This is a genomic window from Streptomyces sp. NBC_00386 (assembly GCF_036063235.1).
GTDB lineage: Bacteria > Actinomycetota > Actinomycetes > Streptomycetales > Streptomycetaceae > Streptomyces.
In genome coordinates this window covers 8572938-8630608 of sequence record NZ_CP107950.1, presented here as the reverse complement: position 1 = coordinate 8630608, position 57671 = coordinate 8572938, and the positions used below count along the sequence as shown (strand labels likewise).

At 69.6% G+C, this 57671-nt stretch carries 37 protein-coding genes and 5 pseudogenes (2 of these 42 cut by a window edge); 18 read left to right on the top strand and 24 right to left on the bottom strand.

The features are described from left to right. Positions 1 to 385, top strand: the 3' portion of a protein-coding gene (locus OG780_RS37780; protein WP_328455868.1) for a fumarylacetoacetate hydrolase family protein. The gene continues 449 nt to the left of window position 1, outside the view; the window shows 385 of its 834 coding nt (coding positions 450-834); its start codon lies off the left edge, out of view; the stop codon is at positions 383 to 385. Positions 386 to 775: 390 nt separating this feature from the next. On the opposite strand, the gene OG780_RS37775 is transcribed toward OG780_RS37780, so the two are convergent. After that, complete coding sequence (locus OG780_RS37775; protein ID WP_328455866.1) at positions 776 to 1465, bottom strand: FadR/GntR family transcriptional regulator; 690 nt, start codon at positions 1463 to 1465, stop codon at positions 776 to 778. Between the two features lie 190 nt (positions 1466 to 1655). On the opposite strand from OG780_RS37775, the gene leuA reads away from it, so the two are divergent. From leuA to OG780_RS37750, 5 genes and pseudogenes are all read left to right on the top strand, one after another. Next, positions 1656 to 3455 (top strand): 2-isopropylmalate synthase, encoded by a 1800-nt coding sequence (gene leuA / locus OG780_RS37770; RefSeq protein WP_328455865.1) that lies wholly within the window; start codon positions 1656 to 1658, stop codon positions 3453 to 3455. Positions 3456 to 3484: 29 nt separating this feature from the next. Then, positions 3485 to 3665, top strand: a pseudogene (locus OG780_RS37765) (ATP-binding cassette domain-containing protein); the annotation flags it as partial. Between the two features lie 670 nt (positions 3666 to 4335). Then, positions 4336 to 4752, top strand: coding sequence for an SAV_915 family protein (locus tag OG780_RS37760; RefSeq protein WP_328455863.1), 417 nt, complete (start codon positions 4336 to 4338; stop codon positions 4750 to 4752). Between the two features lie 9 nt (positions 4753 to 4761). Then, positions 4762 to 6192: a diaminopimelate decarboxylase gene (lysA, locus tag OG780_RS37755; protein WP_328455861.1), complete on the top strand. Its 1431-nt coding sequence runs from the start codon at positions 4762 to 4764 to the stop codon at positions 6190 to 6192. Between the two features lie 159 nt (positions 6193 to 6351). Beyond that, a pseudogene (locus tag OG780_RS37750) lies at positions 6352 to 7633 on the top strand (HAD-IC family P-type ATPase); the annotation flags it as partial. A 102-nt stretch (positions 7634 to 7735) separates the two neighbouring features. On the opposite strand, the gene OG780_RS37745 reads toward OG780_RS37750, so the two are convergent. The 7 genes and pseudogenes from OG780_RS37745 to kdpF all read right to left on the bottom strand — a co-directional run bounded on the left by OG780_RS37745 (position 7736) and on the right by kdpF (position 15694). Continuing rightward, complete coding sequence (locus OG780_RS37745) at positions 7736 to 9550, bottom strand: APC family permease (protein ID WP_328455859.1); 1815 nt, start codon at positions 9548 to 9550, stop codon at positions 7736 to 7738. A gap of 279 nt (positions 9551 to 9829) precedes the next feature. After that, positions 9830 to 10206: pseudogene (locus OG780_RS37740) on the bottom strand (histidine kinase); the annotation flags it as partial. Positions 10207 to 10305: 99 nt separating this feature from the next. After that, positions 10306 to 10989 (bottom strand): response regulator, encoded by a 684-nt coding sequence (locus tag OG780_RS37735; RefSeq protein ID WP_328455857.1) that lies wholly within the window; start codon positions 10987 to 10989, stop codon positions 10306 to 10308. Between the two features lie 124 nt (positions 10990 to 11113). After that, complete coding sequence (locus OG780_RS37730) at positions 11114 to 11782, bottom strand: potassium-transporting ATPase subunit C (protein WP_328455855.1); 669 nt, start codon at positions 11780 to 11782, stop codon at positions 11114 to 11116. Positions 11783 to 11805: 23 nt separating this feature from the next. Then, positions 11806 to 13935: a potassium-transporting ATPase subunit KdpB gene (gene kdpB / locus OG780_RS37725; RefSeq protein WP_328455853.1), complete on the bottom strand. Its 2130-nt coding sequence runs from the start codon at positions 13933 to 13935 to the stop codon at positions 11806 to 11808. Continuing rightward, a complete protein-coding gene (kdpA, locus tag OG780_RS37720) occupies positions 13932 to 15596 on the bottom strand; it encodes a potassium-transporting ATPase subunit KdpA (RefSeq protein ID WP_328455851.1) in 1665 nt (554 codons plus the stop codon). The genes kdpB and kdpA overlap by 4 nt, the downstream gene beginning before the upstream one ends. 8 nt (positions 15597 to 15604) lie before the next feature. Continuing rightward, positions 15605 to 15694, bottom strand: a complete 90-nt coding sequence (gene kdpF / locus OG780_RS37715) for a K(+)-transporting ATPase subunit F (protein ID WP_055544543.1) — start codon at positions 15692 to 15694, stop codon at positions 15605 to 15607. Between the two features lie 392 nt (positions 15695 to 16086). On the opposite strand from kdpF, the gene OG780_RS37710 reads away from it, so the two are divergent. After that, positions 16087 to 16644 carry a hypothetical protein gene (locus tag OG780_RS37710; protein WP_328455849.1) on the top strand — a complete coding sequence of 186 codons (558 nt, stop codon included), beginning with the start codon at positions 16087 to 16089 and terminating at the stop codon, positions 16642 to 16644. A 73-nt stretch (positions 16645 to 16717) separates the two neighbouring features. On the opposite strand, the gene OG780_RS37705 is transcribed toward OG780_RS37710, so the two are convergent. Both OG780_RS37705 and OG780_RS37700 read right to left on the bottom strand, forming a co-directional pair. Then, complete coding sequence (locus tag OG780_RS37705) at positions 16718 to 17260, bottom strand: hypothetical protein (RefSeq protein ID WP_328455847.1); 543 nt, start codon at positions 17258 to 17260, stop codon at positions 16718 to 16720. Next, positions 17257 to 19758: a sensor histidine kinase gene (locus OG780_RS37700; protein ID WP_328458670.1), complete on the bottom strand. Its 2502-nt coding sequence runs from the start codon at positions 19756 to 19758 to the stop codon at positions 17257 to 17259. The genes OG780_RS37705 and OG780_RS37700 overlap by 4 nt, the downstream gene beginning before the upstream one ends. A gap of 319 nt (positions 19759 to 20077) precedes the next feature. Between OG780_RS37700 and OG780_RS37695 the strand changes: the two genes are divergently transcribed. Further along, positions 20078 to 21670, top strand: coding sequence for a Na+/H+ antiporter (locus OG780_RS37695; RefSeq protein WP_328455845.1), 1593 nt, complete (start codon positions 20078 to 20080; stop codon positions 21668 to 21670). 77 nt (positions 21671 to 21747) lie between these two features. On the opposite strand, the gene OG780_RS37690 is transcribed toward OG780_RS37695, so the two are convergent. After that, positions 21748 to 21897, bottom strand: a complete 150-nt coding sequence (locus tag OG780_RS37690) for a hypothetical protein (RefSeq protein WP_328455843.1) — start codon at positions 21895 to 21897, stop codon at positions 21748 to 21750. On the opposite strand from OG780_RS37690, the gene OG780_RS37685 reads away from it, so the two are divergent. Beyond that, positions 21834 to 22244: a recombinase family protein gene (locus tag OG780_RS37685; RefSeq protein WP_328458668.1), complete on the top strand. Its 411-nt coding sequence runs from the start codon at positions 21834 to 21836 to the stop codon at positions 22242 to 22244. The two genes, OG780_RS37690 and OG780_RS37685, sit on opposite strands and share 64 nt — an antisense overlap. 87 nt (positions 22245 to 22331) lie before the next feature. On the opposite strand, the gene OG780_RS37680 is transcribed toward OG780_RS37685, so the two are convergent. The 3 genes from OG780_RS37680 to OG780_RS37670 form a co-directional block, all read right to left on the bottom strand. Continuing rightward, positions 22332 to 23201 (bottom strand): PhzF family phenazine biosynthesis protein, encoded by an 870-nt coding sequence (locus OG780_RS37680; protein ID WP_328455841.1) that lies wholly within the window; start codon positions 23199 to 23201, stop codon positions 22332 to 22334. A 109-nt stretch (positions 23202 to 23310) separates the two neighbouring features. Continuing rightward, positions 23311 to 23622 carry an EthD family reductase gene (locus OG780_RS37675; RefSeq protein WP_328455839.1) on the bottom strand — a complete coding sequence of 104 codons (312 nt, stop codon included), beginning with the start codon at positions 23620 to 23622 and terminating at the stop codon, positions 23311 to 23313. 78 nt (positions 23623 to 23700) lie between these two features. Beyond that, on the bottom strand, positions 23701 to 23847 hold the full coding sequence (locus OG780_RS37670) for a hypothetical protein (protein WP_328455837.1): 147 nt from the start codon (positions 23845 to 23847) through the stop codon (positions 23701 to 23703). Positions 23848 to 24053: 206 nt separating this feature from the next. On the opposite strand from OG780_RS37670, the gene OG780_RS37665 reads away from it, so the two are divergent. After that, entirely contained in the window at positions 24054 to 24956 is a 903-nt protein-coding gene (locus OG780_RS37665) for a LysR family transcriptional regulator (protein ID WP_328455835.1), read from the top strand. Positions 24957 to 24967: 11 nt separating this feature from the next. Here OG780_RS37665 and OG780_RS37660 read toward each other — a convergent pair whose 3' ends face one another. From OG780_RS37660 to OG780_RS37625, 8 genes and pseudogenes are all read right to left on the bottom strand, one after another. Next, positions 24968 to 25312: a hypothetical protein gene (locus OG780_RS37660; RefSeq protein ID WP_328455833.1), complete on the bottom strand. Its 345-nt coding sequence runs from the start codon at positions 25310 to 25312 to the stop codon at positions 24968 to 24970. A gap of 172 nt (positions 25313 to 25484) precedes the next feature. After that, positions 25485 to 26360, bottom strand: coding sequence for a Tn3 family transposase (locus OG780_RS37655; RefSeq protein ID WP_328455831.1), 876 nt, complete (start codon positions 26358 to 26360; stop codon positions 25485 to 25487). Between the two features lie 130 nt (positions 26361 to 26490). After that, positions 26491 to 27627, bottom strand: a complete 1137-nt coding sequence (locus OG780_RS37650; RefSeq protein ID WP_328455829.1) for an FAD-dependent oxidoreductase — start codon at positions 27625 to 27627, stop codon at positions 26491 to 26493. A 451-nt stretch (positions 27628 to 28078) separates the two neighbouring features. Then, positions 28079 to 28285, bottom strand: a pseudogene (locus tag OG780_RS37645) (MMPL family transporter); the annotation flags it as partial. 101 nt (positions 28286 to 28386) lie between these two features. After that, positions 28387 to 28698, bottom strand: a pseudogene (locus OG780_RS37640) (transposase); the annotation flags it as partial. 338 nt (positions 28699 to 29036) lie between these two features. Further along, positions 29037 to 30665: a carboxylesterase/lipase family protein gene (locus tag OG780_RS37635; protein ID WP_328455827.1), complete on the bottom strand. Its 1629-nt coding sequence runs from the start codon at positions 30663 to 30665 to the stop codon at positions 29037 to 29039. Beyond that, positions 30665 to 32062, bottom strand: a complete 1398-nt coding sequence (locus OG780_RS37630; protein WP_328455825.1) for an MFS transporter — start codon at positions 32060 to 32062, stop codon at positions 30665 to 30667. Before OG780_RS37630 ends, OG780_RS37635 begins: the two co-directional genes overlap by 1 nt. Positions 32063 to 32252: 190 nt before the next feature. Beyond that, a complete protein-coding gene (locus OG780_RS37625) occupies positions 32253 to 34016 on the bottom strand; it encodes a helix-turn-helix domain-containing protein (RefSeq protein ID WP_328455823.1) in 1764 nt (587 codons plus the stop codon). Between the two features lie 255 nt (positions 34017 to 34271). On the opposite strand from OG780_RS37625, the gene OG780_RS37620 reads away from it, so the two are divergent. From OG780_RS37620 to OG780_RS37610, 3 genes are all read left to right on the top strand, one after another. Beyond that, positions 34272 to 35885: a long-chain fatty acid--CoA ligase gene (locus OG780_RS37620; RefSeq protein ID WP_328455821.1), complete on the top strand. Its 1614-nt coding sequence runs from the start codon at positions 34272 to 34274 to the stop codon at positions 35883 to 35885. Positions 35886 to 36049: 164 nt separating this feature from the next. Continuing rightward, a complete protein-coding gene (locus tag OG780_RS37615) occupies positions 36050 to 36307 on the top strand; it encodes a transposase (protein ID WP_328455819.1) in 258 nt (85 codons plus the stop codon). 53 nt (positions 36308 to 36360) lie between these two features. After that, the gene (locus OG780_RS37610; RefSeq protein ID WP_328455817.1) at positions 36361 to 37254 is read left to right on the top strand and encodes an IS3 family transposase; all 894 of its coding nucleotides are present in this window, start codon (positions 36361 to 36363) and stop codon (positions 37252 to 37254) included. Between the two features lie 131 nt (positions 37255 to 37385). Here OG780_RS37610 and OG780_RS37605 read toward each other — a convergent pair whose 3' ends face one another. Next, positions 37386 to 38018, bottom strand: a complete 633-nt coding sequence (locus OG780_RS37605) for a dTMP kinase (RefSeq protein WP_328455815.1) — start codon at positions 38016 to 38018, stop codon at positions 37386 to 37388. Next, entirely contained in the window at positions 38015 to 38179 is a 165-nt protein-coding gene (locus OG780_RS37600) for a hypothetical protein (RefSeq protein ID WP_328455813.1), read from the bottom strand. Before OG780_RS37600 ends, OG780_RS37605 begins: the two co-directional genes overlap by 4 nt. Before the next feature lie 92 nt (positions 38180 to 38271). On the opposite strand from OG780_RS37600, the gene OG780_RS37595 reads away from it, so the two are divergent. The 5 genes from OG780_RS37595 to OG780_RS37575 all read left to right on the top strand — a co-directional run. Then, positions 38272 to 38886, top strand: coding sequence for a winged helix-turn-helix domain-containing protein (locus OG780_RS37595; RefSeq protein WP_328455811.1), 615 nt, complete (start codon positions 38272 to 38274; stop codon positions 38884 to 38886). 4 nt (positions 38887 to 38890) lie between these two features. Continuing rightward, on the top strand, positions 38891 to 40306 hold the full coding sequence (locus OG780_RS37590) for an MFS transporter (protein WP_328455810.1): 1416 nt from the start codon (positions 38891 to 38893) through the stop codon (positions 40304 to 40306). A 198-nt stretch (positions 40307 to 40504) separates the two neighbouring features. Next, positions 40505 to 47254 (top strand): non-ribosomal peptide synthetase, encoded by a 6750-nt coding sequence (locus OG780_RS37585; protein WP_328455809.1) that lies wholly within the window; start codon positions 40505 to 40507, stop codon positions 47252 to 47254. A gap of 51 nt (positions 47255 to 47305) precedes the next feature. Further along, entirely contained in the window at positions 47306 to 55195 is a 7890-nt protein-coding gene (locus OG780_RS37580) for a non-ribosomal peptide synthetase (protein ID WP_328455807.1), read from the top strand. Next, positions 55192 to 57671 carry the 5' portion of an amino acid adenylation domain-containing protein gene (locus OG780_RS37575; RefSeq protein ID WP_328455805.1) on the top strand. The gene runs 1513 nt beyond the window's last position, so 2480 of the gene's 3993 nt are visible here — the first part of the coding sequence; it begins with the start codon at positions 55192 to 55194; its stop codon lies beyond the right edge, outside the window. Before OG780_RS37580 ends, OG780_RS37575 begins: the two co-directional genes overlap by 4 nt.

Below are 57671 nucleotides of genomic sequence, written 5' to 3'. Positions count from 1 at the left end.
GGGACAGGACCTCTCCGAACGCGTCCTCCAACTCACCGGCAAACCGCCGCAGTTCTCGCTGGGCAAGTCGTATCCGGGCTTCGGCCCGACCGGTCCGGCGCTGGTGACCCCCGACGAGCTGCCGGACCGGGACGACATCGCGATCGAGTGCCTGCTGAACGGCGAGAGCGTCCAGGCGGCACGCACCAGCGAGATGATCTTCTCCGTTCCGCAGTTGGTGGAGTTCATCAGCGCGGTGTGCCCGCTCCACCCCGGCGACCTGATCTTCACCGGGACCCCGGCCGGGGTGGGCAACCGTCGCGTTCCGCAGCGGTTCCTCGGCCCCGACGACGTCCTGGTCAGCCGGATCGACGGCCTGGGCGAGATGCGCCAGACCTTCCGGTGAACGCGGCCCGCGCCGGCCACCACCCAGGAGGCCGGCGCGGGTCCGCTTCGTCGGGGGCCGGACCAGGCTGTGACCGATGAGGACCAGCGGTCCGTCCCCGCGGACCGGGGCGAGCGCTCGGCCCCCTGGTCCGCGAGGACGTGCACATCGGTGAAGAGAGGCTCGCGCCCCCGTTTTTCCACGCCCCGGGCACTGCACGCATGCCGTCCGGGCGGTGCCGGCCGGCCGCGCCGCAAGGTCCTGGCAGGAGTCGGCGGAGCCCCCCGAGTGCGGGAAGAAGAGGACCGTCCAGGGCGTGGCGGGTAACACGACGGAGGGGAAAGCCCGTACCCACGGTTCGGCATCGAGCATGGCTACGCTCTCCGGGAAAACGACGGACGACGACGCGGATCACAGGGAGTGGAGCAGGGCGAGGGTCTGCTGGAGCTCGTCACGCAGTGCTCGTCCCGCCGCCTCGGCATCCCCCTGCACGACGGCGTTCACCAGGACGGCGTGCCCCGCGTCGCCGTGGTTCGGATCGTCGGAGCGCAGGCTGAGCAACTCGACCAGATCGAGCAGCCGTCGCTGCAGCACCGGTACGAACTCGGTGAACAGGCCGGTGAGCACAGGATTGTGGGCCGCGGCGACCATGGCCTGGTGCAGGGCGATGTCGGCCTCGACGAACTCGGCGTTGCCGGCGTTCGCGGCGTCACGGCGCCTGGCCAGGGCCTCGTGGAGGGCGGTGATGTCGTCCTCGGTCCGGCGCTGCGCGGCCAACTGCGCGGCCTCGACCTCGATGAGCATCCGCACCTCGTAGACGTCCGTGATGGCCGCCTGGCGGAGTCGGGTGGACCAGTCCTCCCTGGGCTCGGTCGCGATGACGAAGACCCCGGATCCCTGGCGTGCCTGCACCAGTCCCGCGCCGGCCAGTGCGCGCAGGGCCTCGCGAACGGTGGAGCGCCCCACGCCGAGGGACTTGGCGAGGGCGGTCTCGCCGGGGAGCTTCGTCCCCAGGGACCACTCGCCGCCGGTGATCTGCTCGCGCAGGTGTTCCGTGGCTTGTTCGACCAAGGGGGACGGCCGCAAGGCGCCTAGTGGCATGTGAGGTTCACCTTCCTACACCTCTCAGGTTGTCTGAGGAGCTGAGTTGTCGTTACTGTACCTCGCATGCTGCTGCACGAGCTCCTTCTCCTCGGCTGCCGCTGCGGGGCCTGACACGACCGGCACCCCGCAGCGGGGTACGGGGCTGCGCCGGTCACACGATGGCCGACTGGAAGAAGTTCAGCACACCATGGCAGCTCCCTCTCAGAGCACGGCGTTTCCCACCCTGCGCACTCCCGCCGGTGACGTCCCGGCGGACGCGCCGCGCTGGAACCCCCAGCGGCCGAGCGCGATGCCGCACCACCGCTACCAGCCCGCGCACCAGCGGGTCGCCCTGCCCCTGACAGACCGCACCTGGCCCTCGCGCCGGATCGAGCGGGCCCCGCTGTGGGTGCCGGTCGACCTGCGCGACGGCAACCAGGCGCTGGCCGAGCCGATGGACACCGAGCGCAAGCGCCGGATGTTCGACCTCCTGGTCACCATGGGCTTCAAGGAGATCGAGGTCGGATACCCGTCCGCCAGCCAGACCGACTTCGACTTCGTACGGCACCTGGCCGACAGCGGCACCGTCCCCGACGACGTGACCGTCTCCGTGTTCACCGCGGCCCGCGAAGACCTGATCGACCGGACCATCGCCTCCGTCGAAGGCCTCCCCCGCACCCTCGTACACCTCTACACCGCGACCGCGCCCACCTGGCGGAACGTCGTCCTGGCCCGCTCCCGTGCCGAGGTCCACCGGCTGATCCTGGACGCCGCCGGCCACCTGATGCGCAAGGCCGAACAGCGGCCGGGCGCCGGCATCCGGTTCGAGTTCTCCCCGGAGGTCTTCAACCTCACGGAGCCTGACTTCGTCCTGGAGGTCTGCAACAGCGTGACCGAGTTGTGGGAGGCGAGCCCCGACCGGCCGGTGGTCCACAACCTGCCCGCGACCGTGGAGATCGCCACGCCCAACGTGTACGCGGACCAGATCGAGTACATGGACCGCCACCTGGCACGCCGCGACTCGGTGATCCTCTCCGTCCACCCGCACAACGACCGCGGCACCGGCGTCGCCTGCGCCGAACTCGCCGTCCTGGCGGGGGCGCAGCGCGTCGAGGGCTGCCTGTTCGGCAACGGCGAGCGCACCGGGAACGTCGATCTGGTGACCCTGGCCCTCAACCTGTACGCGCAGGGCGTGAACCCGATGGTCGACTTCTCCGACATCGACGCGGTGCGCGAGGTGGTGGAGCACTGCAACCGGCTGCCGGTCCACCCCCGCCACCCCTACGGTGGCGACCTCGTGCACACCGCCTTCTCCGGCACCCACCAGGACGCCATCGCCAAGGGCCTGGCCCATCACGCCGAGCAGGCCGCCGAACAGGGCGTCGCCGCCGAGGAGATGCCGTGGGCGGTGCCGTATCTGCCCATCGACCCGGGTGACATCGGCCGTACCTACGAGGAGGTCATCCGCATCAACTCCCAGTCCGGCAAGGGAGGCATCGCCCACCTCCTGCACACCCACCACGGCCTGGACCTGCCCCGGGCCATGCGACCGGACTTCTCCCGCACGGTGCAGCACGTCACCGACACCACCGGCCAGGAGCTGAGCCACAAGGAGCTGTGGGAACTCTTCCGCACCACCTACATCGCCCCGGCCCTGGACGGCCCCATCGCCCTGGCCTCCTGGAACGCCACGGAACCCGCCCCCGGCGAGCACCGGTTCACCTGTACCCTGCGCACCGGCGGGCAGGAGCACTCCTGCCACGGCACCGGCAACGGACCGCTGTCCGCCCTCGCCGACGCCTTGCGCACCGTAGGCATCACCGTCGACATCCTCGGCTACACCGAGCACTCCACCGGCACCGGGCCGGGCAGCCCCGCCGCGGCCTACGCCGAGTGCCGTGTGAACGGCGTGACCTGCTGGGGCGCGGGCTGGGACACCTCCGTCCTGACCGCGTCGGTCCACGCGGTCATGGCCGCCGTCAACCGCTGCGAACAGGCCTCCTCGTGACCACGGCACCGGTACTCCACGCGCAGGACGTGGAGCTCCTCCGCGACGGCAGCGCGATCCTGAGCTACGTGTCGCTGACCGTACGGACCGGCGAGCACCGGGCGCTGCTCGGCCCCGACGGCGCGGGCAGGACCACCCTGCTCGCTCTCCTCGGGGCTCTCGCCCGTCCCACCCGCGGCACCGTCGAGGTGCTGGGCCACCGGCTGGCCGACCTTGCCGACGCGGCCGGTGACCTCAGGGAGCTGAGCGAGTTGCTGGACGAGGGATCCATGCACGCCGGGTTGCTGCTCACTCGACGTGCGGCCGCGACCGGCGACCTGCGTGAGCTGCAACGGATCTCCGACGCCGGGTACGACGAGGCCGACAACGAGCTGGACCGGCTGCTGCAGGCACCGAACGGCGGGTATCGGGGCTGAGACATCCGATCGGCCGCCGCAAGCGGCCTTTCAAGCACCAACCAGCTGTCCTGTGGCCGCAGGCCAGGCGCCTCAGTCCACCAGGGCAGCGGTTGGGTACGGCGTGTACTCGCGTGCACTCGCGTGTACACGCCGGCCTACGTCTGCCGGTCGGGCATCCCCTTCGGCCTGCCCTGCCTGACGTCCGGATCGCTCACCTCGCACGCCCCTCACCTACAACGCTCCGTCCTGCTCGTCATCGGTCGGGTGACAGGGCACGTGCCCCGCAGGTATCCCCGAAGACTCCGCCACTGCTCTGACCAGTGCATCCCCGCCTCCGTCAGCATCGCGTCATGGGTGCGGGGCTTGCCGTCAAGCATCCGTCAGTGAGGGGCCCCGACCCCGGTGGGGCGGGCATAGCTTCGTCGCAGCGCCCGGCCGATCCGACCGGGCGGCGCACGTCGCCTTCCGCGAGGAGCAACACCATGTCTCCAGTCGAGTACTCCGAGGACCCCGAGCCCTCTGAACCCTTCCCGGCCGGACTTCTCTTCGTCCCTGTCCGGTCGGGGCCAGCGGGCTGTACGGCCCGGTTCTTCCGCACTCCGCTGGGCGGCCGTACGGCCGTCGGCTTCACCTCGGTCGCGAGGCTGACCGCCACGCTCGGCCCGGACCAGACCTCCATCCGGCTCTCCGAACCAGCACTGCGCGCCCTCGCCGCGCCTCTGGGCGTCACCGCCCTCACCGTCGACCCGCAGTTCTCCGCCCCCACGACCGACCGCACCGCGGCCACGGTCCGCGAGCGCGAGAACTCCTGGCACCGCTGGCATCCCCAGCACACCGTTGTTTTGCGGGTGACCGGAACCGCGGCCGGCGTCCCGAGTCTGAACCCGCTGATCGGCTGAGGAGACGTCATGTCCATCCAGGAACTCCCTGTTCAGGAACCGTCCGTTCAGGAAGCGCCCTCCGGGAAACCGTCCGTTCAGCGACGGCGGGCACGCGGAGCCGGCCGCTCCGGCGAAGGACCCCACGCCGACGCGCGAGACGCCGACGGCTTCTCGGTCTGGCCCCGTTCAGCCCGCCCCGAACCCGACAGGGACGTCTCCGTGGGCGGTGTCTCCCTGGCCGAGGCCGCCGACCGCTTCGGCACCCCGGTCTACGTCCTCGACGAGCAGGAGGTCCGGGAGCGCTGTCGCGCCTACCGCACAGCGTTCCCCGACGCCGACATCGTCTACGCGGCCAAGGCTTTCCTGTGCCGGGCCATGGTCCACTGGGTCCAGGAAGAGGGCCTCGGTCTGGACGTCTGCTCCGCCGGAGAACTCGCACTCGCCGTCACCACCGGCTTTCCGCCGGAGAAGATCGTGCTGCACGGCAACGCCAAGAGCCCCGAGGACCTCGGTACAGCCCTCCGGCTCGGTGTCGGACGCGTCGTCGTGGACAGCACCTCGGAGATCGCCCGGCTGGCCGCGATCACTCCCGCCGGAAGCCGCCAGCCGGTCATGGTGCGGGTGGTGCCCGGCATCGTGGCCGGCGGACATGCCAAGGTGCGCACCGGCACGGACGACCAGAAGTTCGGCCTGTCGGTCACGGACGGCTCCGCGCAGCACGCCGTCACCCGGATCCTCGACCAGCCGCACCTCGAACTCGTCGGCCTGCACTGCCACATCGGCTCCCAGGTCACCACCGTGAAGCCGTACGTCGCCGCCGTGCGCCGCATGGTCGGACTGATGGCCCGCGTCCACGGCCAGCACGGCATCGCCCTCCCCCAGCTGAACATCGGCGGCGGCCACGCCATCGCCTACCGCCCCGGCGAGGAGCACCTCGACATCTCTGTCCTGGCCGGGAGGGTCCGTGCCGAGCTCGAGGACGGCTGCGCCCGCGCCGGACTGCCCGTGCCCCGGCTCACCCTCGAACCCGGCCGGGCGATCGTCGGCCCCGCCGGGGTCGCCGTCTACCGGGTGCTGGCCGTCAAGCGCACCGGCGCCCACACCTTCGTCGCCGTCGACGGCGGCATGAGCGACAACCCCAGGCCCGCGCTGTACGGAGTGCGCTACGCGCCCCGGCTCATCGGCCGCCCCTCCTGCGCACCGCCCCGCCTCGTCACCGTCGTGGGCCGGCACTGCGAGGCGGGCGACATCCTCGCGGACGAGGTGGCCCTCCCCGGCGATGTGCGCCCCGGCGACCTCCTCGCCGTCCCCGCGGCCGGCGCCTACCACCTCTCCATGGCTTCCGGGTACAACCTCGTCGGCCGCCCCCCGGTGGTCGCGGTCTCCGACGGCATCGCGCGCGTGCTCGTACGGCGTGAGTCGCTGGACGACATGAGTCACCGCGACGTCGGGCTGTAATCCCTGGTCCCACCCCGGTCCTCCGCCGTGCCGAGGCTTCCGCCCGGCGGAGGACGCACGCCGGAGAAGTTCTGGTGTCCGCCCCCGCCCGGCCCCCGGGCCGACCTCCCCTCCCCTCCCCCAAGAACCGACCGGCCGCCGCGCCGGGTTGGCGCCGGAATGCTCGATCCGACGCAACCATGGCATGCGCTCCCGCAGGCGTTCACCAAGCTGAATCCGGTGGCCCTGTTCCGTAATCCGGTCATGTTCGTGACCGAGGTCGGCGCCGCGCTGACCACGGGCATCGCCGTCGTCCACCCCAGCCTCCTCGGCTGGCTGATCACCGTCTGGCTGTGGCTGACGGTGATCTTCGCCAACCTCGCGGAAGCCGTGGCCGAGAGCCGTGGCAAGGCACAGGCCGACTCACTGCGCAGGACCCGGCAGCAGACCACCGCCTGGCGCCTCGCCGGCTGGGAGCCCGGGGCGACTCAGGACGCCTGCCTCGAAGTGGCCGTCGCCGCCTCCGGGTTGAGGCGGGGGCGACATCGTGTCCGTGTCCGCCGGAGAGCTGATCCCCGGCGACGGCGATGTCGTCGACGGCGCCGCGAGCGTCGACGAGTCCGCGATCACCGGTGAGTCCGCGCCGGTCATCCGTGAGTCGGGCGGCGACCGCAGCGCGGTCACCGGCGGCACCCGGGTGCTCTCCGACCACCTCGTCGTACGCATCACCCAGGAGCCCGGGGAGAGCTTCCTGGACCGGATGATCGCCCTGGTCGAGGGCGCCAACCGGCAGAAGACCCCCAACGAGCTTGCCCTCAACCTGCTCCTGGTCATGCTGACCTTCGTGTTCCTGGTCGCGGTCGTGCCCCTGCAACCGATGGCGATCTTCTCCAAGGACGCGATGGCCGCCGCGCACGACACCGCGGCGCTCGACGCGAACGGCGTCACCGCCATCGTGCTGGTCTCACTGCTGGTCTGCCTGATCCCGACCACGATCGGCGCGCTGTTGTCGGCGATCGGCATCGCGGGCATGGACCGGTTGGTGCAGCGGAACGTACTGGCCACGTCCGGCAGGGCGGTCGAGGCGGCCGGTGACGTCAACACCCTGCTGCTCGACAAGACGGGCACGATCACCTTCGGCAACCGGCGGGCGAGCGCGTTCCTCCCGGTCGAAGCGGTCCCCGTGGAGCGGCTGGCGCGGGCCGCGCTCCTTTCCTTGGCCGACGAGACGCCCGAGGGCCGCTCCATCGTCGAATTCACCTACGAGAAGTACGAGTTGACCGAGCGGGTCGCGAACGGCGCCGTGTGGGTGCCGTTCAGCGCCGCCACCCGGATGTCCGGGGTCGACCTTCCCGACGGGGAGCGACTGCGCAAGGGCGCTGCGGCGTCGGCCGCGGCGTGGGTGCGTGAGCAGGGCGGCGAGGTTCCGCTCGCGCTGGAAGGTGCTGTGCAGCAGGTCTCCGCGTCGTCCTGGCACTGCTCGACTTCCTGTCGGCGCTGTCCCTGGGCACCATCGCCGACGGCCTGCTGTAACGGCCCGGGCACCGGCTGAGCCTGTGGGACTTCACAGACTCAGCCGGTACGGCACGACGCAGACGACGACGTCCGTACGGGCCCGCAGCGCGGCGGCCAGCAGGAGGCCGCGCTGATTCTGAAGGATCTGGTAGCGGCGGTGGCGCGGCTCGACCTCGGGGACGAGGACGGCGATCTGCCGTCCTTCCTTCTCCGCCCGCCGGACGTAGTCGACGATCGGTTCCACGAGGGAGCGTTGCGGGCTGTCGATGACGTCCAGACGCACGCCGGGATTCCAGCGGGCCCAACTCTCCTCCAGGGCACGGGCCTTGGCCGGATCTCCGTGTACGGCGACCGCGACGACGTCGTGACCGAGCGCGCGGGCGGCCGTCAGCGCGTGCTGGGTGAGCTTGCTGACCTCGCCGACCGGCACGATGACGAGGGAGTCGGTGATCCGCACCGGCGGCGGGATCTCCCCCAGCCCGAGTTCCCGGCCGACCTCCGTGTAGTAACGCTGGACTCGGGCGAACAACAGCATGAGCAGCGGAATGGCGACAACCACCACCCAGGCACCCTCCAGGAACTTGGTGGCCAGCAGGACGATGCCCGCCACGGCCGTCAGCACCGCGCCGATCCCGTTCAGTACCGCGCGCCGCAGCCAGCCGGGCGGCCGGTCCTGCCTCCAGTGCCGTACGAGCCCGATCTGACTGATCGTGAAGCCGATGAACACACCGATCGCGAACAGCGGGATCATCCGGTGCGTGTCCGCGTTCACGGCGATCAGCAGCAGAGCCGCGAGCAGGGCAAGGGCCACCACTCCCCAGCGATAGACGGGGCGTTCCTTGCGCAGCCCGAACAGATGTGGCAGCCGGTGGTCCTTGGCCAGCAGGCTCATCAGGACGGGCAGACCGCCGAAGCTCGTGTTCGCGGCGAGGGCGAGAGCGACGGTGACGATGAGGTTGGTCGCGTAGTACGCCCAGCCCGTCCCGTACGAGCCCGCCGTGAGCTGCGCGAGTACGGTCACGCCGCCGCGCGGGGCCACATGGTCACGGCGGATCAGCACCGCGAGCCCGATCAGCATCAGCCCGAGCAGCGCGCCCAGCATCAGCTCGGTGCGCTGCGCCCGCTTGACGCGCGGCGCGCGGAAGGCGGGTACCCCGTTGGCGATGGCCTCCACTCCGGTCAGCGCGGAGCAGCCCGAGGAGAACGCCTTCAGGAGCAGCAGCACGCCCAATGCCTCGGTGGCGTGGACGGGTTGGTCGGTCCCGACGACGGCCAGCGGGTGTGGGCGCAAAAGCCCGAGCACGACGATGCCGAGGATGCTCACGATGAACAGCACCGTGGGCAGCATCAGAACCCGGGCGCTCTCCGCCACCCCCCGCAGGTTCACGACCGTGAGCAGAGCGAGCCCGGCCAGGCAGAGTTCGAGCAGATACGAGCCGAGCGAGGGGAAGGCGGACGCGAGACTGGCCGCTCCGGCCGCCAGGCTGACGGTCACGGTGAGCACGTAGTCCACGACGAGACTGGCCGCCGCGAGGTAACTCGTCCTGGGGCCGAGATCCTTCTTGGCCACCGCGTAGGCGCCACCGCCGTCCGGGTGAACGGCGATCACCTGCCCGTAGGACACGACGAGCACCGCCAGCAGCGCGGCGATGACCAAGGTCACCGGCAGTGTCGCGGACAGCGCCCCGGTCCCGGCGGCGATCAGGACGAGCACGATCGCCTCGGGCCCGTACGCCACCGAGCTCAGCGCGTCCAGGGACAGGGCGGCGAGCCCTTCAAGACTGGTGAGGTGGTGCCGTTCGCCCTCCCCGGGCAGCAACGGAACTTTCGGCCGCAGTTCGCGGCGGGCCAGACCGTACGCCATCGGGGACCTCGCGGTGCAGAGTGTGGGGGGATCAGGGCTGTTCGAGGCCAGTGTGACCACGGCTTCACAACGAGGAGCGTCAAGGACGCGCCAAGGCTTCGCACCTCGTCAGGGAATGCTTCATGGCTCTGCCTGGGAAGCCTCCTTCCCGGATCCGGGGTCGGCATCGTGCGGGCCGCCGGCCGGGTCGGAGTCGGCTGGAGGGTGGCGGTCGCCGGAAAATCGGGGCGGCCGGGCAGCGGATCGGACGCGGCCGGGGGACGTCGTCACCGATGACTTGGACAGAGCCGCGTCGACCTTGTCGGGCTTGTAGACGTTGCCGTGCGCCATGCGGCGCCGCAGCGCGGGCGGCGACATGTCGACCAGCTCGATCTGGTCGGCCCGGCGTACGACTTGCCACCCGGGGCCGCCGGGCCGGCACCGCGTCGACGTCCATCTCCGTGAAGGCGGTGCCGCGGTACTCCAGATTCCTTGCGCGGAACCTGCTCCAGACCGTGCAGCATCACCTCGGTGTGCGGCCAGTGGTGGCGCTCCACGAACGCGACCACGCAGTCGGTGCCCCGCTCGACCCGGCGGTGCGCCTCGGAGAGCATCGCGTACGTCTTGCCGACCCCCGGTGCCGCACCGAGATAGATCCGAAGTTCGCCGCGTGCCATCTTCTCGTCTCTTCGTCTCTACGGGCGGGGCCGTGGGGTGCCAAGGGTGGTCTCGAAGGGGATCCGGTCGGGATCACGTCGGGAGTTTCAGCCAGGGGCTCAGCGTTCGAAGCGGTAACCCATGCCGGGTTCGGTGATGAGGTGACGAGGGTGGGCGGGGTCCGTCTCCAGCTTGCGGCGGAGTTGGGCCATGTAGACCCGCAGGTAGTTGCTCTTGTCGCTCTGGCCGGCCCCCCACACCTCCTGCAGCAGCTGCCTCTGTGTGATGAGCCGGCCGGGGTTGCAGACCAGGATCTCCATCAGATGCCACTCTGTCGGTGTGAGGCGTACGTCGCGCCCGGCGCGGGTCGCCTTCTTGGCGAGCAGGTCGAGGGTGAAAGTGTCCGTCGTGACGAATGTCGTCTCGGGGGCCAGGGGAATGTCCCCGGTGCGGCGGACGGCGGCGCGCAGCCGGGCCAGCAGTTCGTTCATGCTGAACGGTTTGGTGATGTAGTCGTCGGCGCCCGCGTCGAGCGCGGCGACCTTCTCGTCGGAGGCCCGGCGCGCGGACAGCACCAGGATCGGTACGCGAGTCCAGCCGCGGAGGGCTTTGATGACGTCCGTGCCGTCCATGTCGGGCAGTCCGAGGTCGAGCAGGACCACGTCGGGCTGCCGGGCGGCGGCGATGCGCAGGGCAGTGGTGCCGTCGGGGGCCGCGTCCACTCCGTACTTGCGGGCCCGCAGGTTGATCACGAGGGCCCGGACGAGCTGAGGGTCGTCCTCCACCACCAGTACCCGGGTCATCGGTGTGTGCCTTCTCTGTGGGACGGAGGGCCGAATCCTGTGGAACCGGCTTCGTGAACGCGGGAGTCGACGAGCCGGGGTGTCTTCCCCGGTCGCCGACTCCCGCGCGGTGCGCATAAGGCCATCAGCTCTTCGCCACGAGTTCCTTGAGCGCGATGTTGAGGTCGAGGACGTTGACGCGGGGTTCGCCGATGAAGCCGAGGGTCCGGCCGTCGGTGTGCTCGTCGACCAGCTTCCGCACCTGGGCGACGGGCAGGTGGTTCTTCTCGGCGACCCGGTGGACCTGGATGTCCGCGTATTCCGGGGAGATGTCCGGGTCCAGACCGGAGCCGGAGGAGGTGACCGCCTCGGCGGGCACGTCCGCGGGTTTGACCGTGTAGCCGGGGACCGAGTTGTCCTTGATGACGGCGGCCTTGGCGTCCTTGACCCACTTGATCAGGTCGGCGTTGTCACCGGACCGGTTGGTGGCACCGGACAGGATCAGCTTGTACTGGGTGTTGACGCTGTTGGTCCCCAGACCGTTCTGCGGACGGCCCTGGAACCACTTCAGGTCCGGCTCCGGGGTCTCCTGGCCCTTCTTCAGCGGCAGGTTGTACGCCTGCCCGATGAGCGAGGAGCCGACCACCTTGCCGTCCGCCTTGATCTCCGAGCCGTTCGCTTTGCCGGGGAAGATCCCTTGGGCGATACCGGTGACGGCGAGCGGATACAGCACACCGCACACGACGGTCAGGACGAGCAGGGCCCGCAGGCCGGCCCAGAGCAACCGGGCCGTGTTGCTTACCGAGTTGTTCATGAGGATCAGCACGCTTTCGAGAGTTACAGCCCGGGGATGAGGGAGATGAGCAGGTCGATGATCTTGATGCCGATGAACGGGGCGACCAGGCCACCGAGTCCGTAGATCCCGAGGTTGCGCCGCAGCAGCTTGTCGGCGCTGACCGGGCGGTACTGCACGCCCCGCAGGGCGAGCGGCACCAGCGCGATGATGATCAGCGCGTTGAAGATGACGGCCGAGAGGATCGCGGAGTCGGGCGAGGACAGGTGCATGACGTTGAGCTTGTCCAGGCCCGGGTAGACGGCGGCGAACAGCGCCGGGATGATCGCGAAGTACTTGGCGACGTCGTTGGCGATGGAGAACGTCGTCAACGCGCCCCGGGTGATCAGCAGTTGCTTGCCGATCTCGACGATCTCGATGAGCTTGGTGGGGTTGGAGTCCAGGTCCACCATGTTCCCGGCCTCCTTGGCGGCCGAGGTTCCGGTGTTCATGGCCACGCCGACGTCGGCCTGGGCCAGCGCGGGGGCGTCGTTGGTGCCGTCGCCGGTCATCGCGACGAGCTTGCCGCCGGCCTGTTCCCGCTTGATCAGCGCCATCTTGTCCTCGGGAGTGGCCTCCGCGAGGAAGTCGTCGACGCCCGCCTCCTCGGCGATCGCCTTGGCGGTCAGCGGGTTGTCGCCCGTGATCATGACGGTCTTGATGCCCATGCGGCGCAGTTCCTCGAACCGCTCGCGCATGCCGTCCTTGACGACGTCCTTGAGGTGGATGACCCCGAGGACCCGGGCTCCCTGCTCGTCCTCGACGGCGACCAGCAGCGGGGTGCCGCCCGCCTCGGAGATCCGGTTGGCCAGGGTGTCGGCGTCCGTCGAGACAGTGCCGCCCTGTTCCTTGACCCAGGTGATGACCGAACCGGCGGCGCCCTTGCGGATCCTGCGGCCGTCGACGTCCACACCCGACATGCGGGTCTGGGCGGTGAAGGCGATCCACTCGGCACCCGCGAGTTCGCCCTGGTGGCGCTCGCGCAGCCCGTACTTCTCCTTCGCCAGAACGACGATGGAGCGGCCCTCGGGTGTCTCGTCGGCCAGCGACGAAAGCTGGGCGGCGTCGGCGACCTCGGCCTCGGTCGTCCCCGCCACCGGCACGAACTCCGACGCCTGTCGGTTGCCCAACGTAATGGTGCCGGTCTTGTCCAGCAGCAGCGTCGACACATCGCCCGCCGCCTCGACCGCCCTTCCGGACATGGCAAGTACGTTGCGCTGCACGAGCCGGTCCATTCCCGCGATGCCGATCGCGGAGAGCAGAGCACCGATGGTGGTCGGGATCAGACAGACCAGCAGGGCCACCAGCACGACCATCGTGAGGTGGGTGCCGGCGTAGTCCGCGAACGGCGGCAGGGTGGCCACCGCGAGCAGGAAGACGATCGTCAGCGAGGCGAGCAGGATGTTCAGCGCGATCTCGTTGGGCGTCTTCTGCCGGGCCGCGCCCTCGACCAGGGCGATCATCCGGTCGATGAAGGTCTCACCGGGCTTCGTCGTGATCTTGACGACGATCCGGTCGGAGAGGACCTTCGTGCCGCCGGTGACCGCGGACCGGTCGCCGCCGGACTCCCGGATGACCGGGGCGGACTCGCCGGTGATGGCCGACTCGTCGACGGACGCGACACCCTCGACCACATCACCGTCACCGGGAATGATGTCGCCCGCCTCGCAGACGACCAGGTCACCGATCTTCAGCTCGGTGCCGGGCACCTGTTCCTCGGAGCCGTCCTTCAGCAGTCGGCGCGCAACCGTGTCGGTCTTGGCCTTGCGCAGGGTGTCCGCCTGCGCCTTGCCGCGCCCTTCGGCCACCGCCTCCGCCAGGTTGGCGAAGACGACGGTGAGCCACAGCCAGGCACTGATCGCCCAGCCGAACCAGTCGCCCGGGTCCTTGAAGGAGAACACCGTCGTCAGCACGGAGCCGACCAGGACGACGAACATCACGGGCGACTTGACCATCACCCGCGGGTCCAGCTTGCGGAACGCGTCCGGCAGCGACCTGATCAGCTGCCTGGGGTCGAACAGACCCGCGCCGACCTTTCCTTCGTCCTTGCGGCCGATCGGCACATCGCTGTGCGGCGCCCGAGTGGGAGTAGTCGTGGACACAGCGTCCTCTTGGTTGTCTATGCGAGTGATCATGACGCCAGCCCCTCGGCCAGCGGGCCCAGCGCGAGGGCCGGGAAGTAGGTCAGACCGGTGATGATCAGGACCGCGCCCACCAGCAGACCGGTGAACAGCGGCTTCTCGGTCCGCAGGGTGCCCGCGGTCGCCGGGACCGGCTTCTGCTCGGCGAGCGAACCCGCCAGCGCCAGGACGAACACCATCGGCAGGAATCGGCCGAGCAGCATGACCAGACCGATCGTGCTGTTGAACCACTGCGTGTCCGCGTTCAGGCCCGCGAACGCCGAACCGTTGTTGTTGGCGCCCGAGGTGTAGGCGTAGAGGATCTCGGAGAATCCGTGCGCGCCGCTGTTGGTCATCGAGTTGCCCGGGGTCGGCAGGGCCATCGCCGCCGCGGTGAAGATCAGCACCAGCGCCGGGGTGATCAGGATGTAGCAGGCCGCGAACTTGATCTCGCGGGTGCCGATCTTCTTGCCCAGGTACTCCGGTGTACGCCCGACCATCAGACCCGCGATGAACACCGCGATGATCGCCATGATCAGCATGCCGTAGAGACCGGAGCCGGTACCGCCGGGCGCGATCTCGCCGAGCTGCATGCCCAGCATGGTGATGCCGCCGCCGAGCCCGGTGAACGAGGAATGGAAGGAGTCCACCGCACCCGTCGACGTCAGCGTCGTGGACACCGCGAAGATCGACGAGGCACCCACACCGAAACGGGTCTCCTTGCCCTCCAACGCCCCGCCCGCGATGTCGAACGCGGGACCGTGGTGGTGGAACTCGGTCACCATCATCAGCGCGGTGAAACCGATCCAGATGGTGACCATCGTGGCGAGGATCGCGTACCCCTGCCGGATACTGCCGACCATCTGGCCGAAGGTCCGGGTCAGCGCGAACGGGATGACCAGCAGCAGGAAGATCTCGAAAAGGTTCGAGAACGGGGTCGGGTTCTCGAAGGGGTGGGCGGAGTTGGCGTTGAAGTAGCCGCCGCCGTTGGTGCCGACCTCCTTGATGGCCTCCTGCGAGGCCACCGCGCCGCCGTTCCACTGCTGCGAACCGCCGAAGAACTGTCCGACCTCGTGGATGCCGGCGAAGTTCTGGATCGCACCACAGGCCACCAGGACGACCGCGGCGACCACCGACAGCGGCAGCAGGATACGGACCGTGCCACGCACCAGGTCGGACCAGAAGTTGCCCAGCTCACCGGTCCGCGATCGGGCGAAGCCGCGGACGAGAGCCACGGCCACCGCCATGCCGACGGCCGCAGAGACGAAGTTCTGCACGGCCAGACCGGCGGTCTGCACGACGTGGCCCATGGCCTGCTCGCCGTAGTACGACTGCCAGTTGGTGTTCGTCACGAACGACGCGGCGGTGTTGAACGCCTGGTCCGGGTCGATCGCCGTGAAGCCGAGCGAGCCGGGCAGATGGCCCTGGACGCGCTGGAGGAGGTAGAGGAAGAGGACGCTGACGGCGGAGAAGGCGAGGACACCGCGCAGGTACGCGGGCCAGCGCATCTGCGCATTCGGGTTGGCGCCGATGCCCTTGTAGATCCACTTCTCGACGCGCAGGTGCTTGTCGGAGGAGTAGACCCTGGCCATGTAGTCGCCGAGGGGACGGTAGGCGAGGGCCAGTGCCGCTATCAGAGCCAGCAGCTGGAGCACGCCGGCGAGAACGGGACTCATATCGAGGCTCAGAACCTCTCCGGGAAGACAAGGGCGAGGACGAGATAGCCCAGCAGGGCGACGGCCACGATCAGGCCGACGATGTTCTCGGCGGTCACAGCTTCGTCACCCCCTTGGCGACGAGCGCCACCAGCGCGAACACCGCGATCGTGGTGACGACGAAGGCCACGTCGGCCATCGTGAACTCCTAGAAGAGGTTCGGATCGAACGGACGATTAGAGGTAACCGTCTCTCTGGCCGAATTCGAGCGTCGTTGACGGCTCCCATACGGAGGCTCGGACGCCTTTGACGGAACTCTTACGACCGGGTCATCCATCTGCCGGAAACGCTCGCCCATCCGCCCGAGACGTCGAGGGTCGGCGCCATCGAAGGGCCGGAATCCCTTTCCGGCAGCCCATTCCACGCCCTGGCGTCAAGAGCGAGCAGGGTGCCCATCAGAGTCGCGTCAAGGCAGGCGGTTCTCGCTTCCCGGGTCTCTACCTTCGGCAGCATGGAACGCCACTACGACACGCGACACGACGCGGTCCACACTCCTCCAGAGCCGCCCGCGGAAGTGGCGTACGACCGCCGCTGGGCAGCGGATCTTCACAGTTCGATCCGCTGCGCAGCCGTACTTGTCGTCCTTCTCCTGCTGATCGACTGGGGCGCGGGCACTTTCAGCCCCCCGCGCGGCGCTCTGTGGGCCGGGCTCGGCGTGCTCCTGTTCCTGGTGCTGTACCCGCCCAGGGTCAGCGCGGGCGAGGGCTGGCTGGCCTCACGCGGACTGCTGCGGAAGCGACGGGTACGCACCGACCGGCTGGTGTCGGTGCGCTGTCTGGACGGCGTCTCGCAGCGGCTGGTCCTGCGGGACGCGTCCGGTACGCGGGTCGAGATCAACCCCCAGGTACTGGTGAACAACCCCGAACTCTGGCACCGCCTGGAGGAGGACGCCCAGAAGTCGGCGGCGTCCGGAACACTCATGTGCGGGGCGACCGCGTTGCGCCGGGTCTCGAAGCGGATCGATCACGAGACCGCCCTGACCGTCTTCAAGGTCTCCGGCCTGGACTGAGCCCACGCTCCGTCGCACTCGCCTGCCCACCGAACGCGGCTGCACCACGGGCATGAGGATGCCCAGCAAGTTGTCAGCCGTCCATCACCGGCCCAGCCGTGTCGAGAGCCGCACCCGTCTGGTCGGCGAGGGTGACCGCGACCAGGCGTGCCTGGAGCGGCGGTACGGGGTCCGGGCCGGGGGTGAGCATGAAGCGGCCCAGGTAGCGGCCGTTGCCGTGGGTACGCAGCTCGATCTCGCCGTCCGGCCAGCCGCTCGCGTCGAGATCCCAGTGCCGCCGCCCGACCGCCACGTTGCCGTCCTGTTCCAGGCGCGGCGGCTGCCCCAGCAGGGTGCCGTACTCGAAGCGGCAGCCGCGCAGGCCGAGGAGTTCGATCAGCTCCCGGCGGACGTGGTCGACCACGGTGTCCGAGGACTTCGCGGACTGGGCGAGCTCGGCCGTCTCGTGGATCCGGGCCAGGTATACCGCGTCCGTCACGGTGATCACTTCGAGGCGGCGGGCGCGGGCCGCGAGCTGGGACACGATCAGGCCGACGATCAGCAGCAGGACGGCCGTCCCGATGTCCGAGGACGCGGTGGCGCTCACGAGTCCTGGTGTGCCGCTTTCGGTGTTCATACGATGCCTCCTACGCTCTGCGGATCACCGGGGTGCTCCGCCCGCTCGGCGAACGGCAGGGACAGCACCATGGTCAGGCCGCCGCCGGGAGTGTCCTCCGGGGCGAGAGTGCCGTCCATCGCCTCGGTCAGCCCCCGGGACAGGGCCAGGCCCAGTCCGAGGCTGGTGGTGTTGTCGGTGTCGCCTTGCCGCTGGAAGGGTTCGAAGAGCCGGTCGCGGTCGGTGGTCGGCAGGCCGGGTCCGCGGTCGACGACACGCACTTCGACACGGCCCGCGTGTGCGCTGGCGGTCAGCAGCACCTTGCGGTCCACCGGGCTGTGCCGGGCGGCGTTGGCGACGAGGTTGGCGATCACCCGTTCCAGCAGGGGCGGATCGGCCAGCACGGCCGGGACGTCGTCCAGGTCCGCCACCTCGACCTCGGGGGTGTCCGTCAGCGCGGCCGGCAGGACCTCGTCCAGCGTGGTGGCGCGCAGATTGAGGGTGAGTACGCCTGCTTGGAGGCGGCTGAGGTCGAGGAGGTTCTCCACCAGCCGGTTCAGTCTGGCCATGGACTCGTCCGCGGTGGCGAGGAGTTCGTCCCGGTCCTCGTCGGAGAAGTCGACGTCCCGGCTGCGCAGCGAGGAGACCGCGGCCCAGCCCGCCGCGAGTGGCGTGCGCAGGTCGTGACCGACCGCCCGCAGCAGCGCCGTGCGCATCCGGTCGGCGGCCTTGACCGGTTCGACCTCGGCGGCGGCCTCGGCGAGCCTGGCCCGTTCGACGGCCGATCCCACGTGCGCGGCGAACGCGGCGAGGACGCGCCGCTCCGACGACGGAAGGGGGCGACCGCGCAGGACCAGGAAGGCGCCGGGTCCCGCGGGCACGACCGTGGCGCCGTCGTCTCCGGGCGGCTCGTCCACCAGCTCCACGGAGTCCATGCCGAAGGTCTCGCGCGTCCGTTCCACCAGCGCCGGGATCGTCGCTCCGCCCCGCACGATGCTGCCGGCGAGCGAGGACATCGTCTCCGCCTCCGCCGTGGCCCGCGCCGAGCGCCGTGACAGGCGCAGCGAGCGGTCCACGACGGTGGCCACGACGGCGGCGACCACCGCGAAGACCGCCAGGGCCAGCAACGCGTTCGGGTCGTTCAGCGTGAACCGGCCGATGGGCGGGATGAACCAGTAGTTGAGCAGCAGGGACGCCGTGACCGAGGCGATCACCGCCGACACGACCCCGCCTATGCAGGACACGCCCACCACGGTGAGCAGGAAGAGCAGGGCCTCGCTGGTGAGGTTGAGCCGGTCCCGGGCCGTGTCCGGATTCAGCAGGAGGGTGAGTGCCACGGGCAGCAGCAGTCCGGCGACCGGGCCCGCGATCCTGCGTACGGTGGACAGGGTGCGGCGGCGGGAGGGCAGCAGGGTGCCGCGCCCGGCGCGTTCGTGGGTGACCGTGTGGACGTCGATGTCGCCGGAGAGTGCGACCACGGTCTCGCCGGTGCCGCGTCCGGTGACGAAGCGTTCGATGCGGCCGCGGCGGCTGGTGCCGAGGACGAGCTGGGTGGCGTTCTCGGCGCGGGCGAAGTCCACCAGGGCCGTGGCGACGTCGTCGCCGACGACCGAGTGGTAGCTGCCGCCGAGGTCCTCGATCAGCCGCCGTTGCCGGGCCAGCGAGGCGTGCGAGGCACCCGCGGCGAGACCGTCGCTGCGGGTCACGTGCACGGCGAGCAGGTCACCGCCCGCGGACCTGTCCGCGATCCGTGCGGCCCGCCGGATGAGGGTGTCTCCCTCGGGCCCGCCGGTGAGGGCCACGACCACCCGTTCCCTCGTCTCCCACACCCCGCCGATGTTGTGCTCGGAGCGGTACGACTGGAGCGCCTCGTCCACCCGGTCGGCGACCCACAGCAGGGCGAGCTGGCGCAGGGCGGTCAGGTTGCCGGGGCGGAAGTAGTTGGCGAGAGCGGCGTCGATCTTCTCGGGGGCGTAGATGTTCCCGTGCGCCATCCGGCGGCGCAGTCCCTCCGGCGGGATGTCGACGAACTCGATCTGCTGGGCCCGTCGTACGACCTCGTCGGGCACGGTCTCGCGCTGCGGCACCCGCGTGATCTTCTCGACGACGTCGTTGAGGGACTCCAGGTGCTGGATGTTCAGCGCCGTGATGACGTCGATCCCGGCGGCGAGCAGTTCCTCGATGTCCTGCCACCGCTTGGGATTGCGGCCGCCTCCCGGAACGTTGCTGTGGGCGATCTCGTCCACCAGCGCGACCTGCGGGCGGCGCGCGAGGACCGCGGCGAGGTCCATCTCCTCGAAGTCCCCGCCGCGATAGGAGCAGGACGTACGCCGGACGACCTCCAGGTCGTCGAGCATCATCTCCGTGCCGGGGCGCCCATGGCACTCCACGAACCCGGCCACCACGTCCGAGCCGCGTGCCGCCCGGCGTCGCCCCTCGTCGAGCATGCGGTAGGTCTTGCCGACCCCGGGTGCGGCGCCGAGATAGACCTTCAACCGTCCGGGCCGTACCTCGCCCACACCAGGGGGTACGCCCCCCGCGACGGGCCGTACCTCGCCCCCGCCGGTCCGTACGTCGCTCATACCGGTCCGTACGTCACTCATCGCGGCCGACGTGCTCCACTCACTGGCGATCGATTCCCCGGAGGGAAGGGTTGCTTCCCCTACCGAACCTCTTGTGCGCGTCGCACGGCCCGCTCCCTGACGCATCCTTGGCGCCGGTCACGTGGACGTTGACACTGCTTTGACGGGTGCCGGCCCGATAGGGTGAAAGCGGTGTGCCGGGAAGTCTGGTCGGCGGGGAGCCACAAGGTCTCCTCCTCATGACCAGAGGGATGCCATGCGCGCGGTAGGGACAGTTCTGGCTCTCGTGGTCCTCGCCACCGTGGTGGCCACCTTCGCTCGCCATTGGCGTATCCCCGCGCCTTCCCTGCTCGTGATCGCGGGCCTCGCCGTCGCCCTGCTGCCGGGCACCCCGGAGATCCGGATCAGCCCCGAGATCATCGGCCTCGTCGTCCTGCCACCCCTTCTGTACGCGAGCGCCGAGGAACTGCCCTGGCGCGACCTGCGCGCCGTGTGGAAACCGGTCGGAGTCCTGTCGACGGGCCTGGTCCTGGCCTCGGCGGCCGCGGTCGGGGCGGTCGCCTCCCTGGTCACGCCGCTGTCGTGGCAGATGGCGTTCGTGCTGGGAGCCGTGCTGGCGAGCACCGACCCGGTGGCGGTGACCGCGCTCGGCAGACGGCTGGCGCTGCCGCCCAAGGTGCAGGTGCTGGTGCAGGCCGAGAGCCTCTTCAACGACGCGACCTCCCTCGTCCTCTTCCGGGTCGCGGTGAGCGTCGCCGTGGCATCGGCGGCGGCCGGCTGGGGTGCGGCAGCGAGTGAGTTCGCGCTGCTGGCGGGGGGCGGCATGGTCATCGGTGCCGCGGTCGCGGGCGTGGTGACGCTGATCCGGCGGCGCACGGAGGACCCGGTCCTGGAGACGGTGATCGCCCTGGTCACTCCCTACGCGGCGTACGTCCTGGCCGAGGCCGCGCACGCCTCGGGTGTCACCTCGGTGGTGGTCGCCGGAGTCGTCCTGGGCGGACGGGGCGACGGCCTCACCAACGCCCGCATCCGCCTCCAGCTCCACGCCGTCTACGGCACGGTGGTCTTCCTGCTGGAGAGCGTCGTCTTCAGCCTGATCGGGCTCGCCCTGCCGGCGCAGGTGCGGGCGCTGTCCGACGCCGACGGCGCCTGGCCCCTGTACGCGCTCGCCGTCGCCGCCACGCTCATCGCCATGCGCCTGTTGTGGCTGGCGCCGCTGTCCGCCGTGGTGCAGCGCAAGGGCGGGATCCAGCGGATGAACTGGCGGGTTCCGGTCGTCCTGACCTGGGCCGGCACCCGCGGCGTGGTCCCCCTGGCCGCCGCCCTGTCCATCCCCGTGACCATGGAGGACGGTTCCACACTCTCGGAACGCCCCCTCGTCCTCGTCCTGACCACCTCGGTCGTGGTCGTCACGCTCGTCGTCCAGGGCTTCACACTGGCTCCGGTCGTCCGCCGCTCGGGCATCGCCCTCGAACCCGACCACACCGAACGCGAAGAGGCACAGGCCCGCTGCAGCCTGGCGAACGCGGGCCTGAGCCGGCTGGACGAGATATCCGAACTGGAAGCCGTCCCCGACGTCGTCCTCGACCGGCTGCGCCGCGGCCTGACGGCACGCCTCGACGCCGCGAGCGATCGCCTCGGGCAGGCCGACGGCCACGGCGCTCAGACGGAATCCGCCGACCTCACCTACCGCCAGCTACGCCGCGACCTGATCACGGTGGAGGAGGCCGAACTCCAGCGCCTCTACGACCGACACCACATCAGCGACACGACCCGCCGCCGCCTGCAACGCTCGCTGGACCTGGAGGAGGCCCGGCTCGCGGACGCCCACGGACTGCACCGGGATTGAGGCCGAGCGCGGGCAGTCGACCGCGGGGTGGACGTCAGGGCCGTATCCATACACCAGCGTCGAACGCTCCGAGCGTCTCAGCGGAACTCGGCGAGCCGTGACCGCAGCCCGAGGGCGGTGAGCGCGGCCACCGAGGCCAGGGCTCCCGGCAGCAGATCCCCCACTGAGGAGCGGCCTGCCTGGACCGAGGCGGTGTACACACGGCCGGAAGGACGGTCGGCATGCACTCCTCGCCATCGTCGAAGACGACCTGTACGCCAACGGCCGCCACTTCCGCGCCCTCGACGGCATCGTGCTCGACACCAGCGACGACATGTGCGGCGAACTGATCTTCACCGTGTTCGCCGTCATCGCCAAGTTCCAACGTCGGCAGATCGTCAAAGGCACCCGCGAAGGCCTCGACGCCGCCCGCGCCCGAGGCCGCGTCGGCGGCCGTCCTCGCGCCCTGACCTCCGAACAGATCACCGACGCCCGCATCCTGCTCGGCGCCGGACAAACCCGAACCGCCGTCGCCGCCAAGCTGCGCGTCTCCCGATGGACACTCAGCCGCGCCCTCGACACCGCGTCCCGCTGACGCCCGCCCCGGGTGCCAACGCTTGACCGCAGCGGACAGCCCCAGCCCCATGCGCGGATCGCAGAAGAGGACGGTCTGGTCGTCGCCTCAGTGTCCGTCGCGGACCACCGCTAACCCGCCGACCCGGGTCGTGATGCCCGCCGGCCCGCGTCGGGCCGAAGCGAGCACGCTGGCCGGTCGACCGAGGGTGTCGCCCTGCTCCACCTCGATCGCGACCGTCTGCGCCCCTGTCGTGTCGAGCAGGTGGGCGGCCAGGCAGCCGGTGCTGTTGGCGTTGGCGACGTCCTCGTCGACACCGATCGCCGGCGCGAACATCCGCGCCGCACCCGGTCGGTCGCCCACCGGCGGTACGTACACGAAACAGCCGAGGAGCCCGTACCGCTGGCACGCCGCTGTCAGCCTGCCGAGGTGTGGGTGGACTCGGAGCAGCGTCGACCGGTCGTGGACCGGTACCAGCATGCGTGGTGCGCCGGGCGCGGCGATCCGTGGCGCGTCGGTCGGATGCGGGTCGTCCGCGGTGAGCCCGAGCGCGGCGACGATCGCGGCGCGCTCGTCCGGTGCCGGGTGACGCAGCGCGACGAGGCCCTGGTCGAACCACACCTCGATGCCGGCGGGGCGGCGGATCGCGACGGTGTCGAACGTGCGCCCGCCGGTGTGTTGGCGGTCGTTCAGCTCGCCCAGCGCGGTGCGGGTCAACCGGACGGCCTGCGCGGCAACCGTGCCGTGGCCGCAGCCGGACAGTTCGACGGTGGCGGTGAAGAACCGGACCGGCCAGCCACCGTCCGGCGTCCGCCCCGGGCCGAGGAACGCCGCGTGCGAGGTGCCGGCCGCGGCAGCGACCGCACGCCGGTCCGCGTCCGTCGCCGCCGGGTCGTCGTCGGTGACGGCCGTGGGGCTACCGCCCCGGCCGTCGCGCCGCACGCACGCATCGACCACCGTGACATCCGGCCAGGACATCGGCCCACCTTTGACGCTCAACGAACCGGCAACCGCGAACGGCGTCCGCCGATAGCCGGACCTGGCCGCAACGGCCGACCGAACGCGTCCCGGAGCGTACCGGCCTGCCTCAGCCGGTGCCGTCCTGCACCGGATAGTGGATGACGGCCACACCGCCGGTGGCGTAGTTGGCGACATCGGCGGCTATCCGCTGGCCGTGCGGCGACGCCCGCGCCGCGGCCATGGCGGCGGCGTCTTCGAAGTCGCCTTCGAAGACCGCGAAATACGGCGCTTCTCCCTTGGTCGCCGCCACGTCGAAGCTGTAGCGCCACGCAAGCAGGCCGGGCCAATTCATGACCAGCGGAAGGTGCTTGGTCACGTAGTAGTCGCGGAAGTGGTCAGGGTCGGCGGGCTTGGAATACAGGACCAGCAACTTATGCATGACGACCTCCGTCCAGAGACGAGACCGCAACACTCCGGGTGACCTGGGAGCTCCTGCTAAGAACTCCCGCCGGCCTCGCTAGGTGCGGAGCATCGGGATCTGGGTGAGGACGGAGGTGGTTTCGAGGAGCGCGTGGGAGTCGGTGGCCGGCCACAGCGGGAGGTCGCCGACGGAGGCTACGACATCGGGGAGGGCCCGGGTGGGTCGGGTCGCGCCAGAATCCATAGTCGAGCACACCGGGCTCGGTGGCCGCGGCCTTCGCGAGAACCGTGAGGGCGGACTCGAAATCGGCGGTGTGCGTGAGTGCGATGTCCAGTACTGCGGTCGGTTGAATCGTCACATGCGCAGGTTAGGGCTTGATGTGCGGTCGAGGGAAAGACCGGTACGGGATAGGTTCAGAACGGATCGTTATCAATCGGCAGGGAGGGCACGTGGCGCCGGATACGGTGAGCCTGCGGTACTTCCTGGTGCTGGCGCAGGAGTTGAACTTCACCCGCGCGGCCGCACGGATCGGTATCGCACAGCCCGCACTCAGCGCCCGGATGCGCCGATTGGAGGCGGAACTCGGTACGGCCCTGCTGGTCCGCAACACGCGTAGCGTCGTATTGACCACGGCCGGTGCGGCTTTGGCGGAGTCCGCGCCGCCCGCGCTGGCGGCGCTGGACCGGGCATGGGACACCGCCCGGAGCGCGGCGGCCGGTGAACTGGGCACGCTGCGCATCGGATACAGCCTCAGCGCCGGGGCCGAGACGGCACCGGCCCTGGTGGACAGGCTGATTCGCGGCAACAGCGGACTCGAGGTCGGCGCGGTCCCGATGGCGACACCGGAGATCTCCCCCGCGGTCGCCGACGGCCGCATCGATGCCGGGATCACCCGCGGTGAACAGCCGGGCCGTGGCGTGCGCCGGTTCCTGCTGCGGCGTGCGCGCATCGGGGTCCAGTTGGCGCAGCACCATCCGCTGGCCGAACACCCGGAGATCGAGATCGCCGACGCGGCCGCGTATCCGCTGCGACTCCCGGACCGTGCGGCCAACCCCGTGATCCACGATCAGCTGTCCGCACTGTTCCGAGACACCCGACCACACCCTCGATTCCACACGCCCGCAGTCTCTTTCGACATGTCTCAGCGCGACCTGCGCGACGGGGTCACCCTCGCCCCGGCCGGAGAAGCCGCGGTCACGGCATCACCGGCCGGTCTCACCTGGCGACCGCTGCGGGGCGCGCCCAGCCTGACGATCCACCTGGTCCTCCCACGCGAGCAGTCGCCACTGCACCGCCGCATCCGTGCCGTCGCCAAAACCCTGGCGCACGAGCTGCACTGGCTGCCGGACTGACGCGCAAGAGGTCAAGCGAGACGGACGTCTGCGGTGGCGAGGCCGAAGACCTTGCGCCGGGCGGCCGTGGTGACGGCGAACCCGTGTCCGGTCGGCGCGAACCGGGCCACCGCGTCGACCTCGCGCACCACGGTCGCCGGATTGTGCGGGCGCCCGGTGTTCCGCAGGACCTCGCGGGTGTCGTTGTACATCGTGATGAGCACGCCTCCGGCGAACGTCAGCTGGTCCTCCTCCAGGTCCGCGAGGTGCTCGACGATCGCGGTGCGGTCGCGTGCGACGTAGGTGCGCGTCAGGTCGAGGGCGCGCCACGCGGCCTCGTTCATCCGGGGGTCGGTGCGGTCGGCGAAGTCCTTCATCGTGGCTCCGTGGTCGATCGAGCGGAGGGGGTGGTGCGGGGGTGGGGCACGGCAGTGGGCAGCCCCAGGTCGAGGCGCTTGTCCATGTCGAGGCGGATGTTCCGTACGGGTTGACGTTGGACCAGAACAGGGCGGTCAGGCCGCGCCGGTCCTCGCCGGTGAGCTTCTTCGCTCACGCCGGCTCGGCCAGGACCTGCTGCACCAGCAGGGTGTTGACGTGCACGAGCGCGGACTGGAGCAGGTGCAGGGCGAGCATCGACGTCTCGGCGTGCTCCTTGTCCGGGCCGGTCAGGGCGCCGACCTTGCCGTGGTGGAGCACCGTGTTCGCGCTGTTCCAGTTCTCCACGACCTGGAGCCCGCCGCGGATCTCGCGGCGCAGGCCGGGGTGGGCGAGGCAGTCACAGGAGAAGATCGTGCGCACGGCGCGGCCGAGTTCCTCAAGTGCCTGACAGGTGAGGTGCTTGGGGCCTCCGCGGGTGAAACGCCGCAGCACTTGCTCGGCCTCCGCCGTCCCGAGGCGGAGCACGGTCGCGTACTTCACCATCTGGTCGTACTGCTGCTCGATCAGCTCCCAGCGGATCGGCCGCGTCAGCGAGGCGCCGAGTGCCGGCCGGCCCGGCGGGGTGTCATCCGGGTGGTACAGGCGGATGCTGCCGATGTTCTTCAAGCGGGGCAGCAGCCGGAACTTGAGCAGCTCGGTGAACGCGAAGCCGACCACGGAGGCGCCGTGCGTGTCGACGTAGTTCGCCTCGATCTCGGCGTCCGTGCAGTGCCGCAGCGGTCCCTCGGTCATCGCCGCGACCTCGGACGACGAACACGATTTCAGCTGGGGGTAGATGCAGACGTTCTTCCGCTCCACGTGCCAGTGGATCATCACGCCGTTGCCGCCGTAGCGGGCGTGGTACTCGGTCATGAAGTTGCTGGACCAGGAGCCGAACTTCTTCGAGTCCGACGCGCACGCCGTACCGCGTCCCCACCACTCGGTATCGCGGGCACCGGGGCCGGTGCGCACTGCCGGCGCGGCCTGCGCGGCCTGCGGACCAGCCAACACCGATCGCACCGGGTTGTCGAGCGAGAGCAGATCCTCGGTGCGCGGGCGCGGCGGGACGGGACAAGCGGCCGGGTCGTCCTGCCTACGCTGGTGAAAATTGGTGGGGTGACTTTTCTTCGGGGACGGCTCAGTGACTCGTGGGACGCGGGCGTCCGAGCGCGAACCGGCTCGGTCCGGGCTCTCCGCGTACCAGCGCGGCCGCCAGCTCGCCGATGACCGACGCGAACTTGAAGCCGTGCCCGGAGAACCCTCCCAGCACGGTGACCGGGCCCTGCCGGTCGATGACGAAGTCATGGTCGGGGGTGGTGGTGTAGAGGCAGGTCATGGCCTCGGGCGCGGTGTGGTCCACGCCGGGGAGCCAGCGCTCGGCGTACGCCGCCAGCTCTTGCAGGATCGCGGCGTCCGGGGTGCGGTCGCGCAGGTCGGGGTCGACGACCGGGCCGACGCCGTGGAAGCCCGCCTTGACGCCGTCGGTGCTGCCGAGTCCGTACACCCCGTCCGCGGTGAGGCCGTCCATGGGCAGCGCGGCGCCCGGGTGGTGAATGTAGCTGGGCCAGGTGAGCGCGTCCGCCGCGGGGAAGTGCGCGGGCTGCTCCTGGGTGACACGCAGCACCGGCACGCCGCCGACCGGCGGAGCGGTACCGCCGCCCAGCATTCCGGGCGCCCAGCCGCCGACCGCGACCACGACCGCATCGGCGCGCAGTTCCTCCTCCGTGTCCGTGACCACCTGGACCTCGGCGTCGCCGTGCACCGACAGCCCGGTCACCCGGACGCCGTGCCGGACCTCCGCGCCGTGCGCCCGCGCCGCCTGCTGGAAGGCGGTGACCGCCTCGTCGGCGTGCAGGCGTCCGGCCTCCGGGTGGAAGACCGCACCGGTGTCGGCGCGCAGCCCCGGCCAGCGCTCGGCGACCTCCTCCGGGGCCAGCCGCTCGGCAGGGTGTCCGGCGACGGTCAGCGCCTCGTACAGTGCCTCGGTCGTGGTGGCCGGGCCGTGGTCGACGGCTCCGGTGAGGGTGAGCACCTGCCGTCCCGTCTCCTGCTCCAGCCGCCGCCACAGCGGCAGCGACCGCACGGCGAGACCGACGTAGAAGGGGTCCGTGTAGGCCAGCCGGAAGATCCGCGAGGTGCCGTGCGAGCTGCCCCGGTCGTGGCCGGGCGGGAAGCGCTCCAGCAGGGTGACGTGGTCACCCTGGGCAGCAAGCCGCCACGCGGCGGACGAGCCCATGACCCCGCCACCGATGACGACGACTCGACGAGAAGACACGATGCTCGATCCTTTGGTGAACGATCCGGACCGACCGGGCAACCGGACGCCCCGAGGTTTTCCGGTGTGACCTGCAACTTTCTATCAGCCGTCAGCCCGGAGCGAGCCGGCCGGGTCGCCGCTGCCCGCCCCCTGTGCCCGTCGACACGCTCGACCGTGCTCCAACTCTCCTTTCCCAGGCTGGTTTGCGAGTGGACCACGGCCATTCGGACCGCAAGGCCCATACGTTGTAGCCAGGGGCTGATGTCGCAGTCGGCTCGATGTACCTCTTCGCCCTGACCACCGGGCTTCCCTCCTCCCCTGCAGCGAGAGGCGCATTCCAACTGGGCCGCCGGCGAAGGGAATGCGTTCTTCCAGCCATGCGCGGGTCACGGCGTGCATCGTGACCCACGCCGCCGGCTGCGGAAGTGACGGGGGTTTTGATGGTGATCCGAGCCGCGTTGAGCCGATGTCAGCTCTGCTCAGGGCGCTCGATGGACACCTTGGGCAGCTTTCGGGCCAGTGGGGCAGGGAGTCACCAGGCCCATGTGCCGAGCATCTGCATGACCGCGGGAACGATGAGGCATCGGATGACGACGGCGTCGAGCAGGACGGCAACGGCAAGGCCGAGTCCGAACTGCTGGAGCATACGGTCGTCGCTGAGGACGAAGGCTCCGAAAGGGTGCCTCTGAACTCCAAGCGTCTGACGGGGTGACGGCGCGCGTGGAAACCGGCTCTGGCCGCAGTTCCGGATGCTGTTGGTGACGGAACGTGCTGCTGTCCGAGGAGGATGCGGTGGCGGAGAAGGGTGAAGCCTGCTCGTCCGTGCATCTGGCGCGCGATCCGCTTGGTTTTGGTGTTGACGCCCTCGGTCGGGCCGTTGCTGTAGGGAAGCGTGAGCGCGGCGATCACGTCAGCGCGGTCTCTGTCCAGACCTCGAGTGAAGGCGTGCACTTGAGGCAGATCGGCTGCGCGGACCTGGACGATCCAGCGCGCGAGCCTGTCGGCGTTTTCTGCGCGAGGCGTCAGGAGTCCGGCGAAGTGCCTGATGCCGACGGCCAGTTGGGTCAACGCCGGCGAGGCCCGGAGCAGGCATCTGAACGGATCGGTCGGCAACGACCTGCACGTTCATGCCGTGCTTCTTTGCCGGTCATGGCGACATGCGTCAGGTGCGGAACCAGTTTGGGTGCAGCTCGTTTCGAGTGAGGTGGCCGATCAGGCGGTGAGGTTGCATTCGCCCTGGCCGGCAGCTTGATCGAGGTGTTCGTGTTCGCGAACGACGTGGAAGCGCCAGCAGGTGTCGAAGTCGCCGTCGCCAAGGCCATCACCATGCCTACGCTGTGGTACTTCGTTTCCAGTGCCCGGTCGACCGCCGTCGTTCGCGTCCCTTCTCGTGTCCATAGGGAGCGGACGGCCGGGCACTGCGACGCTTATCTGCCAGGTGATCCGGGCTGCACCGTTGCGTTCTGGTCCCCGGCGTCGAAGACGACGCTGCGCGGCCATTGCTGCCATCGCGTGCCCAGACCGGAGTGCTGCGGAGTTCCCGTACGTACGAAGGTTCGAATGCTGTCGACCATCAGGCTTGACAGCTGCAGCCTGCCCGGCTCGTTCTTGGTGCTGAACGCGAAGGTGAACAGCCCCTCATCGAAGGTATGGAACACGAAGGGCAGGTCCATGGCGTGCGCGGCACCGTACACCTGGTCGAACGGCGCCGGCTCCTGGTTCCAGCCGAACTGGTAGTAGTACAGGTGCTTGTTTCCGGCCGCCTGCACCGAGTTCAGGGAGTCGTGGGTGATGCCGGTGAAGACGAGGTTGGTCAGATGGTCCGCGGCCTCGTTCCAGCCGCCGGGCCCGTCGACGGGAAGGTACGCGTCCGTGATGAAGTCGCGCACCGTGAACGGGGAGGGCTCGTCGGGGTCGAAGAAGTACTGCGAGGTGAAGCGCTGGTAGTCGGTCGGGCGGAATGCGCCGATCGCCGACCCGAAGAGTTTGCCCTCCTCCAGGGTGTTCCCGGCGAGGGTGGGGATGTTGCGGAATTTCCCTGCCTTGATGGCGGCGTGGTAATCCGTAGGCAGGACCGTGCCGTCCGCAATGACTGCGGGCGGGTCTCCGACCTTGGAGCCTTCGCGGACTTGCGCGCGGATGATGTCATCGGCCGGCATCGATCGGAGGCGGCGCACATCCGGGTCTTCACCTGTGCCGACTGCTTCGTCGACGAGCCCGTCGGCGTACGTGCGCGCCTTTTGCGGGGTTGTGAACAGGAGGCCGCCACTGAGCGGGATCGCTTTGTCCAGCAGGCCTTTGCTCAAAGGGGAGACCATGAGGGCCCACACGTCGACGGCGCCGGCGGATTCCCCCATCACCGTCACATTCGAGGGATCGCCGCCGAAGGCAGCGGCGTTGCGGTTGACGAAGCGAAGGGCCTCGATCTGATCCAACGTTCCGAAGTTTCCCGAGTCATTGACCCGGTCGCCCGTCTTCAACCCAGGCAGGTCGAGCCACCCGAAGACGCCGAGCCGGTAGTTGACGGTGACCACGACCGCATTGGTCCGGCGTGCCAGGGCGCGGCCGTCGTACATCGGATCCGCCGAGTAGCCGACCACGTTGCTTCCCCCGTGGATGAACACGATGACCGGCAGGTTCTTCTTCGCGTTCGAGGGGCGGAATACGTTGAGAGTGAGGCAGTCCTCGGAGCCGACGGGCTCGGCGAGGCCGTCGCGGACATCCAGGCCGTAGTGCGGGCCGGACGGTGCCGGGCTGAACATCCGGCCTTGCTGGATACAGCCGTTCCCGAATTCGCCGGCGTCACGCACGCTGCGCCATGGCTGATGAGGGACCGGGGCGTTCCAGCGCAACGGCCCGACGGGGGGCTCTGCATAAGGGATGCCCAACCAGGAATAGGTTCCGGTCGACCGGCCCTGGTCGATGCCCTGGACCTTCCCGAGGTCGGTCTGCCGTACGACGGATGCTCCGTGTGCTCCGTGTGCCGATGCTGCGCTCATCGATGCGGCTGCCAGCACCAAGCCGAGCAGTACGGCGCCAACTCGTCTCATCACCATCACTGCCTCACCTCCATCTGAGTGCTGGGCTCTGCCTGAGTGCTGGGCTCCGACTTGCTGTCCTCGTCACGTACCGTGCGCCGCAACAGCGGAAGGAGCAGCACGCCGAGAACTGATCCTCCGATCAGCACTGCATACCCACCCGCCTCGCTGCCTCGGCCTTCTGCGAAGCCGTACAGATAGGGGCCGGTGAACCCGCCGAGCAGTCCGATCGTGTTGATGAACGCGAGACCTGCCGCAGCCATCAGTCCGGACATCCGCGCCATCGCGACCGACCAGTAGAGGGGGAGAACCCCGATCAGCAGCATCATCGCGACGTCGATCAGCAGGATGCGGGCGACTGCACCGTCCGCGAGGGTGTAGGCCACCGCCACCAGGACCGTGGTGACGGTGACGCCGGTGAGGACGTGGAGCTCACCTGACGCCCTGCGGTGGAGCCGGGGGATGACGAGCACGCCGACGAGCGCGCCGATGCCCGCGCTGCCGCTCACCACACCGATGAGGAAGGATCCCTCGACACCGAGGCTTTCCACGACCGACGGGAAGTTGTACTGGATCGACACGCTGTTGATCTGGTTGGCGAAGTAGATCACCGCGAGTACGAGGATGAACGGCCGGCCGAACGCAACCTTGGCGTTGCCCTTCAAGGTGGTGTGTGCCGGGGCCGTGTGTACGACAGCTCGTTCGTTCAGCACCGCGGCCTCTTGTGCCGAGAGCCACGGTGCGTCCGACGGCTGGTCGGGCACCCAGCGCCATACGACGCCCCCGACCACGATCGTCATCGCGCCCTGGATGAGGAACATCCACTGCCAGCCGAACAGCCCGCTTGCGCCGTTGAGTTCCATGAGTGCGCCGCCGAGCGGGCCGCCGAGGGTGAGGCCGGCGCAGGCGGCAAGGTAGATGATCCCGACCATCGTCACCCGCTGCTTCTGCGAGAACCAGATGGTGATGATGTACATGAGGGCCGGGTACAGGCCGGCCTCGGCCGCTCCCAGGAGGAGCCGGACGACATAGAAAGAAAGTTCGTTCTGCACGAACATCATGCAGGCACAGATCACACCCCAGGTCACAGCGATGCGGGAGATCCACCGTCGCGGCCCGACGCGGTGCATGATCAGGTTGCTGGGCACCTCGAGGAGCGCGTAGCTCAGGAAGAAGATGCCTGCGCCGGTGCCGTATGCGGCGACGCTGATGCCCACGTCAGCCTCGAGCGAGGTCTTGGCCAAGCCGACGTTGGTGCGGTCCACGAACGCCATGAAGTAGACGAGGCACAGGATCGGCAGGAGGTGGAACGCAGCCTTTCGGCTGGCAACCGCATGTGCGCGATCGGTGTCGTCCTGCGTGGGTTGCTGCTGGTTCACGACCGGCCTCCAGAGGTTTGATGCCGGATGCCGCAATACGTCACTGCGTGAATCCCTGGTGCGGCTCTCACGAGGTCTCCCTTGGCCAGGCGGGTCTCCGCGCTGCCTGATGTGGTCGCCGTCACTGTAGGGAGCTGCGCACGGCCTCATGAGGTGTGGATCGTCCACAGTTGCCGACGCCGGGGTGGGGGAAAAGACCACCGTTGATGCGGCGCTGCCACACGCGTCAGGACTGTACGGCGTGCCGTAGCCGCTCCAGGCGAATCGCCAGCCGCAGAGGCAGGTCGTCAGTGCCCCGCCAGTCGTGGCCGAGGACTGCGGAGATCCGGTCGAGTCGCTTGAGCAGGGTGTTCAGGTGGACCTGGAGGACATCCGCGGTACGGCGCAGGTTGCTGTCGTTACGGAAGTAGGCATCCAACGTGGCGACCAGATCGGTCGACCGGCTGGCGTCGTAGGCGAGGAGGGGGCCGATCGAATCGGCGAGGAAACGGTCGAGTTCGGCCTTGCGGTCGACGTCGAAGGCGAGTGCGTAGAGGGCGAACCGGTCCGTCGTGGCTCCGAGGTCGGCCCACCCGAGGTGTCGGGCGACCGCCATACAGCCTGTGGCGCGCGAGAACGCCCGCGCCCAGTCGTGGCCGGCAACGCGTTCGCAGATGACTACGACGGGCCGGCCGAGTTCCGTGCGGATCCGCTGCTGGACGGTGCGAGCGAACCCTTCGGCGTCCTCAGCGGCAGCAATCAGCGTGGCATGGCCCAGGTGCTCGCCCGCCAGCCCTGCCTCCTGCCGGGCGATCACGTGCAAGTGGCGGACAAGCTCGCCGGCGGAGACACCATGAGCCTCGGCGGTGACCACCACGTCGAGAGCATCGAGGTCGATGCCGCGCGAGCGGGCCCGCGTCCGCTGCGTCACGCTCACGTTGGGGCTGACGACGATCAGCTCGGTGAGAAGCTCGCCGCTGAGCCGCTCGGCCGCGTCGGCGGCAGCGTTGTCCTTGAGAATCAGCAGTCCGACGACGTGCGTTGCGAGCTCGAGGCTCCGCACATCCATGGCAGAAGGTTTCTGGTGCTGACTCCACAGCACCGTGCCCAGGAGACTGTCCCCGGCCCGGATGGCCGCCGCGCTGTGCCGACGGCCGTCTGCGCCCGTCGTCGTGGCCGCACGGCCCGTGCTGCGTGCCCGCTCGATCACCTCGGCGAGCACCCCGCCGTCCGGCTCTTCGGCGGAGGGTTCACGGGCACCGCCGCAGGCGAGGAGACCGCCACTGCGGTCGAGAATGACGACCTCGCCCCCGATCTGTTCGGCGAGCTCGGAGGCCACCACCTGTGGTCCGCCGCCTGCGAGGACGACCCCGGTCAGCGCCTCGTGCACCGACTGAGCTCGCTCCATCACCACCACCTGTTCCTCGATGGTCCGATAGGCCGACCGCAGCTCGGCGAGCGCGCCGCGGCTCTCCTCGTAGAGCCGCGCGTTGTCGAGGGCGATCGCCGCGTGGTCGGCAAACGCACTGAGGAGGGCGATTTCGTCGGCACGGAACCGGCGTTCGCTGCGGTGGGCCGCGAAGAGGGCCCCGATCACCCGGTCCCTCACGAGGAGGGGGACCCCGAGCAGCGCGACCAACCCCTCGTTGCCGACCACCGCGTCGAAAGCGGGATCATGCTGCAACTCTCCGGCCCTGCGGTAATCGCCGACCCAGTGGGCGGCGCGCGACTCGATCACCTTGCCGCCGAGTCCCGTGCCCGGCGGGATATGAGCGGACCGGAACGCGGCCGAGATGGTGCCCTCACTGGCCGTGATGCTCAGTACGCCGGCGTCGTCAAGCAGGGACAGATAGGTGAAATCGGTGCCGATCAGGTCGTGTGCGTGTCGGACGATGGAGTCCAGTACGTCGTCGACATCGCCCAGTGCGGTCAGGGACCTGGCCGTCGCGTACAGCGATGCGAGCTCGCGCTCGCGGCCCGGGCGGATATTCGCGTCTGCTCGATCGCTCATGTTCCCTGCGTCGTACGTCGGTGGGCGGCCGTCGGCGCAAGACCGGGGCCGGTCGCTGTCGTGCGGAGCAGTAGATTATTCGTCCACCGCGCTGAGTGCACTTGTGGTCGATGCTCACCTCCCGGCGCGGGGATCCCGGCTCTTACGGTGATACCGACCAAGGAGTCGGCGCTCGGCCGGGGCACCTGCCTCGACGCGAGGGCACGCGGGGCGATTCGCCCTGCGCCCTGAACCAGATGCGAGGAGCAGGCGCACATGGACGGGCTCATGCAGCCAAGGCCACTGACGATCGCCCACCTCTTCGAGCGGGCTGAGACGTTGTTCGCACACAAGCGCGTCATCGACGCCGACGGGGACAAGCTCGTCTACCGCGAATGGGCACATCGGGTACGTCGCCTGGTCACCGCACTCGCCGCACTGGACGTTCCGCCCGGAGCACGGGTGGCGACCTTGGCGGCAAACCATCGCCGACATCTGGAGGTCTATGCTGCGGCGCCGATCAGCAAGCGAGTCCTCCACACGCTCAACATCCGACTCTCGTCGGACCACCTCACCTACATCATCGAACACGCCGACGACGACGTCGTGTTCCTCGACCGGCGGCATCTGCCACTGATCCAGAAGTGCCTCGACCGGCTGCCTGGCGTACGACATTGGGTGGTATTCCCCGACGGCACCGACGGCGAGCTGCCACCGGACCCCCGATTCCATGACTACGACGACCTGGTTGCCGGCGCCGAGCCGTACGAGGGCTCCTTCGAGGCCACCTTCAGCAGCACCGAGGAGAACCTGGCGGCCGGCCTGTGCTACACCTCCGGGACGACCGGGCGCCCCAAAGGTGTCCTCTACAGCCACCGGTCGACCGTGCTGCACTGCCTCGGGACCATGGCGGCCGGGCTCATCGGTATCAACGAGCGCGACGTGGTCCTGCCGATCGTCCCGATGTTCCACGCGAATGCATGGGGACTTCCGTACGGCTCGCTGATGGCCGGCGCCGACCTCGTGCTGCCGGGCCCGTCAGCCGACCGCGAGCACCTGGCCGATCTGATGGAACACCACCGGGTCACGCTGGCAGCCGCTGTCCCGACCGTCTGGACCGACCTGCTCCCAGGGCTCGCGGGCCGGAACCTGCAACCACTCCGCCTCCTCCTCGGCGGCGGATCGATGGTCACCCCGGAACTGTCCGCAGCGTATGAGGACGCGGTCGGAGTTCCACTCACGCACTCCTGGGGGATGACGGAGGTCAGTCCGGTCGGCGCCATCGGAGGGCTGCGCAGCCGGCACGATGGCCTCGATGACGATATGCGCGACGCCGTCAGGGGGGCGCAGGGGCAGCCGATCCCGCTGGTGAGCCTGCGCATCGTCGACGTCGAGTCCGGTGAACGGATGACACACGACGGGAGGGCCGTCGGCGAGCTCCAGGTCGCGGGTCCCTGGGTGGCGGGCGGCTACTTCGAAGGCGAGGGGGCCGACAACTTCACCGTGGACGGCTGGTTGCGCACCGGCGACCTGGCCACCATCGACGAGCACGGCTACCTACGACTCGTCGACCGGATCAAGGACCTGATCAAGTCCGGTGGCGAGTGGATCTCCTCGATCGAGCTGGAGTCGGCAATCGCCACGCACCCGCACATCGAACAGGTCGCCGTCGTCGCCCGGGACGATCCGCGATGGGGCGAACGCCCGGTCGCCTTCGTCGTCCTGCGCGCGGGCACAACCACGAGTGTGGAGCAACTGCGCGAGCACGTCTCGCACCAGGTGGTCTCTTGGTGGCTGCCGGACGAGTTCGTCGTCCTCGAGACCATCCCCACGACTGGAACGGGCAAGCTGTCCAAGGAGGCATTGCGGCGGTCGCTGCGTTCTCCGTGAACCATCCCCCGGCCAACGAGCCGGGCGGGACCGGGGTGCGCGTGACGAGACCGGTGCAGCCCCCACCCAAGGAGACGGGGGCGGGGCACCCTGCATGGTGAGGCTGACCCTTTGGAGTGGACACCTTGACAATGGATCTTGATGGTCCAAGGAGGGATGTCCAGGTGGGACGGAAGTCTCCGTATCCGGAGGAGTTCAGGAAGGACGCTGTCGCGCTCTACCGCGCCGCTGCCGGGAAGCGGACGTATGCGGCGGTGGCTGCGGATCTCGGCATCACCGCGGAGTCGCTTCGGACGTGGGTGCGCAAGGACGAGGCTCAGGCCGTGCCCGAGGGCCGCGCCGGCAGCGTGAGCGCGGCCGAGGAACTGGCCCGGTTGCGAGCGGAGAACGCTCGGCTGCTCAAGGCCGAGCAGGAGTGGTAACTGGAGCGCGAAATCCTGCGCAGGGCTGCTGCCTATTTCGCCCGGGAGGTGAAGTGAGCCCCTACCGCTGGGACTTCATCTCCGACAACTGCGCCGACTTCGGCGTCAAGCGGATCTGCCGGGTGCTTGGAGCATCCCGCACTGGCTACTACCGGCACCTGGCCACTGAGCAGGCCCGCATCGAGCGCCAGGCCGAGGAGAAGCGGACCGTGAGCGAGATCCGCGCCATCCACGCCGAACACCAGGGCGCTTACGGCGCCCCGCGCGTCCATGCTGAACTGCGTGCGAGGGGACGCAGGATCAACCGCAAGCGCGTCACCTGGCTGATGCGGATCAACCACATCGTCGGCCGGCACCTACGCAAGAAGAAGCGGACGACGATCGCGGACAGAACCGCGCCGCCCGCGCCGGACCTGGTGATGCGCGACTTCACCGCGGACACGCTGAACACCAGGTGGTGCGGCGACATCACTTACATAGCCGTCGGCACGACGTGGCTCTCCCCCGCCACGGTGATCGACATCTGCTCGAGAAAGGTGGTGGGCTGGTCGATCGCCGACCACATGCGTGCCTCCCTGGTCACCGACGCGATCGAAATGGCTGTGGCCGCCCGCGGTGGCCGGGTTCACGGCGTCGTTTTCCACACCGACAGGGGCGCCCAATACAGCAGCCTTTGCCGAGGTCTGCCGTCGGCACGGCATCCGCCGCAGCATGGGCGGGTCGGCTCAAGCTATGACAATGCCCTCGCTGAGTCGTTCTTCCAGGGCCTCAAGCGCGAGTTGCTCCATGGCCGACGCTGGACCTCGAAGGCACAGACCCGGCTGGAGCTGTTCCGCTGGCTGTCGTACTACAACCGGCGCCGTCGGCACTCCGCGCTCGGCTACCTCACACCAGCCGAGTTCGAACAGCACCTGATCACGTCACGTACGCTGTCACTCGTCGCATGAAACCCAGTGTCCACTCCCGGGGATCAACCTCAGGCGTTCGCTCACCCTGCCACTGCAACACGGACAGACCCGTCGGCCGGCCAGGAGCTCCCACAGCCACACGATCAGGCGACACCGAAACTGACATCAGCTCACGTACTGCCCTCTGAGAGCACCGACGGTAGCCGTCGGTCCGTGATCGCATCAGCAATTCGGCCTGCTACGCCCGATGGAGTGGCGGTCGACGAATCAAGTCGCAGTACATCGACACCGCGCTCTTCGAGGGCCGCCGCGGCCTCTTCGCAGAAGCGCAGCTCCCTGGCCGGCCCGTCGGGGTCATCGCGGAATCGGTGGGTGACCCCTGCCCTCGCTATGCGTTCGGTGATCGTGTCCGGTAAGGCGGTCAGGATGACCGCCAGGTCCGGGTTGGGGACGTGCCGATTGATGTCCAGCAGGTAGGAGAGTGGCGCCCCGTCGAGGCGCTGCAGGACGAGGGCCGAGGCCACGTAGCGGTCTGAGACGAGGAGGTGGCCGCGGTCCAGTGCGGGTGTGACTGTGGTCTCGACGTGCTCGTAGCGGGCGGCCGCGACCAGGCAGGCCAGGGAGAGCCCTCGGATCTCGCCCACGTGCTGCCTGGTGAAGTTGCCCAGCGCGGTCGGGGGCGGCTCCGTCGTCAACAGAGCCTGCACGCCCTGCCCTTCGAGGAGTCTGTGCAACGCGGCGATCGTCGTCGACTTCCCGACGCCGCTGGGACCGTCGAGGGTGACGAAGAATCCACGGGTCATGCGGGGGCATCCGTGGTCGGCTGGTTCTGCTCGTGCTGCTCGTGCTGCTCGTGCTGCTCGTGCTGCTCGTGCTGCTCGCGGGCGAGCATGCCCCAACGTCGATCGGATGTCTTCGAGCGGGACTTCGCCGAACTGGATGCCGACGGAGAAGTCGAACTCATCGCGTTCCACGGCGACATGCAGAGAAATTTTGCACGCACTTCTGTGCACACACTCCTATGCACAGACTCCTGTGTGGTCTAGCTTGAGTGTCATGGAACAACCGCAACAGCCCTCCCAGGTACATCTGACCGCCCGTAACCTGCGCGGCATCGCGCATCCACTGCGGGTGCAGATCCTCACCAGCCTGAGGACGGAGGGGCCGGCCACGGCCACCACGGTGGCTCGCCGGCTCAACCTGAATACGGGGGCGACGAGTTACCACCTGCGCCAGCTCGCGGAGTACGGCTTCATCACGGAGGCGCCGTCCCGTGGCGGGCGGCGTGAGCGGTGGTGGCAGGCGGCGCACGCCAACACCGTCGTGCCCGACAACGAGGTGCTCGACGGCAGCGAGGGGCTCGGCAGCGCCTACCTCCAGGCCCTCGGCCAGGTCTGGTCCGGCGCCCTGACGGCCGCGATCGAGGCGACCCCTTCGCTCACGCCCGAGTGGCGCGACGCGCAGGACTTCGGCGACTACGCACTGACTCTCACCCCGGCCGACGCCAAGGAGTTGACGGCGGAGATCCACGCCCTGCTCCGTCGGCGTACGTCCGCCGCCGCGGGCGCCGAAGCACAGCTGCCGCACGACGCGGCGCGGGTCTTCTTCCAGTTCCAGTTGTTCCCGACCAGCGAGGACCGGCACGTCACCCAGCCCACCGACATGGAGTAGAACGATGGCCACTCAGCACACAGCCGCCAAGAAGGCGGCGGACAACGGCGCACGGACAACGGTGCCGGACGCGCACCCCAGGGTCCTGCGCGGCCTGGTCGGCATGCTGTCGGCCAACGCGGCTGCCCTGTCGGCCAACCGGGTGTTGTCCATAGCCCTGCCCTGGTTCGTCCTGACGACCACGGGCAGCGTCGGCAAGACCGGCCTGGTGGCCTTCTGCCAGATAGTGCCGTACGTGATCTCGCAGGCACTGGCAGGCCCGATCATCGACCGTGTCGGACCCAAACGGATCAGTGTGGCGGGCGACCTCCTGTCCACCGCCGCGATGGCCACCGCCCCGCTGCTGTACCTGACCGGCGGTCTGCCCTTCGGCGTACTGCTGGCCCTGCTCGCGGTCGTCGGCGCTGCCGACGGGCCGGCCAACGGCGCCAAGGGGCTCTTCGTACCGTCGGCCACCCGCGCCGCCCGCGTACCCATCGAGCGGGGTACCGGCCTTTCCGCCGCTGTCGAGCGGACGGCGACCACCGTCGGGCCGGCCATCGCGGGCGTGGTCGTCACCGCATTCGGCAGCCTGTACGCGCTGTGGATCACCGCCGCGCTGTTCGCGGTGTCGGCGCTGATCGTCTCGACCACCCTGACCGACCCGGTGCCCGAGCCGCACGAGATCCCGGTCGAGGACGGCGGCGGCTACCTCACCCAACTGCGCCAGGGGGCCGCCTTCTTGCGGGACGCGAAGCTGCTGCGGTCCATCGTGGGCATGCTGGCGGTGACCAACCTCCTGGACCAGGCGTTCATGTCGGTGCTGCTGCCGGTGTGGGCGAAGGAGTCGGGGAACGGCGCGGAGGCCATCGGCCTGGTGGTGAGTGTCTTCGCTGCGACGTCAATCATCGCCGCATTGGTGGCCGCCGGGGTGGCCGAGCGGCTGCCACGGCGCACCGTCTATCTGGTCGGCTTCTCCCTGGGCGGCCTGCCCCGGTTCGCAGCGATGGCGACGGGGGCACCGCTGTGGCTGGTGCTGACCGTGCTCGCGGTGGGCGGTCTGGGGTCCGGCTTCGTCAACCCGATCGTGGGCGCGGTGACGTACGAGCTGATCCCGACACCGCTGCTGGGCCGGGTCAAGACACTGGCGCAGGCGGTCACCTGGGCGGGCATCCCGTTCGGCGGACTGCTGGGGGCCGGGCTGGTGACCCTGACCGGCACGTCGACGGCGCTGTGGATCGTGGGCGGGCTGTACCTGGTCGCCATCGGCGTGCCGGGCATGAGCCGGGAATGGTCCGGGATGCGCAAGCGGACGGTGTCCGAACACGCCACCGTCGACGCCGTGGACGACATGAGCGCGGCGGGTCCGGCGAGCGCGGCGGCACAGACCCTGTCACAGGAGGAGCCGCAGGAGAAGCCCTCGGTCCCGGCCGCGGCCTGAACCGGCGCGGGAACGACGTGGCCCGTGTGCTCGGCGGCCGGGGCACCCGCCCCGGCCGCCGAGCACACGGGCAGAAGTGTCCACGTCCCGCGGGCAGAAGTAACCAGTTATCTCGTCAAGATCGCTCTGCGAGCATCAAATCGGCTGAGCATCCGAGGGCCTTCCGTTACGGGTCGACGACGAGGAACTGGTGGACGCATGACTACGAATCCGATGGCACCCCCGGTACCGGCACCCGGCCGGGAAGCGGGGCGTGAGTCGTTCTCACCGGCCGAGGGCCGAATAGCCGCCGTATGGGGGTCCGTTCTCGGCACCGAGGTGACGACGACGGATTCCGACTTCTTCGAGCTGGGCGGCACCGGGGAGCAGACGGCGGAAATGGCCCGCCGGGTCGCGGAGGAATTCGGATCGGAATTCCAGTCCCCTTCCGCGCCGGGCCCGCTGACCATTCGGACCGTGGCGTCGTTCCTCGCCGAGGAGGCCATGGAACGGGCCCGCCGTCTGTTCGAGTCCGTCGAGGAAGGCATGGACGACGGCTCGGACGCCCTGACAACATCGTCCGCCTCCGACGACACCACCACGATCCCCCTGGCCGTCCGGGACGGGCGGCCGCTGCCGCTGTCGTTCGCGCAGCGCCGGCTGTGGTTCCTGGACCAGTTGGATCCGGGCCGCGCCGAATACCTGATCCCGATGGGGCTGCACATCAGCGGTCCGCTGGACGTGTCGGCGCTGGAGGGGGCGCTGACGGAGCTGGTGGCGCGGCACGAGGTGCTGCGGACCCGTTTCGTCACCGACGAGGACGGCACCCCGGGCCAGATCGTCGACGAGCCCCGGCCGCTGCCGCTGGGCGTGCACGACCTGCGGTACGTGACGGACGACGTCGCCCGTGAGGAGGCGGCCACCGCGCTCGTGGACACCGAGGGCTTCAGGCCGGTGGATCTCGCCACCGGGCCGATGGTCCGCGCCCTGCTGCTCCGGCTGGCGGACGAGGAGCACCTGCTGTCACTGACGGTTCATCACATCGCTTTCGACGGTTGGTCAGTGGGTGTCCTCTCGCGTGAGCTCACCACGCTGTACACAGCGCGGGTGACGGGAGTCGCCGCCGGTCTGCCCGAACCACCGCTCCAGTACGCCGACTTCGCGGTCTGGCAGCGCGCGTGGTTCACCGGTGACGTGCTGTCGGGCCAACTGGACTACTGGCGAGGGCGGCTGGCGGACACCGAAGCACTGGAGCTGCCCACCGACCGCAGGCGTCCGGCACGGCGCAGCGGCAACGGGGCGATGCTCACCTTCGGTATCCCCGCCGCGACCGCCGACGGTGCCCGCAGACTGGCGCACGACACGGGCGCGAGCCTGTTCATGACGCTGCTCGCGGTGTTCCAGGCAGTGCTGTCCCGGTACAGCGGCCAGGAGGACATCGCCGTGGGCACCCCGATCGCGGGCCGCAACCGGGCCGAGATCGAGGACATGGTCGGCTTCTTCGTGAACACGCTGGTGATGCGGACCGACCTGTCGGGCGATCCGACGTTCACCGAGCTCATCGACCGGGTGAAGGACACCGCGCTGGGCGCCTACGACCACCAGGACATGCCGTTCGAGCGGCTGGTGGAGGAGCTGGCACCGCAGCGGGACCTCTCCCGCAACCCGCTGTTCCAGACCATGTTCGTCCTCCAGAACACTCCCGACAGCCGTTCCTGGGAGCTCCCCGGCCTCAGTGTCCAGCAGGTGGACGTGGCCGCGCAGGAGTCCAAGTTCGACTTCACGTTCTACGCGACGGAGGCCGCCGACGGCGGTCTGGACTGCACCATCGTCTACTCCACCGACCTCTTCGACGAGACGACGATGGTGCGGCTCGGCGGCCACTTCGAGACCCTGCTCGGTGCGGCCGCCGACTCCCCCACCACCCCGCTGTCCGCCCTGGAGATGCTGACGGCTCCGGAGCGGCGGGAGATCCTCACCACGTGGAACGGCGCGGACACCGACACCCCCGACTCCGTCACCGTCCACCGGCTGTTCGAGGACCGCGCCGCCGAGCGCCCGAACTCCCCCGCCGTCACGTGCGGTTCGGACCATCTGACGTACCAGGAGCTGGACGCACGGGCCGAGTGGATCGCCGCCCGGCTGCGCGAGCGTGGCGCCGGCCCGGGGACACTGGTGGCCATCTGCCTGGACCGGGGCACCGACATGGTGAGCGCACTGCTCGGCATCCTCAAGTCGGGCGCCGCGTATGTGCCGTTGGACCCGGCCTATCCGACCGACCGGCTCGCGTACATGATCGAGGACAGCGGGGCACCGCTGATCGTCACCCGGCCCGCGCACATCGACCGGCTGCCCGCCGCGACGCGGCGCCTGCTGCTGGAGGAGTGGCCCGAGGAGCTCCCCACGCGTGCCAGTGGCGCGGCCGCGCCCGAGGCGGGACCTGACGACCTGGCGTACGTGATCTACACGAGTGGATCGACGGGCCGTCCGAAGGGCGTGCAGATCACCCACGGCGCCCTGCGCGCACGGATGAGGGAGACACGGCGGCAGCTCGATCTCACCTGCGAGGACCGGGTGTTGCAGTTCGCGTCGATCTCCTTCGACTCCTCGGTGGGGCAGCTGTTCGCGCCGCTCGTCTCGGGCGCGTCCCTGGTGCTGCGCGACGACGCCTGGGACCCGGAGATGCTGGCGCAGGCGCTGCGTACCAACGCGGTGACGGTGGCCTGGCTGACCCCGTCGGCATTCGGCGCGCTCGCCGCGCAGCTAGTCGGCCCGGACGACCTCGGGCCGGAACTGCGACTGGTGCGGCTCGGCGGTGAGGCGCTCCAGCGGGAGCAGGTGCGCCAGTGGTTCCGTCACACCTCCGTGCCGCTGGTCAACGGCTACGGTCCGACGGAGGCGGCGCAGGAGGCGGCGACGGCGCGGATCACCGCCCCCGGCGACCACGTGCCGATCGGGCGCCCGGTCGCCAACGCGAAGGTGTTCCTGGTGGACCGGCACGGCCGGCCGGTTCCGGTGGGTGTCCCGGGCGAGATGTGGATCGGCTGCCCCGGGCTGGCCCGTGGATACCTGGGCAGACCCGAGCTGACCGCCGAGAAGTTCACGGTCGTCACCGTGGACGGCACTCCTCGGCGCGTGTACCGCACCGGCGACCTCGCGAAGTGGCACCCGGACGGGCACCTGGAGTTCGTCGGCCGGGGCGACAACCAGGTCAAGCTGCGCGGCTACCGCATCGAGCCCGGCGAGATCGAGGCGGCCCTGCTGACCCACCCCTCGGTCACCGGCGCCACCGTCCTGCTCCGTGAGGACGTGCCGGGCGACCCGCGGCTGGTGGCGTACGTCGTCGCGGACCCGCCCGTCGAGGCGGGTGGCCTGCGCGCCCACCTCCAGCGCGACCTGCCGGACTACATGGTGCCCGCCGCGTTCGTGCCGCTGGACCGCATCCCGCTCACCCCGAACGGCAAGACGGACCGCCGTGCCCTGCCCGCGCCCGCCTCGGACCGGCCCGAGCTGGGCTCCGCGTACACGGCTCCGCGCACGGAGACCGAACGGACGGTGGCAGCCGTCTGGGCAGAGGTGCTGGGCATCGACACGGTCGGCGTGGACGACGACTTCTTCGCCCTGGGCGGCCACTCGCTGCTGGCGACGCAGGTCGTGTCGCGGCTGCGGCGCCGTCTGGGGGTCGACGTTCCCGTACGGGCCCTGTTCGGCGCGCCGACCCCGGCACTGCTGGCCGCCGCCGTGGAGGACCTCGATGAGGCGGGCATCTCCCGCATTCCCGCCGTACCGCGCGACGGCGGGCCGCTGCCGCTGAGCTTCGCCCAGCAACGCCTGTGGTTCCTGGACCAGTTGGAGCCGGGACGAGCCGAGTACCTGCTGCCCTTCGCCTTCCGCGTGCACGGCGTCGTCGACGTGGACGCGTTGAACAACGCCTTCACCGCCCTGGTTGAGCGTCACGAGATCCTGCGCACCCGGTTCGGCACGGACGAAGCGGGTTCGGCGGTCCAGTCGATCGTCCCGGCGGGCCCGGTGACGGTGCTGGTGCGGGACCTCCGGGCCGTCGCGGACGCTCCGGCCCGCGAGGACGCCCTCGCGGCGGTCCTGGCCGGGGACGCCCTGCGTCCGGTGGACCTCGCCGCCGGTCCGATGCTGCGCGCGGTGCTGGTGCGGCTGGCCGACGAGGAAGCGGTCCTGGCGGTCACCGTGCACCACATCGCCTTCGACGGCTGGTCGATCGGGGTGCTGCTGCGCGAGCTGTCCGCCCTGTACGCGGTGGCCCTGGGGGCGGGGTCCGACGCGGCCCCGGCGCCGCTGCCGGTGCAGTACGCCGACTACGCGCTGTGGCAGCGCTCCTGGCTGACCGGCGAGGCGCTGGAGCGCCAGCTCGGCTACTGGCGGGGCCGCCTGGCGGGGCTGGAGCCCTTGGAGCTGCCGACGGACCACGCCCGGCCGGCGGAGCGCACCGGCACGGGCGAGGTCGTCCGGTTCTCGGTGCCCGCCGACGTCGCCGCACGGGCCAGGGCGGTGTCCGCGGAGGGCGGTGCGAGTCTGTTCATGACGCTGCTGTCGGTGTTCCAGCTGCTGCTGGCCCGCTACAGCGGTCAGCGGGACGTCGCGGTGGGCACCCCCATCGCCGGCCGCAACCAGGCCGAGACGGAAGAGCTGATCGGCTTCTTCGTCAACACGCTCGTCCTGCGGACCGACCTCTCCGGCGACCCGGCGTTCAGCGAGCTGCTGGCCCGCGTCAAGGACACGGCTCTGGGCGCGTACGACCACCAGGACCTGCCCTTCGAGCGCCTGGTCGAGGAGCTGTCCCCCGACCGCGACCTGTCCCGCAACCCGCTGTTCCAGACCCTGTTCGCGCTGCAGAACACGCCCGGCGCGGATGCCTGGAGCCTTCCGGGTCTGACGGCGGAGCCCGTCGAGTCCCCCGTCCGCGAAGCCAAGTTCGACCTGTCGATGTATCTGGCGGAGGCGTCCGACGGCACACTGGACGGCGCCGTCGTCTACGCGGCCGATCTGTTCACCGAGTCCACCGCGCGCCGGCTCGTGGACCACTTCACGATCCTCCTCGACGCGGCCACGGCCCAGCCGCAGAGCGCGCTGTCCGAGCTGGAGATGCTGGGCTCGGACGAACGGCACCGCATCGTGACCGAGTGGAACGCCACCTCGGCCCCCGTCCCGGCCGAGGCCACCCTGCACCAGCTGTTCGAGGAGCGCGCGGCGCTCACGCCGGACGCCGTCGCCGTCGTGTGCGACTCGGACGAGCTGACCTACCGCGAACTCGACGCGCGCGCCAACCAGTTGGCTCACCGCCTGCGTGCCGTACCGGGGATCGGCCCGGACGTGCCGGTGGGCGTCTGCCTGGAGCGCTCCCCCGCCCTGGTGTGGACGCTGCTCGGCATCCTCAAGGCGGGCGCGGCGTACGTTCCGCTCGACCCGGAGCATCCGGCGGAGCGGCTGGCGTATCTCGTGGAGGACTCCGGTGCGCCGCTGGTCGTCACCGACACCGCGCACGCCGGTCTGCTGCCCGAAGGCCTGGGCCTGCTGGCCGTCGACAGCGCGACCGACCTGCCGGACACCCTTCCGGTCACCGCTCCGGATCCCGTCGCGGTACCCGGCGACCTGTCCTATCTGATCTACACGAGCGGCTCCACGGGGCGGCCGAAGGGCGTCCGCATCGAGCACCGGGGTGTGGTGAACTACCTGGCCGGCATGCAGGACGCCTTCCCGATCACCCCGGGCGAGGGCTTCCTCCAGGCGACGCCGCTGTCCTTCGACGTGTCCGCGTACGAGATCTTCTGGCCGCTGTGGCAGGGCGCGACGGTCGTGCTGGTGCCCGGCTCCGACCGGCTGGACATGACCGAGGTGTCACGGCTGATGCGGGACCACCGCGTGGTCGGTCTGCACTTCGTCCCGAGCCTGCTGGACCTGTTCGTCTCGCAGGCACGGCCCGAGGACTGCGCGCACCTGCGCTACGCCTTCGCGAGCGGTGAGCCCCTCCAGCCGACCCTGGTGGCCCGCTTCCTCGACCGCTTCCCCGGCGACCTGATCAACCTGTACGGCGCGACGGAGGTCTCGGTCGACACCACGTACTGGCGGGCGTCGCGCACCGATCCCAGCGGTCCGGTGCTCGCGGGTCGGCCCATGGTGAACCAGACGGTGTACGTCCTCGACCCGGACCGGCGCCCCGTGCCGGCGGGGGTGCTGGGCGAGGTGTACCTCGGCGGCGACAGCGTGGGGCGCGGCTACCACGAGCGGCCCGAGCTCACCGCGGAACGGTTCGTACCCGATCCGTTCACCGGCGACCGCATGTACCGCACGGGCGATGTCGGCCGCTTCACCACCGACGGCGAACTCGACCTGCTGGGCCGCATCGACCGGCAGGTGAAGCTGCGCGGCGTACGCGTCGAACTCGGCGAGATCGAGGCGGTGTTGCTCACCCACGACGCGGTAGGTGTGTGCGCGGTGGCCGTCCGCGAGGACGCCCCCGGCGACAAGCGGCTCGTCGCCTACTACGTACCCGCGCCGGGCGCCACCGCCGACACCGCGGCGCTGCGCGGGTGGGCGGTCGAGCGCCTGCCCCGGGCCATGATGCCGTCCGCGTTCGTGGACCTGCCGGAACTGCCGCTCAACCGGAACGGCAAGGTCGACCACGCGGCGCTGCCGGCCCCCGCGGAAAGCGACATCACGGCGGGATTCGTGGCGCCCCGGGACGAGATCGAGGCGGAGATCGCCGGGATCATGGCCGCGGTGCTCGGACTCGAAAAGGTCGGGATCCACGACGGATTCTTCGACGTCGGTGGACATTCCCTTCTCGCCATTCAGCTCGTCAACCGCGTCGAGGCGGTGACCGGAGTCCGTATCGGCCTGCGCCAGTTCTTCCAGGTCCCGACGGTCACCGGTGTCAAGGAACAGCTCATCGAATTGTTCGACACGCAGGAAAACGAACAGGAACAGGCCTCCTGAATTCAGCGGCCCGCTGCCCACACGCAGAGACCCGTTGCCCACACGAAGAGAATGAGGACGGACATCATCATGGGCGAGAACTCGATCGAGGCGCGGCTGCTGTCCCGTATGCGACGGCGTGCGGACGCGGACCGGATCGTACGCGGCTCCGAGGAGGCCGCCGGACCACTGGCGCTGTCGTTCGCACAGCAGCGGCTGTGGTTCCTGGACCGCCTGTCCCCCGGAAGCGCCGACTACCTGGTGCCGACGACACTGCGTGTCCGGGGTCCGTTGAACCTCGCGGCACTGGAGACGGCACTGTCCGGCCTGGTGGCCCGGCACGAGGTGCTGCGGACGGCGTTCTCGGCGGACGACGACGGGACGCCGCAGCAGGTGATCACCGCGCCCTGGGCGGTCGAGGTCACCGTCCACGACCTGCGGGGCGACGCGCACGCCGAGGAACGCGGTCGCGAGGTGCTGCGCACCGAGGCGACGCGCCCCTTCGATCTCACCTCGGGCCGGCCCCTGCGGGCGGACCTGGTGCGCCTGGCGGAGGACGACAACTACCTGTCGCTCACGTTGCACCACATCGTGTCGGACGGCTGGTCCTCGGGCATCCTGGCGCGCGAACTGCGTGAGCTGTACGCGGCGGCCCTGACCGAGCGCGCGGCCTCGCTGCCGGAACTGCCCATCCGTTACGCGGACTTCGCCGTCTGGCAGCGTGACCAGCTCGCGGGACCGGCCCTGGAGCGACAGCTCGGGTACTGGCGCGAGCGCCTCGCGCACTCCGCACCCCTGGAGCTGCCGACCGACCACCAGCGTCCGGCGCACACGAGTGGCACCGGCGACGTGGTGACCTTCGCGGTGCCGAGCGAGGTCGCCGAGAGGCTGCGGGAAGCGGCGGGCCGGCAGGGTGCGAGCCTGTTCATGGCGCTGCTGTCGCTGTTCCAGATCGTGCTGGCCCGCTACTCCCGCCAGGACGACATCGCCGTGGGCACCCCGATCGCGGGCCGCAACCGGGCCGAGATCGAGGACGTGGTCGGCTTCTTCGTGAACACCTTGGTGATGCGGACCGACCTGTCCGGCGATCCGACGTTCACCGAGCTCATCGACCGGGTGAAGGACACCGCGCTGGGCGCCTACGACCACCAGGACCTGCCGTTCGAGCGGCTGGTGGAGGAAGTGGCGCCGGAGCGCGATCTCTCCCGCAACCCGCTGTTCCAGACCATGTTCGTCCTTCAGGCGCCGGGGAGCGCGGACGGCGAGGCCTGGCAGCTGGCCGGCACGGACGTCGAGCCGGTCGAGATCGAGCGGGGTGTGGCCAAGTTCGACCTGACGCTGACCGCGGTCGAGTCGTCGGACGGACTGCGCGCTGTTCTGGAGTACCGGACGGATCTGTTCGAGCGGGCGACGATCGAGCGGATGGCCGGCCACCTGGCCACGCTCGCCGCCTCCGTCGCGGCCACCCCCGACGCCCGCCTCTCCGAGCTGAACATGCTCACGGAGCGGGAGCGGCAGGAGATCCTGGTCGACTGGAACGGCGTCACCGGCCCCTACCCCGACACAGCGACCATCCACTCCCTCATCGAGGACCGCGTCGCCACCGAGCCGGACGCCATCGCGATCACGCACGGCGACAAGCAGTGGACCTTCGCGCAGGTCAACGAACGCGCCAACCAGCTCGCCCACCACCTGCGGGGCATGGGCATCACCCCGGACACCCTCATCGCGGTCTGTCTCGATCGCTCGCCCGAGCTGATCGCCACCCTGCTCGGCATCATGAAAGCCGGCGCCGCCTTCGTCCCCCTCGACCCTGACTATCCGACCGACCGCATCACCTACATGGTCGACGACGCCCAGGCACCCCTGATCATCACCAGCAGCCACCACACCGACCGGCTCCCCGCCGAAACGCCGCGCCTCCTGGTCGACGCCGAATGGCCCGAGGGACCGACGACCAACCCGGCGCCCCTGGCCACACCGGACGACCTCGCCTACATCATCTACACCTCAGGCTCCACCGGCCGCCCCAAGGGCGTCGCACTCGAACACCGCGGCGTCGTCAACTACCTCCACTGGTGCGACCAGAACTACCCCGTCACCGACCCGGGCGGGATCGGAACGATCCTCTACTCCTCGGTGACCTTCGACCTCACCATCACCGCCCTGTTCCTGCCCCTCATCCAGGGCACCCAGCTCGCCATCCCTCAACTCCAGCCCGGTCAGAGCGCGTTCGACGCAGCCATCGACCTCATCCTCACCGACATCCCCATCAGCTTCCTCAAAGCCACCCCCTCCCACCTGGAGATCCTCGCCGCGCACCTCACCACCCGCCAGGCCACCCACCACATCACCACCATCGTCGCCGGCGGCGAAAACCTCACCCCCACCCTGGTCTCGCAGCTCCTCGACACCAGCACCACCACCACAACGATCTCCAACGAGTACGGCGCCACCGAAGGCTCCGTCGCCAACGTCATGAGCCTCACCACCACACCCGACCCCAACGGCAACACCACCACCCTCGGCCGGCCCATCACCAACACCACCACCTACGTCCTCGACCACCACAACCAACCCGCCCCCATCGGCATCCCCGGACACGCCCTCCTCGGCGGCATCTGCCTCGCCCGCAACTACCACAACCGACCCGACCTCACCGAGCAACGCTTCACCCCCAACCCCCTCAACACCCCCAACGACCCCCGCACCTACCACACCGGCGACCTCGTCACCTGGCGCCCCGACGGCACCCTCGAATTCATCGGCCGCATCGACAACCAGATCAAACTCCGCGGCTACCGCATCGAACTCGGCGAAATCGAAAACGCCCTCCACACCCACCCCCACATCCACACCACCACCATCACCCTCCGCGAAGACACCCCCGGCAACAAACAACTCACCGCATACATCGTCACGAACGAGCCGGTCGACAACGACGCCCTGCGCGCACACCTCCGGCAGCAGCTCCCGGACTACATGGTCCCGGCGACCTACGTGACGCTTGATCAGCTGCCGCTCACCCCCAACGGCAAGATCGACACCAAAGCCCTCCCCGCACCCGACAGCCACCGCCCCGACCTCAACGCCTCCTTTGTCGCCCCGCGCACCACCACCGAGCACATCGTCACCGCCGTCTGGTCCGAGATCCTCGGCATCGACACCATCGGCGTCCACGACAACTTCTTCGAGCTGGGCGGGCATTCACTGCTTGCCACGCAGGTGACGTCCCGGCTGCGCCGGCAGCTCGGAGTCGACGTGCCGGTCCGCACCGTCTTCACGTCGCCCACCCCGGCGACTCTGGCCGCGGCCCTGCGTGAAATGGCAACGGCCGATGAGGCACCGCTCGTACCGGTCGACCGAACCGACGCTGCCCTTCCGTTGTCCTTCGCCCAGCAACGTCTCTGGTTCCTCGACAAATTGACGCCGGGCAGCGCCGAGTATCTGGTGCCGTTCGCCCTGCGGATACGGGGCGAGCTGGACGCCGGCGCCCTGGGCGCGGCCTTCACCGGCCTGGTGGCACGGCACGAGATCCTGCGGACCAGGTTCGTCACCGACGACTCCGGGCGTCCCTCACAGATGGTGGACGCGCCGTGGTCGGTCACGCCGGTTGTCCACCATGTCCGGGCCGACGTCACCCTCGAAGACAGCGAGCGGGCCGCGCAGGAGGTCCTGGAGGCGGAGGCGCAGCGCCCGTTCGAGCTGGACGGCGGTCGGCTGCTGCGCGTGGACCTGGTCCCTGTCACGGAGGACGACCAGTATCTGCTGATCACGTTGCACCACATCGTGTCGGACGGCTGGTCCTCGGGCATCCTGGCGCGCGAACTGCGTGAGCTGTACGCGGCGGCCCTGGCCGAGCGCGAGGCCTCGCTCCCGGAACTCCCGGTCCAGTACGCGGACTTCGCCGTCTGGCAGCGGGAGCAGCTCACGGGCGACTTCCTGGAGACGCAGCTGGCGTACTGGCGTGAACGCCTGACCGGTGTACCGGTGCTGGAACTGCCCACGGACCACGGACGCCCTGCCGAGCGCGAGGGCGCGGCAGGCGACACCGTGTACTTCACGCTGCCGGCCGAGGTCGCGGAACAGCTGAAGAAGGCGGCTGGACGGCGCGGCGCGAGCCTGTTCATGACGCTGCTGTCGTTGTTCCAGATCGTGCTGGCCCGCTACGGCCGCCAGGACGACATCGCCGTGGGCACCCCGATCGCCGGCCGCAACCGTGCCGAGACCGAGGCGCTGATCGGCTTCTTCGTGAACACGCTGGTGATGCGGACCGACCTGTCCGGCGACCCGACGTTCACCGAGCTCGTCGACCGGGTCAAGAACACGGCCCTGGGCGCCTACGACCATCAGGACCTGCCGTTCGAACGGCTCGTCGACGAGCTGGCCCCGAACCGTGACCTGTCGCGCAACCCGCTGTTCCAGACCCTGTTCGTCTTCCAGAACACTCCGGACGGGGATGCGTGGAGCCTGCCGGGCCTCGACGTCGAGCCGGTCGGAGTGGGCGGTCAGGACGCAAAGTTCGACCTTCAGTTGACGGCTGCGGAGTCCGGCAGCGAGGTGCTGGCGGCGCTGGAGTATCGGACGGATCTGTTCGAGCGGGCGACGATCGAGCGGATGGCCGGCCACCTGGCCACGCTCGCCGCCTCCGTCGCGGCCACCCCCGACGCCCGCCTGTCCGAGCTGAACATGCTCACGGAGCGGGAGCGGCAGGAGATCCTGGTCGACTGGAACGGCATCGTAGGCCCCTACCCGGACACCGCGACCATCCACTCCCTGATCGAGGACCGCGTCGCGACGGACCCCGACGCCATCGCGATCACGCATGGGCGTGAGCAGTGGACCTTCGCGCAGGTCAACGCCCGCGCCAACCAGCTCGCCCACCACCTGCGGGGCATGGGCATCACCCCGGACACCCTCATCGCGGTCTGCCTGGATCGCTCGCCCGAGCTGATCGCGACCCTGCTCGGCATCATGAAAGCCGGCGCCGCCTTCGTCCCCCTCGACCCGGAGTATCCGACCGACCGCATCACCTACATGGTCGACGACGCCCAGGCACCCCTGATCATCACCAGCAGCAACCACACCGACCGGCTCCCCGCCGACACCCCACGCCTCCTGGTCGACGCCGAATGGCCCGAGGGACCGACGACCAACCCGGCGCCCCTGGCCACACCGGACGACCTCGCCTACATCATCTACACCTCAGGCTCCACCGGCCGCCCCAAGGGCGTCGCACTCGAACACCGCGGCGTCGTCAACTACCTCCACTGGTGCGACCAGAACTACCCCGTCACCGACCCGGGCGGGATCGGAACGATCCTCTACTCCTCGGTGACGTTCGACCTCACCATCACCGCCCTTTTCCTGCCCCTCATCCAGGGCACCCAGCTCGCCATCCCTCAACTCCAGCCCGGTCAGAGCGCGTTCGACGCAGCCATCAACCTCATCCTCACCGACATCCCCATCAGCTTCCTCAAAGCCACCCCCTCCCACCTGGAGATCCTCGCCGCGCACCTCACCACCCGCCAGGCCACCCACCACATCACCACCATCGTCGCCGGCGGCGAAAACCTCACCCCCACCCTGGTCTCGCAGCTCCTCGACACCAGCACCACCACCACAACGATCTCCAACGAGTACGGCGCCACCGAAGGCTCCGTCGCCAACGTCATGAGCCTCACCACCACACCCGACCCCAACGGCAACACCACCACCCTCGGCCGGCCCATCACCAACACCACCACCTACGTCCTCGACCACCACAACCAACCCGCCCCCATCGGCATCCCCGGACACGCCCTCCTCGGCGGCATCTGCCTCGCCCGCAACTACCACAACCGACCCGACCTCACCGAGCAACGCTTCACCCCCAACCCCCTCAACACCCCCAACGACCCCCGCACCTACCACACCGGCGACCTCGTCACCTGGCGCCCCGACGGCACCCTCGAATTCATCGGCCGCATCGACAACCAGATCAAACTCCGCGGCTACCGCATCGAACTCGGCGAAATCGAAAACGCCCTCCACACCCACCCCCACATCCACACCACCACCATCGCCCTACGCCAAGACACCCCCGGCGACAAGCGCCTAACCGCATACCTCACCATCACCCCCGGGGCCACCGCCCCCACCACGCCCGAGCTGCGCGCCCACCTCCAGGAACAGCTCCCCGACTACATGATCCCGGCCACCTACATCACGCTCGATCAGCTGCCGCTCACCCCCAACGGCAAGGTCGACACCAAGGCTCTGCCCGCCCCGGGCCCGGAGCGCCCCGAACTCGCCAACAGCTACACCGCCCCGCGCACCGACACCGAACGCACGCTCGCCTCGGTGTGGGGCGACATCCTCGGCATCGACACCGTCGGCATCCACGACAACTTCTTCGAGCTGGGCGGCGACTCGATCATCAGCATCCAGATGATCGCCAGGGCGAAGAAGTTCGGCCTGCATCTCACCCCGCGCATGATCTTCAAGCACCAGACGATCGCCGAGATCGCGGTCCACGCCGGCGCGACCACTCTGGTCGACGCGGAGCAGGGCCACGTCGTGGGCGACGTACCGCTGACGCCGATCCAGCACTGGTTCTTCGAGAAGGAACTGCCTGCGTTCGACCACTTCAACCAGGCCGAACTGCTGGCTACCGACGCCTTGAACCCCGACGTCCTGCGGCTGGCGCTGACCGACCTGATCGAGCACCACGACGCTCTGCGCCTGCGCTGCGAGAGCGGTGAGGACGGCTGGCGTCAGTACCTGGACGAGTCGGTGGACACCGGCGTCCTCGACGTCCACGATCTGTCCGATGTCACCGCCGACGCCCTGGCCTCCGTGTCGCTCGGTATCGCGGAGGAGACCCAGCAGGGCCTCGACCTGGCGAAGGGCCCCCTCATCCGGTGCGCCCTGCTGGAGCTGGGGGCGACGCGGGGCCAGCGGTTGCTCATCGCCGTACACCACCTGGCGGTCGACGGGGTGTCCTGGCGGATCCTGCTGGAGGACCTGGGTAGTTGCTACGAGCAGCGCGCCGCCGGCAGGACGCCGCGGCTGCCCGCGAAGACGACGTCCTTCCGGGCCTGGGCGGAACGGCTGCGCAGGTTCGCGGAATCGGACGCGGCGCGCGCCGAGTTCGCGTACTGGGCGGAGGCGAAGCCCGGCGGGCAGGTGCCGCGTGACCGGGTCGGACGCAACGACCTGGGCTCGGCGTCCACCGTCGCGGCGACGCTCACCCCCGACGAGACACGCGCCCTGCTCCGGGACGTACCCCGCGTCTTCAGCACGCAGATCAATGACTCCCTGCTCACCGCACTCGCCCAGGCGCTGCGGGACTGGACGGGCGACGACGAGGCGCTGATCGGTCTGGAGGGGCACGGCCGCGAGGATCTGTTCCCCGACGTGGACCTGTCGCGGACCGTCGGCTGGTTCACGTCCGTGTTCCCCGTCGCGCTGCGACTGGCGCCGGGTGCCGGCCCGGTCGCGTCGCTCGACTCCGTCAAGGAGCAGCTGGGGCGGATCCCGAACAAGGGCGTCGGCTACGGCATCCTGCGTCATCTCGGGGCACCCGACGTGGCGTCCGTCCTGGGCCGGCAGCCGGTTCCTGAGGTCAACTTCAACTACCTGGGGCAGTTCAGCCGGGATCTCCCCGGCATCGGGCGGTACGCCCCGTCGGACGAGCCCAAGGGTCACTCGATCAGCCCCGACGGCATGCGCTGGAACGTCCTCGACGTGACCGCGGCCGTCGAGGGCGACACGTTCGGGGTGTACGTCGGCTACTCGACGGCGCTGCACGACCGGGAGACCGTCGAGCGGCTGGCCGACGGAGTGATCGGCCACCTGCGCACGCTGATCGCCGGCAGTGCCGAAGGCGCCGCCGATTCCCGCCGGACCACCCCCGGCGTCCCCCTCACCGACATCGGTGACACCGACATGGCCGCGATCCTGAAGAGGTTCTCGATATGAGCACGCACAACGTGGAAGACGTCTACGGGCTCTCGCCCCTGCAGTTCGGGATGCTGTACCACTCGCTGGAGGACACGTCCGACACGCGTCCTTACATGGTGCAGATGACGGAGGAGGTCGAAGGCCCCTTCGAGGAAGCGCTGTTCGGACAGGCCTGGCAGCAGCTCGTCGACCGGCACTCGATCCTGCGCAGCGCGTTCGTCTGGGAGGGCGTGTCGGAACCGGTGCAGGTGGTTCAGCGCAAGGCCCCCGTGCCCTTCGCGATACGGGACCTGCGCGGCCTGCCCGACCAGGAGCGGCGGCTGGAGGCCTTCCTCGCGGAGGACTGGGAGCGCGGCTTCGACCTTTCGCGGGCGCCGCTGGTGCGGGTGACCGTGCTGCGGACGGCGGAGGAACGGCGGTACATCGTCTGGTCGTTCCACCACATCCTGCTCGACGGGTGGAGTGTGCAGATCCTCCAGAAGGAGTTGTTCGCCCTTTACCGTGGTCTGCTCGACGGCACGCCTGCCGCGCTGTCGACGGCCGCCCCGTACCGCCGCTACATCGAATGGCTCAACGCCCAACAGGGCGACGGATCAGCCGACTTCTGGAAGAAGTACCTTGCCGGGGTAACCGAGCCGACCGACCTGCATGTGGACCGCGAGACCGGGGACACGGGCGTCGGAGAATGCGAGGTGGTCGCCTCCTCCGAGCTGTTCGCGCAGGCCCGCGACTACGCACGGTCCCAGCGGATCACGATGAACACCCTGGTGCAGGGTCTGTGGTCGATCCTCCTCTCCCGCTACAGCCGCCGCGACGAGGTGCTGTTCGGTTCGACCATCTCGGGCCGTTCGATCGGACTGCCGGGTGTGGACTCGATGATGGGGCTGTTCATCAACACGCTTCCGGTACGCGGCCGGCTCACGGGCGACATGGGGGTCGCGGGCTGGCTGCGGGATCTCCAGGACGAGCAGTTGGAGATGCGGCAGTGGGAGTACTGCCACCTCGTCGACGTGCAGAAGCACAGCGGCATCGCACGCGGAGAGCCGCTGTTCCGGTCCATTCTGGTCTTCGAGAACTACCCGGTGGTGCAGAAGCCGTCGGACTTCCCCGAGGGTCTGACCCGGCGCCTGGTCAACTGCGTCGAGCGCACGGGCTATCCGCTCACCCTGGTCGTGTCGGCGGGCCGCGCCCTGGAGTTCCGGTTCGTGTACGACCGGAGCCGGTTCGACGCGGCGACGATCGAGCGGATGGCCGGCCACCTGCGCACCCTGCTGGAGTCCGTCGTGGCGGCTCCCGCGGCGCGCATCGCCGAGTTGAACATGCTCACGGAGCGGGAGCGGCAGGAGATCCTGGTCGACTGGAACGGCGTCACCGGCCCCTACCCCGACACAGCGACCATCCACTCCCTCATCGAGGACCGCGTCGCGACGGACCCCGACGCCATCGCGATCACGCATGGGCGTGAGCAGTGGACCTTCGCGCAGGTCAACGCCCGCGCCAACCAGCTCGCCCACCACCTGCGGGGCATGGGCATCACCCCGGACACCCTCATCGCGGTCTGCCTGGATCGCTCGCCCGAGCTGATCGCGACCCTGCTCGGCATCATGAAGGCCGGCGCCGCGTTCGTCCCGCTCGACCCGGAGTATCCGACCGACCGCATCACCTACATGGTCGAGGACGCCCAGGCACCCCTGATCATCACCAGCAGCAACCACACCGACCGGCTCCCCGCCGACACCCCACGCCTCCTGGTCGACGCCGAATGGCCCGAGGGACCGACGACCAACCCGGCGCCCCTGGCCACACCGGACGACCTCGCCTACATCATCTACACCTCAGGCTCCACCGGCCGTCCCAAGGGCGTCGCCCTGGAACACCGCGGCGTCGTCAACTACCTCCACTGGTGCGACCAGAACTACCCCGTCACCGACCCGGGCGGGATCGGGACGATCCTCTACTCCTCGGTGACGTTCGACCTCACCATCACCGCCCTTTTCCTGCCCCTCATCCAGGGGACCCAGCTCGCCATCCCTCAACTCCAGCCCGGTCAGAGCGCGTTCGACGCAGCCATCAACCTCATCCTCACCGACATCCCCATCAGCTTCCTCAAAGCCACCCCCTCCCACCTGGAGATCCTGGCCGCGCACCTCACCACCCGCCAGGCCACCCACCACATCACCACCATCGTCGCCGGCGGCGAAAACCTCACCCCCACCCTCGTCGCCCAACTCCTCGACACCAGCACCACACACACCACCATCAGCAACGAATACGGCGCCACCGAAGGCTCCGTCGCCAACGTCATGAGCCTCACCACCACCCCCGACCCCAACGGAAACACCACCACCCTGGGCCGGCCCATCACCAACACCACCACCTACATCCTCGACCACCACAACCAACCCGCCCCCATCGGCATCCCCGGACACGCCCTCCTCGGCGGCATCTGCCTCGCCCGCAACTACCACAACCGACCCGACCTCACCGAGCAACG

What these genes read in the sequence shown, in the direction of transcription:
- OG780_RS37595 (WP_328455811.1), top strand. Translation starts at nt 38,272, where the DNA reads ATGGAACAACCGCAACAGCCCTCCCAGGTACATCTGACCGCCCGTAAC.
- OG780_RS37745 (WP_328455859.1), bottom strand. Translation starts at nt 9,550, where the DNA reads ATGGCGTACGGTCTGGCCCGCCGCGAACTGCGGCCGAAAGTTCCGTTG.
- OG780_RS37730 (WP_328455855.1), bottom strand. Translation starts at nt 11,782, where the DNA reads ATGAACAACTCGGTAAGCAACACGGCCCGGTTGCTCTGGGCCGGCCTG.
- OG780_RS37590 (WP_328455810.1), top strand. Translation starts at nt 38,891, where the DNA reads ATGGCCACTCAGCACACAGCCGCCAAGAAGGCGGCGGACAACGGCGCA.
- OG780_RS37760 (WP_328455863.1), top strand. Translation starts at nt 4,336, where the DNA reads ATGTCTCCAGTCGAGTACTCCGAGGACCCCGAGCCCTCTGAACCCTTC.
- OG780_RS37625 (WP_328455823.1), bottom strand. Translation starts at nt 34,016, where the DNA reads ATGAGCGATCGAGCAGACGCGAATATCCGCCCGGGCCGCGAGCGCGAG.
- OG780_RS37710 (WP_328455849.1), top strand. Translation starts at nt 16,087, where the DNA reads ATGGAACGCCACTACGACACGCGACACGACGCGGTCCACACTCCTCCA.
- OG780_RS37635 (WP_328455827.1), bottom strand. Translation starts at nt 30,665, where the DNA reads ATGGTGATGAGACGAGTTGGCGCCGTACTGCTCGGCTTGGTGCTGGCA.
- OG780_RS37620 (WP_328455821.1), top strand. Translation starts at nt 34,272, where the DNA reads ATGGACGGGCTCATGCAGCCAAGGCCACTGACGATCGCCCACCTCTTC.
- kdpB (WP_328455853.1), bottom strand. Translation starts at nt 13,935, where the DNA reads ATGATCACTCGCATAGACAACCAAGAGGACGCTGTGTCCACGACTACT.
- OG780_RS37600 (WP_328455813.1), bottom strand. Translation starts at nt 38,179, where the DNA reads ATGAGTTCGACTTCTCCGTCGGCATCCAGTTCGGCGAAGTCCCGCTCG.
- OG780_RS37775 (WP_328455866.1), bottom strand. Translation starts at nt 1,465, where the DNA reads ATGCCACTAGGCGCCTTGCGGCCGTCCCCCTTGGTCGAACAAGCCACG.
- OG780_RS37585 (WP_328455809.1), top strand. Translation starts at nt 40,505, where the DNA reads ATGACTACGAATCCGATGGCACCCCCGGTACCGGCACCCGGCCGGGAA.
- OG780_RS37670 (WP_328455837.1), bottom strand. Translation starts at nt 23,847, where the DNA reads ATGGATTCTGGCGCGACCCGACCCACCCGGGCCCTCCCCGATGTCGTA.
- OG780_RS37680 (WP_328455841.1), bottom strand. Translation starts at nt 23,201, where the DNA reads ATGTCCTGGCCGGATGTCACGGTGGTCGATGCGTGCGTGCGGCGCGAC.
- OG780_RS37675 (WP_328455839.1), bottom strand. Translation starts at nt 23,622, where the DNA reads ATGCATAAGTTGCTGGTCCTGTATTCCAAGCCCGCCGACCCTGACCAC.
- lysA (WP_328455861.1), top strand. Translation starts at nt 4,762, where the DNA reads ATGTCCATCCAGGAACTCCCTGTTCAGGAACCGTCCGTTCAGGAAGCG.
- OG780_RS37660 (WP_328455833.1), bottom strand. Translation starts at nt 25,312, where the DNA reads ATGAAGGACTTCGCCGACCGCACCGACCCCCGGATGAACGAGGCCGCG.
- OG780_RS37695 (WP_328455845.1), top strand. Translation starts at nt 20,078, where the DNA reads ATGCGCGCGGTAGGGACAGTTCTGGCTCTCGTGGTCCTCGCCACCGTG.
- OG780_RS37580 (WP_328455807.1), top strand. Translation starts at nt 47,306, where the DNA reads ATGAGGACGGACATCATCATGGGCGAGAACTCGATCGAGGCGCGGCTG.
- OG780_RS37705 (WP_328455847.1), bottom strand. Translation starts at nt 17,260, where the DNA reads ATGAACACCGAAAGCGGCACACCAGGACTCGTGAGCGCCACCGCGTCC.
- OG780_RS37735 (WP_328455857.1), bottom strand. Translation starts at nt 10,989, where the DNA reads ATGACCCGGGTACTGGTGGTGGAGGACGACCCTCAGCTCGTCCGGGCC.
- kdpA (WP_328455851.1), bottom strand. Translation starts at nt 15,596, where the DNA reads ATGAGTCCCGTTCTCGCCGGCGTGCTCCAGCTGCTGGCTCTGATAGCG.
- leuA (WP_328455865.1), top strand. Translation starts at nt 1,656, where the DNA reads ATGGCAGCTCCCTCTCAGAGCACGGCGTTTCCCACCCTGCGCACTCCC.
- OG780_RS37605 (WP_328455815.1), bottom strand. Translation starts at nt 38,018, where the DNA reads ATGACCCGTGGATTCTTCGTCACCCTCGACGGTCCCAGCGGCGTCGGG.